Genomic DNA, 57,671 nt, shown 5'->3' on the forward strand with positions numbered 1-57,671 from the left:
ACGGGGTGATGACCAACCTGCGGATCGAGATGGCCACTATCAGCCGCGTCACAGCATTCGAACAGTCGCTGACTGCGGTGCCTCCCGAAGTGGTGAACATCTGCTGGCGGTCTCGCGAACAAAGTCACCAAGGCGACAGCAGGCCACCCGTGCTCCCGAGACGGTGCCGGCGAGCACGGGTACTCAGGACGGGGCCGGGACGGCAGCGGCCGGCGCAGGCTTCTGGAAGGGGAGAGACCATGACACATCCTTCTCGACCCGGGACTCTGGTCGGCATGGCGGGCACCGCCGTCGCCGCGCTGGTGCTCTCGCTTGCGGGATGCTCGGGTGACAACGTCGTTCCGTCGGAGGCGCCGTCCGCCGTCAAGTCCGCGGCCTCCGAAGCAGCGAACCGGCTTCGGGACATCCGCAACGGGATCGTCGCCACGGATGACGCCAAGATCCAGGAGATACACGTCGACAACAGCGGTCACGCCGTCGCACGCGTGATCGTGACCAACAGTGGGAAGGACACCGACTCCTACGCCGTCCAGGTCAACTTCAACGGCAAGCACGGCGACCTGGTCGACGCTGTCGTCGTCACCCTCCCCTCCGTCCGTCCGGGGAGTACCGCCCGTGCAGAGGCCCGGAGCCATCGGGAACTGCCTGATAAGACCACTGCCGAGGTGGTGAAGGCCGTCCGCTATTGACCGGGCCCGCCCGCCGCGTCCGGATGGAGAGCACGATCAGGGGGCCCAGAGCGTCCACCCGGCTGGGGCCCGAAGAAACGGCCGTTACGGGTGGCGCACTTTCGGTGTCGTCCGCGCTTGCCGGTCACCCAGTCGACGCCAGAGACGACGGAGGCTCACCGCGGCGGGCGAGACCGGCACGCCGTAGCGGTCGTCATGGCGGTGGCCCCTCGACAGACGTCGGACTATCACCGAGTGGCATGCCGTCTTGGCCATACGGCTGATTTACAAGCAGCACATAGGCCGCGGCGAGTCTATTGAGGGCCGTCGCCGCATCGGGCGGGTTCATTTTCCGGGTGGCGTCCGCGGTGGCGGTGATGTGCTCCAGCAGAACCAGGCACGTCACGTCCTCAGCGCTTCTCTCTTGCGTGGGCATGGCTTTCATCCTCTCTCCGATTGAGCCGGTCCATGCTCAGAGCGCGTCGCCCGCCGAATGGCGAGCGAGTGACCGGACGCATGCACCGGGCTCGCTGTCTTTCGGATCCCCTCACGAGGGGCGCGAACGCGCTGGGCGCCGCACCAGAGCGGGCCATGAAGGAGAGGAGTCTTTGCCGGAGTACGGCAAAGTCGATGGCAGTGCACGCGGACTCGGCATCCGGCACCACGAGGTCGCCTGACCGCCGTGGCCCCATCCCTCCCTGCCCTCAGGAAGCCATGACCGCCATGACCGCAGTCGCTCCGCCGACGACAGCGAGGCGGGCGATGGCGGCGTAGTAGCCATGGCGCCCAAGACAGACTCAACGCCAACGTCCCGGCGTGCGCCCACCGCACTGGTGCCCGACGACGACCTCCCTGCTGTCCAACTCCTGCGGCGATGGTTGGCTGAACGACGGTGCGGGGACTCGGAGGCCGAGGATGCTCTCAGCGGACCGACCGGAGGCGCGGACATGGAGTGGTGGGGCTGGCTCATCGTGGCCGTGGTGGTGCTTGCGGTACTGATCGCGTCGGCCTTGGTGACGCAGGCACGGCGCCGCAGAGGCGGAGTGATCGCGGGCGGCGGGCAGCGGCCCGGCGAAGGGGAACGGGGTGGTCGGCGATGACTCGATACGTCAGGGCGAGCGAACTCGTCAAGAAGCCGGTGGTGACCTTCGACGGCGAAGACGTCGCCCAGGTGAAGGACATCCTCTTCGAAGCCGCCGACGGCAGTGTTCGCGGTTTCACCTTGGCCGGACGCGGACTGTTCTCCGGGCCACTGAAACAGACACTTGCCGCGGGCCGGGTGCACGGCCTCGGCCCGGATGCGGTGGTGATCCGGGACGGAACGGCACTGTCCGGCGATGACCAGCCCGCGGTCGGTGTCCCCGGCGGGGGCGACGTCATGGGTGCGACGGCGTTGACCGTAAAGGGCACCGAGCTCGGCAAGGTGGTCGACGTGATCATCGAGGGGAGCCGTCAGCCGGTGGTGGCGGGCTATGAGGTCGAGTCTTCCGGCCCGCCGCGAAGGCGGGTGCTGCTACCGGTCCTCAGGCCGGTGGGTGTCTCTGGGGACATGGTCGTCGTGCCGGACGCCGTGGTGGATTTCGCCGCAGGTGACCTCGCGGGCTTTGCCGAGGCGGCGCGAGGTCTGCGCCACCGCCTGGAGGAGGAATGATGCTGTTCAGTCAAGCCAACGGCCGCAGAGTAGTCGGTCTCACCGAGGCGGAGGTTCTCGGCTCCCTGGCCGCGCTGTCCGTAGCTTCCGCGCCTGCCCGGGTGACGGCGCTGAAGCTGAAGGGACGCGGACCCCGGGATGTGCTTGCGTGGCGGCAGGTGGAAAGTTTCGGCCCGGACGCGGTCACCGTGCGCGCCGGTGGCGAGGGCGGTGATGATGTCCAGGATGACGAGTTCGAGAGTCGGCGTGATCCCATGGGCAAGCCGGTGATCACGGAGGACGGCCATTGCCTGGGCAAGATCGTCGACGTCGAGTTCGACGGCACGACCGGACGCGTTCAGCGGCTCATGGCAACCGACGAGGAAATCGCGGGCGAGCGATTGCTGGGGGTCGGCGGGTACGCGGTCGTGGTCAGAGGAGGCTGAGCATGCCGGGAACCGCCCTAGCAAGGGCCGGTGCCGCAAGAGGCCGTCCACTCGACGGAACCGTCGTGTGACCTCGTGAGACGCACGTACGAAGGTCTGCGTTCGCGACTGTGGCCGCTGCCCGCTCTGGGCGTCGCCCTGGCGGTCGCCGCCGGGGTAGGCCTGCCGGAACTCGACCGAAGCCTCGGCTACAGCGTGCCGCCACGCGTCACCGGACTGCTCTTCGGCGGCGGTGCGGAGGCTGCCCGTACGGTCCTCCAGACCATCGCCGGTTCACTGATCACGGTGACGGCGCTGACGTTCTCGCTCACGGTGGTCGCGCTCCAGATGGCGAGCAGCCAGTATTCGCCCCGTCTGCTGCGTACCTTCTCCGCCGATCCCTACGTGCAGGTGACGCTGGCCCTGCTGCTGACGGCGTTCACCTATGCCCTCACCGTTCTGCGCACGGTGCGCACCGGTGACGCCTCCGGAACGGAGTTCGTGCCGCAGATGTCGGTCAGCGTGGCTTTCGTCCTGGCGCTGGCGAGCGTCATGTGTCTCGTCGTGTTCCTCTCCCACTTGGTGCGCGAACTACGGGCGGAGATCATGCTGATCGCTGTCCACAAAGACGCCGAGCGCACCGTCGACAGGGTCCTCGGCGACGAGGGGGCCGAACGGGACCAACCGGCATCATCGCCTCGGCCGCCTGGGGAAGCTCTGCCGCTGCTCGCTGCCCGGTCCGGCTTCCTCGCGGCCGTGGACGAGGACGCCCTGCTGCGGGCAGCCATGGATGCCGACGCCGTCGTCCTCGTCGACCGCCTGCCCGGCAGTTCCCTGGTCGCCGGAACACCCTGTGGCAGCGCGTGGTCACGCGAACGTGCCCCGCTCTGCCCTGACACCCGAGACCGGCTGCTGCGACGCGCAGCGGAAGCGATCGTGACGGGGCACGAACGCACCGACGAACAGGACGTGGCCTTTGCTCTCCGTCAGTTCACGGACGTGGCCCTCAAGGCACTGTCGCCCGGCGTGAACGACCCGACCACGGCCGTTCACGCCCTCTCACACTCCTCGGCTCTGCTGTGTGAGCTGGCACGTCACCGCCTCGGCCCTCGTGCGCTCTACGACGGCGATCGCCGGCTACGGGTCCTGCTGAACCGTCCGGACCTGCCCGACCTGCTGGATCTGGCCGTGGGGCAGCCGCTGCGCTACGGGGCGGGCGAGCCCGAGGTGCTCGCCCGGCTCCTTGCGCTGCTGCATGAGGTCGCGTGGGTCGTCCGACCCGACTGCCCGGCCGCCCTGGCGACCTATCTCCGGCGCCTGCGGGTCACTGTGGCGGAGCAGTCGTTCCCGGCAGAGGAGCAGGCCCGGCTTGACCGACTGGCATGGCGGGCCGAGCAGTCGATGTCGCCCTGAGAGCGCCGATACGGCGGTTTTCCGCGCCCATGCGCGTTCACGGTGGAAGACCGGTCGGCCGGTTCGGGGTGCCGCGCCGCATGGGCCGGCGGGATGAATTCCGGCCGGCCTGACGAGCGCGGCAGGGATCGCGGGTACTCCCGACCCATGAGCTACCGGCACGTAACCTGTTCAACAAGTAACCGGCGGGCAGGACGCCCGCAGACCGGTGGGCGGGCCTCCGCCCGGGCCATGCGGCTCTGTGTGGCGATGCTTGCCTTCGCGACGGCGTGCGGGGGAGGCGCCGCCCAGACGCACAACGCTCCAGGAGCCACGGCCGACGTGAACAGTCTGGCCATCCGTTACGCGCATATTGCGGAACCGGACGACGGAGTGTGGGCCAAGGGCTCCGATGTAGCGGCATATCTGTGGGTTTTGAACCAGGGCGAGCGGTCCGACCGTCTGGTGGCTGCCTCGTCACCGGCAGCGGACTCCACGGCAATCGTTGACCAGCAGGGCAAGAGCCTCCCGGGCGGGGTGGAGCTGCCGCCGCACGAGGCACGTCAGATGTATCGGGACGGCCCTCATCTGCTGCTGCGTGGCATCCACGAAGAGTTGCGCGCTGGTGACTACGTCAAGCTGACGGTGCGGTTCTCCAAGTCGGGTTCCGCGTCGATGCAGGTCCATGTGCAGCGCTCGGGCTACGAGACGGTCGGTCCTTCGGAGACGGGCTGAAGCCTGGTTCTGCCCGACTTCCGCTGGGGTGGGGTGAGCTGGAGGTCATGCCAGCCAGACGGCGACTGGAGCGTCCGGCCCCGATAGTTCACGGTGATCGAGCCGGAGTGACTCAGTAGGCGGAGCCGAGCAACCCTTGGATCTTTCGCCGCGCTGGGGAGTCCTGAAGTGGATGACCGGGGCGACCGCTGCCGGCCAGCTGACTTGACCCGCCTTCCAGACAGGCAGGCGCACCACGGACGTCGTCTCGGTGCCCACGACACCTGTGATGGGCTGCCGCTCACCGGTCTGCGTGACGGGTACGAAGGCCACGGCCCGCCCGCCGCGCGAGACCACATCCAGCGGGACTACTGGCGCTGGTGCGAGTCGGGCCGTTGAGCGCCTGGGTCAGCGGATCCCATGCCGCAGCCGGTCAGGAGTACGGCGGTCCTACATGGCGCGAGCCAGGGCTGAACGGGTACGGGCAGTGGAGAAAGTGTGTCGACGCTCTTCAGGTCGCGTCTCCCGGCTCCGCCGGAGCCGTTCGACGCAGCGGTCCTCAGCGTTGGCGCCGGAGATCACGTCCGTTCACGAATCGGCAGCCGGTTTCCGGGCCTGGGCACCGGTGAGGGCACGCGGCGGGGCGTAGAAGGCGCGTTCGGCGCGTCCTGCCAGTGCCTCGCGGGCGAAAGTGATCAGGTGGTGGCCGACCACGGCCGCACTGATCAGTCCTTCGACGTCACCGGCCCGCAGCGCCACGGACGCCAGTCGCCAGAACTCGCGCCGGTAATCGGCGCGTACGCCGCACCGCCACAGCACCCGGCCGACGATCCGGAGACCCCGCCTCAGCGCCCGCGGGCTGCGGCGGTAGGGCGAGGCTGCTACCGACAGCCGATTCGAATACGTGTGACGGACCTGGCGGGCGAACCGCTGGTACAGACGGTGTGGCTCGTAGGCATGGGAGATCACATGGCGCCAACCCTCGGACACGACGTGCTCGGGCAGCCGGAACTTCACGTTCGATTGCCGGTGGCCCGGGTCGTCCAGCAGTCGGCCTTCTGCGGCCAGGCGGCGCCACAGAGGGGTCTGCGGCAGCGCGTGCAGCAAGTTGATGGTGAGCAGGGGGATGCCGCTGGCGTCGATGAAACGGCAGACACTGTCGTAGGTACTCGCGGTATCGGTGTCGAGGCCGAGGATGACGCCGGAGACCACCTCGATGCCGTGCTCGTTGATGGTGGCCACCGCTTCCAGAATGGGCGACCGCAGGTTGTGTCTTTTGTTGATGGCTTCCAGGGCTGTCTCGTCGGGTGTCTCGATGCCGACGAACATCGTGGTGAACCGGGCCTGCCGCATCAGCCCCAGCAGGTCCCGGCGCTTTGCGATGTTGAGAGTCGCCTCGCAGGCGAAGTCGAGAGCGTACCCATGCGCCTCCTGCCAGATGACGAGAGCCTGCAGCAGTCGGCGTGCCGCGTGCGGATCGGCGATGAAGTTGTCGTCGACGAAGTAGACGGCGTCCGGACGCCCTGCTCCGAGAATCGCATCGAGCTCCCTGATCACCTGTACGGATGACTTCAGGCGCGGGGCTCTGCCGTACAGCTCGGGAATGTCGCAGAACTCGCACTGAAAGGGGCAGCCGGAGGACGCCTGGATGCTCGCGATGAAGTAGTCGTTCAGATCGATCAGGTCATACGCCGGCACCGGGAACTCACCCAGCGGCAGACGGTGCGCGGTCCGGTACATCTCCTGCTGTACCGATGGCGCAATGTCCTCTTCCAACCGCTCGGCCAACCTTACTGTGGCGTCACCCAGTTCCCCGATGTGCAGAACGTCCGGTTCCGGATACCAGTGCGGACTCGCGGACACCGACGGACCGCCGAGCACGGTGATCACGCCTGCCTTCCGGGCCCGGCCCGCCACATCGGTGATGGCGTCGTGCTGCACGTGCATCCCTGTGACCATGACGACCTCGGCCCACTCTAGATCCGCAGTAGTGGCCCGGCGGACATTCTCGTCGACCACACGGACCTGCCATCCCCGGGCGCCGAACCAGGCAGCGATGACCAGAATGCCCTGCGGTGGCATGAACGCCTTCGCTCCGGTAAGGGTGAAGGCATGATCGAACGTGCCGAACGAACAGGCATAGCGGGGGGACACGCAGAGAACTCGCCGACCACCGGTTGCCATGACTTCTCCCTCTCCTCGGGAAAGATGGCGTAACCGGACCGCCTTGTTCCGAAACGCTGCCTGAGGTCGGCCCCGGGCGCAGTGTCCAGTCCGCCGTCACCCCACGGTGCTGGCTTGATGGAGAGTGTGTCGCAGCATCCTGTCGAGGGAACCCAGGTATGAGTCCCGCACTGGAAAGCTGATTTGCCGGCCCGCTGCGGTGCGTCAGCATGAGGTCGGTTACGCACAGTGATTAGGTGGACGGAGAGTGACAACAGCCCGACCGCCGAGGAGCAGCCATGCCGCGCACAGAACGCGCCGCGCCGACAGAAGGCACTCTTGAACGCCTGGACGACGTCATCCGCGATGTCATCGCACCGCTCGCCCGACAGGTCGACCAAGAGGCCAGCTTTCCCAGGGAGGGCCTGCGGGCGCTGGCCGCCGCCGGAATGCTGGGCCTGCTCAGCGCACGCGAGGACGGCGGGGCAGGAGCCGGTCTGCGGCAGGCCGCCGCGGTCGTCGAGCGGCTGGCCGGCGCCTGCGGTTCCACCGCCATGGTGTTGCTCATGCACTACGCCGCTGCGGCCGTCATCGAGGCGCACGGCCCGGACGAGGTGCGGCGGGCCGTGGCGGACGGGCGGCACCTGACCACCCTGGCCTTCTCGGAGAGGGGCTCGCGCAGCCACTTCTGGGCGCCCGTCGGCACCGCGTCTCCGGACGGCGCCTACGGCGTCTGTTTGAACGCCCAGAAGTCGTGGGTCACCTCGGCAGGGGTCGCCGACAGTTATGTATGGTCGAGCCGGCCACTTAGCGCGGCGGGACCCATGACCCTGTGGCTGGTGCCGACCGACGCCCCGGGCCTTGAGGTCGGCGAAGACTATGACGGCTTCGGTCTGCGGGGCAACGCCTCCAGCCCGGTGAGTGCCAAGGACGTACGCGTTCCGGAGACGGCCCGGCTGAGCACCGACGGCGAGGGCCTCGCCACTGCCCTGGATCTGGTGCTGCCCCGCTTCCTCGTGCTGAGCGCCGCCTTCTGTACGGGGGTGAGCGAGGTGCTCCTCACCCTTACCGCCAAGCACCTCCGTACCGCCCGCCTTGACCACCTTCAGCAGAGTCTGGCCGAGCAGCCTGTCGCGCGTCACGAATACGCTTCGCTGCGGCTGCGCGCCGATGCTTCCCGCGCCTTCCTGAACGACACCCTCGCCGCACTCGACACCGGCCGGCCCGACGCGAAGCTGCGTGTCCTCCAGGTCAAAGCGCTCGCGGCCGAGACTGCCGCCGAAGTGGCGGACGGCGCCATGCGACTGTGCGGGGGCAGCGCCTTCCGCCGCGACCTGGGCGTGGAGCGCCGCTTCAGGGACGCGCTGGCAGCACGCGTCATGGCACCGACTACCGAAGCACTTCGCGACTTCTGCGGACGGATCGCACTGGACCTGTCGATGTTCGAGGAGGCCCGGTGAATCCGCTCGTGTTCGGCGCAGTCGCCTACGACCCGAAAGTGGTGACCATCTGGAGCGGGTTCCGCTCCTGGCTGCGGGCCCGGCAGCTGGCGTTCGACTTCGTGCTCTACGCACACTACGAACGGCAGGCCGAGGACTTGGTCGGCGGTCGTATCGACGTGGCCTGGCACTCGCCGCTGGCCTGGGTGCGCACCCGCAGACTGGCCCGGGCGGCAGGCGTCGACGTGCGACCACTGGTCATGCGCGACACCGACCAGGACCTGACCTCGGTCATCGTGGTCAGGGCGGATTCGTCTGCCGCCGTGGTCGGAGACCTCAAGGACAAGACCGTGGCGGTCGGCGCGATCGACTCTCCGCAGGCCACCCTCATCCCCCTGCACCACCTGCGCGAGCTCGGAGTCGATGCCGATGCCGGGCTGCGCGTCGTACGCCATGACACCGGCGTCGGGATGCACGGCGATCACATCGGCGGGGAACGGGAAGGGGCCCGCGCCCTGCTGGCCGGCCGAGTGGAGGCCACCTGCATGACTGACACGAACCATCTCGCCTTCGCCCAGGACGGCACCTTCCCTCCGGGCAGCACGCGGGTACTGACCCGAACCGCCCCCTACGACCACTGCGTGCTCGCCGCGGGGCCCACGCTCACCGCCGGGGCGGGCCAGCAGTTGACTGCATTGCTGCTGTCGATGTCATACGCGGACCCGGAGCTGCGGCACCTGCTCGATCTCGAAGGCCTCACCCGCTGGGTCCCCGCACGGGAGACCGGCTTCGCACAGTTGACGGACGCTGTCGACGCCACCGGCTTCTACGACCCGGACGGCCGGGTCACAGCCGTCGGCTATCGGCCATGACAGCCCGTCCGCGGCCCGCCGCCGTAGTCCGGCTAGACCTTTCGGGACTGGGCTTCGATCAGGGAGCACACCTGTTGCTGCGGCGGGCGCTCGAAGAAGCCGCACCAGACCGGCAGGTCGCCGTGTGGGGCACCCACCCGGCCCTGCTCTACCAGCTGACCGTCTGGTGCCGTCGTGAGGGACACCTCGTGACCCCTGCACCGCCCGATCAGGCACCGCTATGTGCGCATGTCACGCCGGGCGCACATGTCACGACCCGCTGGGAAGGTGCCGACAGGGCCGGCAGCGCCGGACCCGGCGGCGCTGTGCGTCGCCCTCCGCTGCACTGGGGCCTGGCGGCGCGGGGCGCACTCGTCGAGGAGGGCGGTCCGGAGGTGTACTTCGCCGTGGCCGACCGTGACACGGCCTGGACGGACCTCGCACCGAGACTCTACCGCCAGGCGACCGCCGCCCAGTGGGACCCAGACACCGCCGTCCCGTGGGACGCCCCCTTCTCGCTGCCCGACGGGATCGAGAGGGCCGTCGTGCAGGTGATGACCTTCCTGGTGGAGAACGAGCAGGCTGCCCTGGTGGTGCCTGGGCGGCTGCTGGCGCAGGTGCACCCGCACTTCCGCGAGGTGCTCCAGCTGCTCGCCGTCCAGGCAGCCGACGAAGCCAGGCACGTCGAGGTCTTCACACGCCGAGCGCTGCTCAGGGGCGGGGAGATGGGCACCTCGTCGGTGGGCGGCCGCGCGTCCTTGGCGACCCTTCTGAGGGAACCGGACTTCTCCATCGCCTCTTTCCTGCTGTCCGTGCTGGGCGAGGGGAGCTTCCTCAACCTCCTCGCCTTCCTGGAACGGTACGCACCGGATCCCGTGACGCGGCGCATCACCCACCTGGTCCGCCAGGACGAGGCCCGGCACGTCGCGTTCGGGCTGGGCCACCTGGAGCACCGCAGCACGGTCGACCCTCCTCTGCGGGGCCGTCTGCGAGCCGCTGTGGAACGGCGCCACGAGGTACTGGTGCACACCGCCGGCCTGAACACGGACGTGTTCGACGCCCTGGTGCTGCTCGCAGCGGGTTCCTGGTCGCCGACGGCGATCGAACGCGGATGGCGGGCGGTGCAGCGGCTGCGGGCGGATATGGACGAGGGGCGGCGCCACCGCCTGTCGCGGCTGGGCTTCACCGACGACGAGGCGGCGGACCTCTCGCAGCTGCATACACGCAACTTCATGTGACGAAGCAGCACGGCCGGCCGTCTGGTGAGAGCTGGCTGAGCCCGGTGACGCCGACCGTCCGAACGGAGCGGTCGGTCGTCGCCGTCGTCACCGAGCCTCGAAGAACTCCGCGATCGTGCCGGTGAACTCATCAGACTCCACATCGGTGAGTACGACGACCTCGTCACCGGCCTTCAGACGGGTTCCGGCACCGGGCTTCAGCAGCGCACCGTTCCTGATGACGAGGGCGACCCACACCGTGTCCGGCAGCCCCAGATCGTGCACGTCGGCCTGGTCGGCCTCGGCGCCCGCCTGGACCTCGTAACGGTGGACACCGGCAGGCGGCTTCCTGAACCGAACGCCGAGGGGCCACGGCCTCAGAGGCGGGGCCTCCCGTAGAGGGACACCGCAGCGTCGGGCAAGCCATGGGATGAGCGTGCCCTGGACGAGGATGGATGCCGCTACGACGACGAAGATGATGGCGTAGACGGAGCGGCCGGCGGCTTCGTGGCCGGTGACGATGAAGCTCCCCAGCAGGATGGGCACCGCGCCTTTGAGCCCGGCCAACGACAGGAAGAACCGTTCACCGGTGCGTAGCCGGACGGGCTGCAGCAGCAGCATCACGACGGCGGGCCGGACCACCAGAAGGGCGAGGACGGCCATGACGGCGCCGTGCCCCCACGCATCGAGTTTGTCGAAGTCACTCAAGGTGATGGTCAGACCCAGTGCGGTGAACGCCGCGATCTCTCCGAGGCTGGCGAGGGCATCGTGAAAGCGCTCGATCTCGCGTTCGAAGGGCACTCCTCGATCCGCGACCACCGTGCCGGTGACGAATACGGCCAGGAATCCGGATCCCTGAGCCACGGTCGCGAGCCCGTAGATCACCAAAGCACCCGCCAGCGCGGCCAGCGAGTACAACCCCTGCCCCGGCAAATGGATGCGCCGCAGGATGTACAGAAGGGCGAGACCGCCCCCGACACCGACTGCCGCTCCGACTGCGATCTGCTCCAGGAACACCAGGGCGACGTGGCCGACGGCGGCCCCGGTTGACCGCCCGCCGATTTCCAGAACGCCCGCAAGCAGGGCGATCCCCGCCGGGTCGTTCAGACCCGCCTCTCCGTCCAGTAGCACACCGGTGCGGCCGCTGATCTCCTTGCGGCCGAGCGCGGAGAACACGGCCGCCGGGTCGGTGGGGGCCAGGGCGATGCCGAGCAACAGCGCGGGGTGCCAGGAGAAGCCGAGCAGCAGGTGCGCCAGCGACCCGATTGCGCCGGCGATGAGGACCGTCCCCGCGAGTCCCAACCAGGAGGCCGCCGCCAGGGAGCGCCGCAGCTTGCGCCAGCCCAGCGACGCGCCGCCGTCGAGGAGCACGAAGATGAGCGCGATGGTGACGACCCGCTGCACGGTCTCGATGGGAATGCCGCGCAGGCCCGGTACGAAATCCGAGACCACGGCCGAGGCGAGAAGGAAGAAGGCAGGAGCGGGCACCCGTGTCCGCCGGCTCAGCGGGTGCAGCGCCAGCGCGGCGGCCATGACCGCTCCGACCACCAGAACCGCCCAGCCCAGGGAGACCACATCCTGTGTCATAAGGATCGCTCCCTTCCACGCGGAGAGCTGCGACCCGGCACAGCAGGCCTTACACCGCCCACGGACCGTGCGTGGAGCGTCATGCCACCTCCTTGATCGTTTTCCGGGCGGGGTACCCCTGCCCCGGCGACCACAACTGCTGAGAGTCAGTCCCCATGGGCCTGCTGGCGCGACACGGCGTCCGCGATCCGTCTGGTGGATTCCTGAGCGGTGGCCAGATCACGGGGGTAGGTGCGCATGGCCACCAGTCCGAGCAGTCCCGCGCCCACCAGTGCGAGCAGGAAGAACAACAGCGTGTACTCCAGGCCGGTACCTCTGTTGCCGCCGTCCCCGGCGAAGACGGCGGTGGAGAAGTAGCCGAACAGGGTCGGGGCGACGGCTTCGCACAAGGTTCGGAGCATGGTCCGCACTCCCTCGCCCGTCCCCCACAACAGTGGGGGGAGGATGTCGAGGCGAGCGGCGTCCAGCGGCGGGTTCGCCGCCCCCAGCAGCAGTGTGCCGACGACGAGCAGGGGCAGGGCCGCGCCGAGGAAGTCGGCGTACAAGGCCGGCGCGACGACGAAGGGCACCGCCAGCATGCAGACGGTGGGCACCAGGGCCCGGGCGTTCACCCTTCCGTCACGCAGCAACCGGTCGGCGACGCGTCCACCGGACAGGACGCCGGCCAGTGCACCGATGCCGACGACGAGTACGAGGGACGTGGCCACGGAGGTGGTGATGCCATAGTGGCCGGTGGAGAAGAGGATGGCGAACGAGCGTAGTCCGGTGAAGTAGAAGTAGCCGAGTGAGGACGCCAGGATCAGGACCACGTTGGTACGGACCCGCAGGACGTAGCGGATCGACCACCATGTGGGCGCCTTGCGCGGATCCGAGTCGATGACGAGTCGACCGTGCGGTTCCACTTCGGCCCGCCGTACCGCACGTGCGGCCAAGTCCTCGTCTTGGCGACGGGGTCCGGGCGGCCGTGCAGCCTCCCGCGATCCACCCGGCGAGTGCTGCGGACCGTACATCCCACCACGCTCGGGCTCGGGAAGACGGTGCAGGAAGAAGACGAGAGCGCCGGCCGGAATCACCAGCCACCAGAAGGCGAACCGCCAGCTGAGAAAGGAGCCGATAGACCCCGACAGCGCGAAACCCAGTCCGGTCCCGGCCAGTTCCCCCGCCAGGACGAGGCCGTACATCCGTGCTCGGTCCTTGATGGGGAAGTAGTCGCCCATCAGTGAGGCAATGGTAGGTCCGGCAGTCGCGCTGACCGCTCCCAGCGCCGCGCGTGAGGAGATCAGCCACCCGTACGAGGTGCTCATCCCTGCGATGAGCATCGCCGTGGCCCACAGAGCCACGCTGACGGCGAGCAGCCGTGTACGGCGTGTGCGGTCGGTGAGCAGCCCGACGGGGACGGTGAACACGGCGCTGGACAGGGCGACCACCGACACCAGCAGTCCGATCTCGGTGTTGCTGAGGTCGAACGTGTGCTTCAGCTGAGCCGCCATGGCCGAGACGGTGCCCTTGTCCGCGCCGTCCACTGCCAAGGTGGCGGCGAGGGTGAGGACGACTCTGGCCCGGGCCGGACCGCCGAGAGCCTGAAGTCCTCGCTCCATGAGTCGCGCGGGTTTCGGTGCCTTCATCTGTCCCTCGCGCGCGTTGCTTCAGAGTTGCTGTGCCGGCCAGGATCCTGGTTCTCGTCCTCGTCCTGGCCGCCACTCAGCAGAGGCGAGCGCGACAGGACCATCACCGCGGTGGCAGCCGCTGCGGCGGACAGCACTGCCAGGGCGATGAAGGGGCCGCCCCGTACGTTCTCCTCGAAGATCAGCGTCCCCCAGAGGATGGCGATCACCGGGTCGGCCATGGTGAGGCCGGGCTGGGCTGCCAGCAGGGGTCCTGCGTGCATCGCCGACTGCAACAGGAACATGGCACACGCGCCGGCGGCGATCATGGCCCACAGCTGCCAGCTGGTGAACAGGGCGGCCAGGCCGTGCGAGAACACGTCCGTCATGCCCTTCATGAGGGCGGCTGTCAGCCCGAAGGCGCACCCGGTCGTCGCTCCCAGGACCGCGGCCCGGCGCGGCCCCGACGCGCTGCGTGCCCACAACAACCCGATCAGGATCACCAGCACGTTGGTAGCGCCGCCGAGCAGCCAACCCACCCAGGAAACGGAGGAGGTCGTCCCGCCACTCGGCCCCAGGGCCATGATCAGCCCCGCCACCCCCGCCGCCATCACCGTCGACGCCCACCACTCCCGTCGACCCAGCCGGCCACCGAGCAGAACGGCGGACAGTATCAGTGCGGCCGGCAGCTCCAGAGCGAGAAGCGGCTGCACCACGGAGATGCTTCCGGCACCCAGGGCAACCGCCTGGAGCAGAAAGCTGACGATGATGAACAGAATGCCGCCGAACCACACCGGACGGTGCAGTAGGTGCCACACCAGGCGCAGTGACAGGTTCTCCTCGGCGGGCTCCTCCCGTGCGGCCTTGCGCTGAAGCGCGGAGGCAAGGGCGTTGCAGGTGGCTGCGAGGACGGCCAGCAAGGCGCTAAGCATGAGATGGGGCGAACACTCGGGCCGGCAGCGGCAGCGGCACCGGCCGTGCACGGGCGGGGAGGAGAGTAAAAGGGCTGACGGTCACTCTCACTGGGTGGCCGATTTGTCGCCTTCCCACACTGCAGGAGCGATGGCTTTTGTCTTCGGCGCGCTTCAGCACGGCGTTGTGCAGCGCTGTTCCGCGCCAACTGCCCGTCGGCACACGCTGTGGTGGATCGCGGTGGTGTGTTTCGGCCCGGGTACTCAGGCCGGGCACGCGGTCGGACCTCCACAGAATGGCAGGTGAGTTCCTTGGAGCCCCACAGCACCCCTGCGGGCTGGATCGAGGCGATCGGCTGGTTGAGCCTTGGTCTCGCCTTCTTGAGCGCGTTGCTCATCCTGGCCGACATCGGGAGGGGCTACCGCCAGAAGATGTGGATCATGAACCTGGTGTATCCGATCACCGCTCTGTACTGGGGGCCGGTCGCGCTCTGGTTCTACTGGGTGCACGGGAGGAAAGACGCACAGCCCGTGATCGAGGAACGAGGGCAACCGGACGCCGAGCGATTGCCCGAGTGGCAGGTGATGTCCAAGGCGGTCAGTCACTGCGGTGCCGGCTGCACGCTCGGTGACATCGTCGGCGAGTGGATCGTGTTCGCCACGGGCTTGACCATCGCGGGGAAGTCTCTCTACGCGGACTTCGTCCTGGACTTCGTCTTCGCCTGGACGCTTGGCGTGGTCTTCCAGTACTTCACTATCGCGCCGATGCGGGATATGAGCCGAGCGGAAGGAATCCGTGCCGCGATCAAAGCCGACACCCTTTCGATTGTCGCCTTCCAGGTAGGTCTCTTCCTCTCGATGTGGGTGTACCAGGACGTCATCTTCTCCCCGGGCCTGCCGAAGACATCGGCCGCGTACTGGATGATGATGCAGGTGTCGATGGTGATCGGCTTCTTCACCGCGTGGCCTGTGAACGCCTGGCTGGTCAGGGCCGGGCTGAAAGAACGGATGTGACATCGCCCAGCACGCGACCTCAGGGGAGGCGAAGCGATATGTGGAAGCGCCGGAAGAAGCGGGTCCGCGCGGTCCGTCTTGAACTGTGTGACGTCTGCGCGGCGACGTTCCCCCAGGACGAGGCCGTACGCGGATACGTGCCCGACTCCTCGTCCGTCAGTCCTCGCAACGACTGGTTCGACGGCCTGCGGCTCATCACGGCGTGCAGCACCGAACACTTCGCCGCGTTGAGGAAGACCTATCAGCGACGGCCTTTCACCCAGGAGGAACTCTGGGCGGCGAAGGTCGACCGAGTCCTGACCAGTGGCCCGCCGGTCCTCACATTCATGGAGCTGGAGTGCCGCACCGGCTTGGACGAGAGGGAGATCAGGCGTGCCATCGCCTGGCACAACGAACACGGCGGGTGGCGGGCGATGCGATGACGGCGATCCTCGGCGACGATCCCGTTCTGCGCCAGCGGATCACGGACTCGACACTGGGGCCAGTTCCCGGTCATCCACTCCTTCCACAGCAGTGGGTTGCGCTCGCCGTGGGCATCACGGGCAGCCTCCACGGTTCTCTCGGCGTGGCACAGGCCGCGAAGTACGCCCTCAACAAGATCTGGGCGGTCCCCCGGCATGCACGCCCCCGTGGCCGCGCAGTCTGCTGACGCCTTTCACAGACCGGGTGCACCTGAGCCTCGCGGACCGGCGCGCCGGCAGGTCGTACGCCGCGACCGAGGCGTTCAAGGGGTTCAGAAGCTCCAGATGCGCTTCGACCAGCCACGTAAGCCCCTGCACGAGGCGCCGCCGGATGACACCGCCTAAGGGAGGTTTACTCCCTGTTCGTGCCGCTTCGGGCGGAGGCCGCGCGAGCACGTTCACACGCCTTTCGCGAGACGTGAGGCGGACATCTCGACGGGTGCCGTAGGTCATTCGCCACGGCATGGCTGCCCAAGGGGCGCGAAGGTGACAGCGGAGCCCAGGGCGTCGATGCTTCCGGACGGTGCGCACGACGTCGAGTGACGTGGATACCAGGCGATGCGGCGACCTTCGTCGCCGCGTTGCTGGTCTCAGCACCATGGTGTGCGTTTCCCGGCCGGCCGCGCTGGTCACTGAGTTCCGGCTCCGCCGACGACGGCGGGTGGGCGCTTGCTCGGCCGGTGTCACCATGACGTTCGTAGGGTGCGAAAGCCGGGGCTTGCGCGATCGGCCTGCCGGACGACGCTGCGACCGGCACTGATCATGCACGGGGACGTGGTCCGACAACGCTTGGCGGAGTCGTTCGACGCAGCTTCTGATGATCCGGGAAACCTGCATCTGGGAGAGGCCGATGGCACTCGCTATCTGCAGTTGGGTCAAGTCTCGGAAGAACCGCAGATGCAGTATGTGTCGCTCTCGCTCGGGCAGGTCGCGCACGGCGGAGGCGAGCGCGACCGTGTCCACCACGCGGTCGAGAGCCGGGTCGTCGCGACCCAGGAGGGCGGCGAGTGAGGTGCCTTCGCCGTCGTCCGGCTCCGCGTCCAGGGAAGTGGTGTTGCACTCTCGTACCGCACGCAGTGTCGCCTCGACGCGTTTCACGTCGAGTCCCGTGTGCTTGGCGATCTGCTCGCTGGTCGGTGTACGCCCACGCAGTCGCTGCTCGAGTTCCTCGAACGCCTGGAAGACCTGTCCACGTGCCTCCTGCACCGGCCGAGGCAGGCGTACGACGGTGGTTCGGTCGCGCAGATGCCGCTGGAGCTCCCCGACGATCGTAGGTACGGCGTAGGAAAGGAAGGCGTGCCCCCGCGTGGGGTCGTATCCGTCTACGGCCTTCACCAAGCCGAGTGACGCGACCTGGATGAGGTCGTCCATGTCCTCTCCCCGATGGCGGAAACGCCGCGCCACCCGCTGGGCCAACGGCAGCAGCAGGCGAATAGCCTCCTCGCGCAGATGGGATCGCCCGGGGCCGGGCGGACAGGCGACGAGATCGCGCAGCAGCGGGTCCAGACAGCCTGAGCAGAAGTCCCCCGCGTTGTGATCACAAGGGACAAGGGCTGCTGGGGAGCGCATGGAGAGCCTCTGGGAGTCGAACGGTCGGCTGCCGACGACGACGATCGGTGGTGCGCGTTGCCGCCGGGGAGGGGAGTCACCCGGTGATGTAGCTGTGAAACGAGCCGTCCCTCATCACCACACGGACCATCCGCCACCGCAGCCGCCGTTCCGCGCGGCCTGACGCTCCACCGGTCCTGTCCGGTATGGCGGGGGCCCGCAGATCTCTTCGTGAGCGGTCCTCGATGTCAAGGAAGACCTGGTCCGCCTCGGGTACACGCCGGCTCAAGGAGCTCTTGATGCGACTGGCCACTTCCTCCACCCGTTCGCTGTCCAGGCCCGGCGTGAGATCGATCCGGGCGGCGACGAGCGTGGAATCGGTACCCATCTGCATCGTGAACAGCTCGCTCACGGCATCGATCTCCGGCTGAGCGCGGAGGAACGAGCGGATTCGATCCCTCAGTTCCGGGGACGCCGCCTCGCCGATCAAATGCTCCCGTGCGTCACGGCCCAAGCGGTAAGCGACGTAGATGAGCAGAGCCCCGATCGAGAGCGACGCAGCCGCCTCCCAGGCCACGTATCCGGTCACCATGTGCAAACCCATGCCGAGGAGGGCGAGTGACACGCCGAGTACGGCGGCACCGTCCTCGGCGACGACCGTGCGCAGAGCTGGATCGCGCAGCCCCTTCCCGCTGTGCCGACGTACTTGGAGCAGAGCGCGTAGGAGAGAGGCGCCCTCCGCGCACAGCGCGACACCGAGCACGGTCAGCCCGGTTACGTACCCGTTGAAAGTCTCGTCGGCTCCGTCTTCCAGGGCGCGTACGCCCTGGAAGACGGAGAAGCAGTGGCCTGTGACGAAGATGCCGACGGCGGCGAGGAGGGACCAGAGGAAACGTTCCTTGCCGTAGCCGAAGGGGTGGCAGCGGTCTGCGGGGCGGCGGCTGCGGCGCAGCGCGGCCAGCAGGAAAACCTCGTTGAAACTGTCGGCCAGGGAGTGGGCCGCTTCGGACAGCAGCGCGGGGGAGTGTGCGAACAGGCCGCCGATCACCTTGGCAGTCGCGATAAGCACGTTCGCCACCAGCGCGACGACGAGTGTGACCCGTGTCCGGTGATCACCGGTTCGCCGGGAGCCCGCGTCGTCCCGCGGGGTTGGTCTGGGGTCAGGAGAGCGGCCCCCGGGTTCGGACGATGAGGAGTTCACGTCTGCTCCTTCAGAAGATCGGCCACGGCCTGCTCCAGCTCGGCCGGGGTCACCGCGCCGACAGCCCGCACGATCCCGCGCGCGTCCACGAGTACGTTCGTAGGGACGCCCGTGATACCGAGAGCGGCGGCGTAGTCGCCGCTCTCGTCGAGCAGGACCGGTCCCGCCACGTTCCACACGTCGGCGAAAGCGAGCGCTTCGTCGCGAGCGTGGTGCGTTTCCCACACGTTGATATGGATGAATTCCAGCCCGGACCGGGCGGTACGGCGGCGCAGGTCCTTGATGACCGGAGCCTCCGCATTGCAGGGGCCTCACCAGCTCGCGAAAAAGTCGATCACGTACCTCTTCTCCGCCCACTCCCTCGTCGTACGGATCTCACCCGTGCGGGCATCCGGCAGAGCGAACTGGGGGATCGGCCTGCCTACAGCCGGATGGGTCGGCGGCTTCGCCGCACCGGGCAGCCACGGCGCGTCCACCATGGTCAGCGTGCCGCTTCCGGCGTTGGAAACCAGCAGGCGCCCCGAGGCGGCGTCGATCCCGCAGTCACCGGGACCGTTGCCGACGGTGATGCGGTGGGTTTCCGACCCTGTGGCGGTGTCGACGACACTGACGGTCCCCGCTCCTCTGTTGCAGACGTACAACCGGCTGCCGTCCGGTGTCACGCACATGCCCACCGGTGCTCGTTCGACCCGGATCTCACCCAGCGGGCGCGCTGTCGCGAGCGACAGCCGCAGCACTGTGCCGTGCAGGGAGCCGGCCACGTACAGCTGGTCGGCCCGGGGATCGGCGATCGTCTTGCACGGTCCTTCGCCGACAGTGATCCGACCGAGGGGACGCAGGGTCTCCGTGTCGAAAACCGTCAGCGAGCCGGCCATGAAGTTCGCGCAGTATCCGTGTCCCCGCTCACTGTCCACGGCGATGCTCCCCGCTCCGAGCTCGGCGGGAATGGTGCCGATGACCTCCAGACGGTCGGCGTCGATGGCGGTGATCGTGCCGGCCGCGGTGTTGCCGCAGAAGATCCGCCGTCGTTCCGGATCGTGTCCCAGGCCGGCCGGGTAGGCGCCCTGCCCGATGTGGAGCTGTACGACACGCGCGGCGCTGTCGGCGTTGAGGACCGTCACGGTGTCCGAGCGGGCGTCGGCTGTGAACAGGCGTCCGCTCGGCAGATCCAGGACGATGGGAATCGGCTCTTTGCCCGCCTCGGCACGCCATACCGGAGCGAACTGGTCGAGATCCACACTGACGACCGCGTTGTCACGGGAGCACGCCACGTAAGCCCGGCGAGCCGTACTGTCCACCGCCACGGCTTCTGGGCCGGCGCCGAGCCGGGGCGCTGCCACCACTCGGTGTGCGCACTCCACTCGGCACGCCGGGCCGCTGCGCCGAGGAGGCGGGTCGCCAGTCACAGTTCCTGTGTTTACGGGGAACCGGGGGGCAAAACGTTCGGAGCGTATGTCACGACGGTCGTGGTGGTGCGCCGTCGGATGCTCATCGTGAGAGGGCCCGCTGATCCGCGACCGCGATGGCCAGTTGCCCGGCGGCCGAGGGATGCAGCGGGGCGCGGTCCGTTGGTCCCTGCACATACGGCTGGGCGCTGCACAGCTCGTGACCTGTGAAGTCCGGTCGTACCGCCGTGAAGCCCCGGCTCGTGGCTCCCTCCCGCAGCACATCGTTCAGGACGGACAGGCGGGCGCGCAGTACTCGGACCTTTGCCACCGTCAGGCCCTCACCTCGCAGGCAGCTCACATCGCTGCCGAAGGGGTCGTAGTACTCGTTCACCACAACCTTGGGGTGCTGCGGCATACCTGCCAGATGGTGAAGGAGACTGCGGTAGTCAAGGGCGAAACGGCTGAGCCGGTTCTGGAAGAACGCGGTGGAGGCCTTGTCGTCACACGAGGGCGCTTTCGCGCAGAGCTGCACCAGATCCGCCCAACCCACGTCGTTGGCGCCCACGCTCACGATCACGACGCCTGCCCGTGTCGCCCGCTGAGCCTCGGCGAACTGTGGCGGTGCCACTTGGTCGCCGAGGATCTGTACTCCGAGAATGCCGTCGTGAACGGTGGCCCCGGCACAGCCGAGATTCAGCACTTTCCTGTCGTTGGTTCTCGCGAGAACGCCGGCATACGAGTCCGCGCTGCGCCGACAGGCCCTGTCCAGGGCGTCCGGGTCGACGAGAGGACGGTTGCCGGTACCCGCAGCGGTCGAGTCACCGAGCACCACAGCGGTGACATCGGTCAGATCGGGGCCCTCGGTCCTCGGCACGTTCGCTGCCGTGCTCCGGCCGACCAGGTCCGCCAGGGAGTGCACGTGCCGAAGGGCGTCGGGTGTCTGCGACGCCAGGAGGTAGAAGCCGGTGGCATTGGCGACCGCCACCACGGCAACACCGCAGAACAGGATTCCCAGAGTGCGCCGACGCGGGAATCGGCGAAGCCCCGCCCAGGCCAGCAGGGCGACGGCCATTATGCCGGCGGCCACCGCCGTTTCCTGCACCCCGTAGAGGACCCAGCCCGATGCGAGACTGTGCCCTGCTGTGATTTCCAGCTGTTCATGGTTGCCGGACCGGACCAATTGGGCGACCTGGCTGCTCTCGGTGATGTGCGTCAGCTTCAACAGCGGACGGATGGGGCCGGAGAAGGTGGCTTCTGTGGGCAGGGTCTGGCCGAACAACTGGAGATCGCCGGGGCCGGACATACGCCAGTCGGGTGGTGCCGCCCCCACCTTCACGGTCTGGCCGGCTACTGTCACCGTTCGAAGCGGGGTGAGGCGGACCGCCAGCCATATGGCAGCGGCGGCCAGTACCGCGAGCCAGAGAGCGCAGAGAGCCCAGGAGCCTGCCCGGACCCAGCGGCGCATGCAGGGCCGCTCCGAAATCGATCTCACCCGTCCGGGCACCTGTTCACCTTCCACCATTTCGGTGCTGCTCGGGATCGGACGACCGGACGAAGACGGTCCAGCGGTCGCACCGTCCGGCAGGGGAGTCCCCCACGGCGAGGATAAGTAGCCCGGGAGCAACGGACGTTTCAGGCGGCGGCGTGAGGTGACTACCCACGGCCCAGAGAGGCCGGTATGCCTTCGGCCTCTCGCGTTTCGAAGGAGTCCTCATGTCCTCGCAAGCTCAGCCGCCGCCTGTACCCGGCCCCGTGGAAGACCCCGACAGCTACGAGGCATGGCAGGCGCGAAGCAGGCTGGTCCTCACCCCAGTGGCGGCACCGTCGATCCTGGGGCTGTTCGGCCTCGCCGCGGCGACCTTCACCGTTTCCTCGAACCTCGCGGAGTGGTGGGGCAACCCTCTCACCTCGCCTGTTGTCCTCGCACCGTTCGCGATCTTTCTTGGCGGCGTCGCCCAGCTGCTGGCCGGGATGTGGGCCTATCGCGCCCGTGACTCCCTGGCCACGGCCATGCACGGAATCTGGGGAGCTTTCTGGCTGGCCTGGGGTCTGATGACGCTGCTGACCGCCTCCGGCGCGCTGTCACCGTTCCTCATCACCAGCCAGGCGATGGGGTTCTGGTGGATCGCACTCGGGCTGATCACCCTGTTCGGAGCCGCGGGTGCACTGGCCCAGAACATGGGCCTCTTCCTCACGTTCATCCTGCTCACCGCCGGATCCGGCCTGCTGGCCGCGGCCCAGATCGGTGCCTTTCACAGCGTCCGCCTAGCCGCTGGATGGGTGCTGGTGGCGTCGAGCGCGGCTGCCTTCTACACCGCCGGCGCACTGCTCCTGGAGCAGTCCTTCGGTGGGCGGGTCATCCTTCCTCTCGGAAGGTGGAGCCTGAGTGGCAACGTTCCCGGACACCGGGTGGTGCACGACATCGCCTACAGCGCGGGGATGCCGGGCGCGCGCACTGGTCAGTGATCATTCATCGGTGCCGGGAAGTCCGGTCGGCGTCCGGTGACCACGTCCCGCTACCGCGTGCGGCGCCAGTGCCGGGCCGCCGTGGCCGCGGCCGTCGACTTGGCGGTCGTGACGTCGTCCCGCCCCCACGGGGACGGGCGGGACGGCGTCCCGCCGGATGAGGACGGCCGCCTTAGCGGGTGCCTGCCGGCTCGGAGGGCGGCGCACTGCTGATGACACGGTGGCGGCCAGCCGGGCTGTGTCCCAGCAGCTTTTCTCTGCGAGGCCGCCCTGCTGTTCGGGGTCGGTCGGTCTGTGTGCTCTACGGCATGTTGCAGCGCGCGAAGGCCTCGTGGCAGAGCGGTATGGGCAACTGACCCATCGCGCACCAGAGTGCCGGATCAGTCGCACAGCAGGTTGCGGCGAAGGAAATCGCAGGACTTCTCCAGCAGCCGCGACACCTGCATCTGGGAAATGCCCACCACGGCCGCGACTTGTCGCTGACTCATGGAATCGAGGAAGTACAGGGCGAGTATCCTCCGCTCCCTGACCGGCAATTCCGGCAGGAGCGACTTGAGCGCGATTCGGTCGACCACTCGGTCCAGCATGGGGTCCTCGTCACCCACGGCGTCCGCCAGGGAAGGCGCATCCTCTTCTCTGCGCCGCGTGTCCATGGACAGCGGGTTGCGGGACTGATCGGCACGGAGGGCCAGCCGTACCTCGGCCTCCTCGATGCCCGTCAGGCGGTGCAGGTCCGGCACGCTGCCGCCATTGCTGTGCCCCGCCCGTGTCATTTCCTCCTGGGCCCGGCGCACCCGCCGGTGCTTCTCCTGGATGCTGCGGGGCACGTGCGCGTCCCAGGTGCAGTCACGAAGATATCGCTTCAGTTCGCCATCGATGGTCGGTACGGCGTAGGAGAGAAACGGGCGGCCGTATCGGGGATCAAAACGATTGACCGCTTTGACCAGCCCCACACAGGCCACTTGGTAGAGATCCTCGCGACTGTCGATCGGAGCACCGTACCGTCGGGCGAGGCGTCGAGCTACCGGGAGGAAGGCACGTACCGCCCTCTCGCGCAACGCCTCTCGTTCCTGCCCGGGTGGGCAGGCCGCCATCCGGTGCAGCAACTCCTCGTTCTCGTCCGACGGTGCCCGGTCGGCCCGCCTGCCGGTAGTGTCACGCGGCGGGGCCGGCGGATCGTCCACCCGAGGAACTTTTGTCAGAGGCATGATGGCACGCCCACCTTCCTGCGGAGGGTGCCGATGGGTGCCCGAATGGGCCCCGCCAGGGCAGCCAGGTCTTTCCGGCTGCGACGTCATGCGAGTGCCCCTTCGTATTTGTCTTATGCAAATTTTGCTCTGTGATCGCCCTTCGAGGTGTCCCGTCGCAGGGTTTAGTCCTGGAGCCAAGAGGTGACTACCGTGCCGACTCTTCGGACCTCCGGCTCAGGAGAACCACCATGACCCAAGTCGCCGACTACGTCCTCCATCGCCTCACCGAATGGGGCGTGAAACGGGTGTACGGCTATCCCGGGGACGGCATCAACGGTCTGCTCGGCGCCTTCGACCGGGCTCAGGGCAACCCCGAATTCATCCAGACACGGCACGAGGAGATGGCCGCGTTCATGGCCTGCGCGCATGCGAAGTTCACCGGTGAGGTGGGCTGCTGCACGGCGACCTCGGGACCCGGCGCCGTACACCTGCTGAACGGGCTGTATGACGCCAAACTGGACCACCAGCCGGTTGTCGCCGTCATCGGCCAGCAGAAACGGCTTTCACTCGGTGCTCACTACCAGCAGGAGGTGGAGCTGGACCTGCTCTTCGCCGACGTTTCCGAGTTCTGTCAGATGGTCGTGCACCCAGGACAGGCCCGGCACGTCATCGACCGCGCCTTCAAGACGGCCCTGACCACGCGTGGTGTCGCGACGGTCATCATCCCGAGCGATGTGCAGGAGGAAGACGCCCAGCCCTCCCCGCCCAAGATGCACGGCTCGGTGTTCTCCAGCGTCGGCTGGAGCCGGCCCCGCGTCCTGCCTGACCCCGGGGAGCTGCGCAAGGCCGCCGACATCCTCAACGAGGGTTCGAAGGTCGCCATGCTGGTCGGGCAGGGAGCGGCCAAGGCACAGGAGGAGGTCGTAGAGGTCGCGGAGCTACTGGGCGCGGGCGTCGCGAAGGCGCTGCTCGGCAGGGAGGTCCTCCCCGACGACCTGCCGTTCGTGACAGGACCCATCGGTCTGCTCGGCAGCAAGGCCAGCGACAACATGATGCGGAACTGCGACACCCTCCTCATGGTCGGCAGCAGCTTCCCCTACTCCGAGTGGCTGCCGGACGAGGGTCAGGCGAAGGGCGTCGAGATCGACATCGACGGACGGATGATCGGTATCCGCTATCCGATGGACGCGCACCTGGTCGGCGATTCCAAGGAGACCCTCCGTGCGCTGATCCCGCTCCTGCGGCGCAAGGAGGACCGGGGCTGGCGCGAGCAGATCGAGAAGGACGTCCGCGAATGGAACGACCTCTGCGATCGCTGGGCGGACCAGCACTTCGAGGGCAAGATCAACCCTCAAGCCGTCGCGGCCGAGCTGTCGCCGCGGCTCCCCGACGGCTCCATCCTGACCGCGGATTCCGGCTCGGGTACGAACTGGTGGGCACGGCACCTGAAGCTGCGCCAGGGCATGCGGGCCTCGCTCTCCGGCACCCTGGCGACCATGGGCCCCGGCACCCCGTACGCGATCGCGGCCCGCTTCGCCTACCCGGACCGGCCGGTGATCGCCTTCGTCGGCGACGGCGCGTTCCAGATGAACGGCATGAACGAGATGATCACCATCAAGCGGTACCTGGACCGCCTCTCGAATCCGGCGGCGCCATTCATTTTCTGTATCTTCAACAACCAGGACCTCAACCAGGTCACCTGGGAGCAACGGGCCATGGCCGGTGATCCGAAGTACCCGGGCTCGCAGGAGATCCCGGACGTGCCGTACGCGGCCTACGCCCAGCTGCTCGGCCTGAAAGGCATCGTCTGCGACGATCCGCAGAAGGTCGGCGCCGCCTGGGACGAGGCGCTTGCCTGCGACAAGCCGGTGGTGCTGGAGTTCAAGGTCGACAACGAGATCGCCCCGATCCCGCCGCACATCATGACGGCCCAGGGCAAGAAGGCGGCCAAGGCGGTACTGCACGACCCGGAGAGGGTCGGCATCGCCGCCAAGGGCGTACGGCAGAAGATCACCGAATTCGCCGAACACCTCCCGGGCCGGGGAAGCAAATGACGACGGAGCAGACCGGTCGTGCACACGGCGCGCAGGTTGTCGTCGTCACCGGTGCGAGCGCCGGCGTTGGCCGGGCCACAGCGAAGGCGTTCGCCGCCCGCGGCGCCGCGGTGGCCCTTCTGGCCCGTGGCCAGCGGGGGCTCGAACAGGCGGCGCAGGACGTCCGCACTGCCGGGGGGCTGGCCTTGCCCCTGATGGTGGACGTTTCGGACGCCGAGGCGGTGGACGCGGCGGCACAACAGGTCGAAGATCGGCTCGGACCCATCGATGTATGGGTGAACGCCGCCTTCACCACGGTCTTCTCGCCCGCGAGCGAGATCCGGCCGGAGGAGCTGAAGAGGGCCACCGAGGTGACGTACTTCGGTTTCGTCCACGGTACGCAGGCGGCCCTCCGCCGTATGCTGCCCCGCGACCGCGGCACGATCGTGCAGGTCGGTTCCGCCCTCGCCTACCGCAGCGTGCCCTTGCAGTCGGTGTACTGCGGAGCCAAGGCCGCGATCCGGGGATTCACCGACGCACTGCGCTGTGAGCTGATGCACGACGGCAGTGGGGTGAACGTGACAACGGCCCATCTGCCGGGGGTCAACACCCCGCAGTTCAGCTGGGTGCTGACTCGCCTGCCGAGGCATCCGCGACCTGTGGCTCCGGTCTACCAGCCCGAAGTCGCCGCCGCCGGCATCGTGTACGCCGCCGACCACCCGGAGCGACGGGAGTACTGGATCGGCGGCTCCACGGTGGCCACCCTGCTGGGGCAGAGACTCGCGGCGGGCCTGCTCGACCGCTACCTCGCCCGCACGGGCTACGACTCCCAGCAGACCGACAAGCCCGTCGACTCCTCCCGGCCGGCCAACCTGTGGAAACCGGTTGACGACGCGCAGGGCACCGACCACGGACCGTACGGCATCTTCGACGACGAAGCGCACTCCCGCAGCCTGCAGCTGTGGGCCTCGCGGCACCGTCGGCCCCTCGTGCTCGGGGCGGCGGCCGTTGGTGCCCTGGTCACCGTCGGTGCGGCGGCCACGGCCGCAGGGCGCGGGCGGCTTCCTCAGAGCGGCAACGCGGAGGCGTCGTTGAGGCGGACGGCGCACTCCAGCAGGAGGGCGTGGACGAACGCCTGGGGCAGGTTGCCGCGTAGCTGGCGCTGACGGACGTCGTATTCTTCCGCGAACAGCCCGGACGGCCCGCAGGCCGCCCGGGTTCGTTCGAACCAGCGCAGCGCGCGGGTGCGGTCGCCGACGCGGTCGGCGGCGAGCGCCATGGTGAAGCCGCAGAGCAGAAAGGCTCCCTCGGCTTCCCCGAGAGGGATGTCGCCGTGCACGAAGCGGTACAGGTAGCCGTCTTCGGCCAGCCGGTCCTCGATGAAGCGGCGGGTGAGCGTGTTGCTGGGGTCGTCGGCGGGCGGGCAGCCGCGGGACAGGGGGGTGAGGAGGGCGGCTTCCGGTCCGTCGTCGTCGGCGGCCCGGCGCCAGCGGCCATCCGTCCTGAGGCAGCGGCGTCGGGTCTCCGCGAAAACCCCATCGGCGAGTTCGGAAGAACGTTGTGCCGTCCGGCCCGACAGTGCCACCGAAACCTGTCGCAGTCCGCAGACCACGCTCAGCCGGGACTGGGTCCACCAGCGGTTGTCCAGTTCCCACAGGCCGGCGTCCGGCCGCGTCCAGTTGCTTTCCACCGCGTCGACCGCGATCCCGACCGCCTGTTCGGCTTCCGGGGTGAGCCGGTCGTGGTGCGCGGCGGCGGCGAACAACTGCAGAACCTCACCGAACGCGTCGAGCTGGAACTGCTCGGCCGCCTTGTTGCCGACGTGGTCGCTGCCACCTGGATATCCCCTGAGCGGCAGCCGTTGCTGGTCCGGCACCGGGCCGCCGTCGACGGTGTAGGCCGGGTGGAGAGCCTCACCGTCGGCGAGGATGCGCTCCGCGGTGAAGCGCACCGCCGTGTCGAGCAACTCGTGCGGGCCGTGTGACGCGACGGCGAGGCCCGCGTAGCACTGGTCGCGCACCCATGCGAAACGGTAGTCATAGCTGCGGCCGGTGTTGGCGCGTTCCGGGAGCGAGGTGGTGGCCGCGGCCACCATGCCACCCGAGCTGCTGGTCAGCCCGCGCAGCACCGCATAGGCGTGGCGGGCGTCGCGCGGTGCGGCCGTGCCGGAGCAGTCCGGCACGGCACGCTGCCACGCCTGTTCCGTCTGCTTCCACAACTGCTTCGGGGCCAGCTGTCGACTGTCGCCGCCGGCCGACAGCTCCAGCACGATGTCGTGTTCCTCGCCCTTGCGCAGCCGGAACCCACCGCGAAGACCGGACTCCCCACTCCACGAGGCCCGCTCGGCACCGGCCAGTCGCACGTGCAGGCCCCCGGCCCGGGCCGTCCACAGGCCGTCCTGGAGCCGTACCTCGGACACGCGCCCGGCGCCGAAACCGGGCCGCAGGTCGAGGGACATGCGCAGGCGCGCCTCGCCGCGTTCCACCCGCATGCGGCGCAGCAGCAGCAGGCGATCGGTGGAGGCCGGCATCGCGAGCGCGTCGCGGCACTCGATGACGGCGTCGGCGGTCACCCAGCGGCTGACGTGGATCAACGTGCCGTCCTCGTAATATCCGCCCCACACACGCCACCGGTCCTCCGGCTCGACAGCGAAGTACCCGCCGCCGCCGATGAGCGCGGAGAACACGGCGTCACTGTGCCAGCGTGGGGCACACAGCCACACGATCCGCCCCTCCGGGTCCACCACGGCGCCACGTTCGCCGTCGGCGAGGACCGCGTAGCCGCGCACGACCCATGGGGGACAGGCGCCGTCGTCCGCTTCTGTCGGCTTGTCCGCTTTCTCGTTCATGGCCGGGGAGAATGCCCGACGGCCGCGTCGCGAAAACGGTCCGCACGCCGTGGGGCCGGGGCATGACGGCAACCGGAATGCTGGACCGGCACCGCTGCGGTCCTGCGGGGCACACCCTTCATCCGAATACCGTGGCGAGCCGCCGGTACAGACCGGGGGCCACACCGCGAACCATGGCGGGCAGCCGCAACCAGGCTGGTACGAACACCTCGTCCTTGCCATGCCGTACGACGTCCCATACGGCGTCGGCCACCCGCTCGGGAGCCACCGGCCTGGGCGACGAGCGCAGGTAAGGCACCCCGCGCCGTTCGAAGAAGGGAGTGTCCACCACACCCGGAATCACGTGGCTGACTGCTACGCCGGCAGGGCGCAGTTCGTATCGGAGTGCGTCGGCGAAGGCCCCGAGGCCTGCCTTGACGGCCGAGTAGACCGCCTCACCCCGCACTCCCGTGCTGCCCGCGACCGAGCCGATCAGGACGATGCGTCCGGTTCCCGCGGCTGCCATGTGCGGGGCGAGGTGCCGTACGACGTGCAGGGTGGCCAGGAGGTCGACGGCGACCACCTCCTCGATCGCGGACAGCGGCATGTGCGTGAACTCCCCGGCCCATCCGACCCCGGCACAGGCCACCAGCAGGTCGAGCCGGCCGAGCCGCTCCAGGGTGAAGCCAGCCAGTTCCGGGCCGGCGCGGGTACCGGTGAGGTCTGCAGGAAAGGCCGCCGCGCACGCGCGGGTCGCCACCTGGGAGAGCCGCGACGGATTGCGACCGTTGAGGACCATGCGCCAGCCCCCTTCGGAGGCCAGCCGAAGGGCCACCGCGGCACCGATGCCGGAGGATGCGCCGGTGATGAGCGCCGTCCCCCGGAAGAGGGTGGCGCCGCTCGCGGTGCGCGCCTGCCTCTCTGGCACGGCTCCCGTGGGGCTGCTCTTTGCGCCGGCACGGAAAGGGACATGGGTCATGGCTGGACCTCGCTGCGCTGGCGGACGTACTGGGCGAGCCTGGAGTCCGGTGAAGTATCCCGAGCACCCTTTTCGTGAAACGGCTTGTTCACCGCACAGCCGCGCGGGTCGCGCACAGACCTCCCACCGTGAAGGCGCCGGCAACCGCGAAATCGACAGAAGCCGCCGTGCGCCATCGAGGGCTGTACACCGCGAGGCCGGCCATCGTGGCGGCGTGGAGGGCGTCGGGCAGTGCCGCCCATGCCGGCGGCATCACTCCGGCGGCCGTCGCAAGTCCCTGGACGAGATGACGGGCACCCAGCACGCGCACGACAGCGTCCGCGGCGGTGTTGCGGGCAGTGCGCGGACAGTGGCGCAGTACGGCTCCCGGAACCGTGGTCAGGACGGTTCCCCACATGACGCGAGCCACGGTCATGGTCACCACCGAGGACCGCCTCATCGCGGGCTGCCTGACGAGGACGCGGGAGGACTGGCCGGCTCTCTCGGTACGGACGAGTTCCCCGGAACGGTGCTGCTGTGGACGACCTTGGACGTCACGGCGTCGATCTGGTAGACGTGCGTCTGCCCTCCTTGCACCGTGTCGATGGTGACCGACCACACCGGGCGCCCCTGGTTGTCCTTCTCCAGGCTGACATCGGTGACCTTGCCGAAATCCGGTTGTTTCACCTTGTCCACCGCGTCGTGTGGCAGGACCTTCGCCGATGCGATGAGCGCGGCCATACGTGCTTTCTGCGCCTGTCCCTGATCACCGGGTACGGAGGTGCCCAGGAACCGCCCGTGGATGGCGTCCACACGTACCGCGTGTACCGTGCCGTTCTGTTCAGCGACCCGGGTCAGCCAGACGGGGTTCGGACTTGAGACGTCCGTGACCCGAACGGAAAGCAACGTCGTGCCGGGCACTTCTGACAGCGCCGTAAGCACGGCCCGGTCGTAGGGAGCCTCGACCTGGGGGAGGGCTTCCGGCCGGTGTTCCGGCGGCTGGCTCTGACAGGCCGTACCGGCCACCAGCAACGCGCCTGTCGCCAGGAAACCGGCCAGAGCCGGCGCTGTTCTGCCGACGGCGCTGCCTCTCGTGCGCATGTGTTCCTCCTGATCTCGGTCCCCTGGTTCGGTGGAACTCCGTACGCCCGTGAGCGGAGAGCGACAGGGGGGCTTACGTCAGCCTGCGTCACCACCGCCGGAGCTGCGGGAGGACGTCGCGGCGGTGAGAATCGGCGCGATACCCAGCACGAGAGCCAGGCCGACCAGCAGGCCGTACAGAGGTGGCCCTGGTCTGGTGATGCCGGAGGTGATCAGCAGCGCCGTGGCGGCGGCCGGGGCATGGTGGGAGTCCAGCACGTGGAGAAGGAAGAGGGTGACACCCACCGCGAGGGCTTGTGCGCCGATCTGTGGCGCGGTGTCGTGATGCTGCTCGGCGACGGAGGGGTGGCTCCACAATCCGAAGACCGCCAGACAGGCCAGACCCACGCCGACCGCTGCGGCGTGGCCGGTCACCGCGCTGCGGAGCCGGGCAGTCACTGATTCCGGATGCGCCAGCAGCAGGTACGCGGTCGGGCCCAGCGTCGTGGTCAGCGCGATCCAGCCGATGAGGTTGCCGACGGCGCCGACGCCGGCGAGCAGCAGTGTCGACAGCGCGAACAGCCGCAGACCCCCCAGCAGGCGGGCCGGTGCTCCGCTGAGAGGACCGGCCGGCAGATCACCGGTGTCCATGCTGGGCCTCCTCAGGACTCGGAGCCTTCCGGGTATCCGCTCGGAGTCACCGTCAACCGGGCGGGAGCCCCACCAGTCACTGCGGCGCCCGTACGGTTCCATGATCACCGTTGCCCCCGGGTGAGAGGGCTGATCAAGACGCCGGTTGCAGCCGAGAGCCCCCGCTGGTCAGATGTCTGCGCTCCAGTCGTTCGTGGGCTGAAGAACTGCCTCTGTCAGGGCACGCGTGCGTAGTTCCGTGACCGCTTGGTACTCCGGGTCGGCGACCATGCGGCTGAAGGCCGTACGGCTCGGGTAGCGGACCAGGACGACTGCGTCCCATGTCTGCCCCTCTTCGGCCACCAGCGCGGTTCCGCCCCTTCCGGCATAAAGAACATGCGCTCCGTACCGGGGCAGGAACGTTTCCCGCAGGTGCCGTGCGTACTCCTGGTACAGAGCTCTGCCGCCAGGCGCGAAGCGCAGCAGGTTCAGCATGACAACGGGCCCGTCGGGGTCCTCGGCCAGCATCGCCTTCATATCTCCGCCGGTGGGGTCGATAGCCACGGGGCACTCCTTCGGACGAACGGACGCGACTGCCCCGGCCCGATGGGCGGGGCGGCTCAGCATACCGATCGGTATGTGCCTGTCGGCAAGGGTGTCGAACCCGCGGGTCGGACGAGATCGTCAGTCTGCGGGCTTTCAAAAATCACGCGTCTGGGCACTCCCGCACGCCGTACAGGTCGAGCGGAGGAGAGCGGCGAGTGGACCATCGGCGGGTCTTCGGTGAAGTCTTCACCCTGGAGACGGCTATCGCATCCTTTGTGTTCGCCGCGGTACTCGCGCTGATGGCCGTCGCCGTCATCAGACGCCGGGCCGGAACCGGCAGGCACCCGTCCCAACGGGCGGAGAACAACCGATTGGAGTCCTACTACCTCGGGGTGCTCGGCGTCGTCGCCGTTTTCCTCGTCGTCTACACGGCCCTGGCCAACCACCGCGAGCACCACACGCCGGCGGACCGCCCCACCACCCGCGTCGAGGTGACCGGGTTTCAGTGGTGCTGGGAGTTCAGGTACCCGCGCGCCGCGGCGCAGCGGACCGTCTCGGTACAGGGCAATTGCCGCGACAAGCAATTCCCCACACTCGTCGTGCCCACAGGCACGACGGTCAAGATCAAGATTACGTCGAAGGACGTCATCCACTCGATGTGGATCCCGGCACTGCGCTACAAGATGGACGCCTTCCCGAACCACCGGAACACGTTCGCCCTCACGTTCAACCAGACGGGGCGATGGCGCGGCAGGTGTGCGGAGTTCTGCGGCCAGCGCCACAAGTCGATGGACTTCTGGGTGAAGGCCGTGCCGCCCGACGAGTACCGGAAGTGGCTCAGCACGCAGGCGGCTGCCAGCGCGACCGGAGCCGCCGTATGAGTACGGATCAGCAGACACCTCACCGGGCTCCCGGCCATGCACGCGCCGGCGGTCGGCTGATGTCCTTCACCTCGACCGATCACAAGCGCATCGGGCTGCTCATCGTCGGGACCTCCCTGGTTCTGATGTCCCTCGTAGGAGTGCTGGCCCTGCTGATGCGTAGCCAGCTCGCCCTGCCCGACGAGACGTTCCTCGACGCACACGTCTACAACCAGCTGTTCACCATCCACGGCTCGGGCATGATCTACATGGTCATGACGCCGTTCGCCCTCGGCCTCGGCGTGTACCTCGTGCCGTTGCAGATCGGCGCGCCGGGCATCGCCATGCCACGCACCACTCTGATGGGCTACTGGCTCTACGTGTGCGGTGCCGTGACGATGCTGTCCGGTTTCGCGGCGAACGACGGAGCGCACCCCGACGGCTGGTTCTCCTATCCGCCGCTGGCTGACCGCGTGAACTCCCCGTCCGTCGGTTCGGACCTGTGGATCGTCGGCGTGTTCCTGGCGGTCACCGGCTCCATCCTCATCGGCTGGACCGTGCTGTGGACCGTGCTCCGCAAACGGGCACCGGGCATGACGATGATGCGGATGCCCGTGTTCTCCTGGTCGATGGTGGCGACCTGCCTGATGGTGGTGGGTTCGTTCCCCGCACTGCTGGCGGCCCTGGTCATGCTCGCTGTGGGCCGGGTGGACCCCGCGGTGTTCGCGTCCAATGTGTGGAACATCGGCTACCAGCACATCTTCTGGTTCTACGGGCATCCGGTCGTCTACGTGATGTTCTTCCCCTACCTGGCCGCGGTGGGCGAGGTGCTCGCCGTCTTCTCCGGACGCCGCTTCTTCGCCTACAAGGGGACGGTCCTGGCGCTGCTGACCTTCGCCGCACTGTCGATGAGTGTCTGGGGTCACCACATGTTCGCCACCGGACAGGCCGCGAACGACTACTACTCCCTGACGTCGATCCTGCTGCTCATGCCGGCCGGGATCGAGTACTTCGCGTTGATCGGCACGATCCTGGGCGGCCGACTGGTCTTCCGTACGCCCATGCTGTTCGCCCTGGCGTTCATCCCGCAGTTCCTGATCGGCGGCCTCACCGGCGTCATGGTCGGCACCCCGGTGATCGACTACCACGTGCACGACAGCTACTTCGTCGTGGCCCACCTGCACTATGTGCTGTTCGCCGGCAGCGCCTTCGGACTCTTCGCGGCCGTCTACTACTGGTTCCCGAAGGCCACCGGCGCCCTGCTCCGCGAGAACCTGGGCAAACTGCACTTCTGGCTGCTCGTCGCCGGGACGAACCTGACCTTCCTGCCCATGTTCGCTCTGGGGTACCTCGGCATGCCCCGGAGGGTCTACACCTACGACGCGATCGACGGCTTCGGCTGGCTGAACCTGCTGTCCAGTTGCGGCGCCGGAGTGCTCGCCCTGGCCATGGTCGTCTTCATCGTCAACGTGCTGGAGTCGCTGCGCAGCAGACGGCCCGCGGGTGACGACCCGTGGGGTGGCCAGACACTGGAGTGGGCCACCTCGTCACCTCCGCCCGAGATGAACTTTCCGCCCGAGCGGCCACTGCCCCCGATCACCAGCTACGCCCCGCTGCTCGACCTGGAGAAGCAGAAGAGGACCGGTGCCGGGCGGACGCCCGCAGCCGGTGAGGGGAGCCAGGCATGACCAAGAAGGATCCGGGGGCGGCCCTCGTTGCGGGCTGGGGCCTGTTCAACGGTCTTCTCGCGGCCGTCCTCGTCATCTACCACGGCCACCTCATCGCCGTGATGTTGTACGTCGGCGCGGTCGTCCTGATCGGGCTCGCCGCTGTGGCGGTCCTCGTCTCCGCCCGACGGAACCCACAGGGGCAGGTCGACCAGAGACTTGCCGTCCGCGGCGCGGCGACCCTGCCCCTCATGGCCGTCGGCCTCACTCTCGCCCTGCTCACCCTCGTGTACGGCCCCTGGATGCTGTCGCTGTCGGTACCGCTGCTGCTCGTGGCGGTCGCGGTCGCTATCCATCGGGGGGCCTGGCGCAAGGGCGGTTCCTCATGACTGGTATGGGCGCGTTGAGCCCGGATGCCCTGGCCATGGGCCTGTCCGGGCTGCTGGTCGCCGTCGGAGTGCCGGCCCTGATTCACTACACGCAGGCCTGGACCGGGTGGGGACGTCTCTCGCTGCCGGCCGCGGTGGCCCTGCCCCTGTTCGTCGTTCTGCACGCGGCCGTCGTCCTGACGGAGCCGCTCGTGCCCCCGGGCTTTCCCCGCATCGCGGCGGAGGCGCTCCTGTTGTACGCCGCGATGCTGTACTGGCTGCCCGTTCTCGGCACCCGTCACCGGCTGAGCGATCCGGCGCGCTGTGTGTACCTCTACCTGTCCATGCCCTTGCTGGACCTGCCCGCGGTGGCCATGGTGGCCATGGGGCACGCGGCAGGGGGGCTGGCCATGGTGGCGGCCATGCTGCCGATCGGCCTGGTTGCCCTCGGCGTCACATGGCGCTGGATCACCCAGGAGGAACGCCTCGCGCAAGCCGGTGCCGAGTGACTCGGAGTGCCCCACCCCTGGTTACTTCTTCGGCCCCTCCTCGGCCTTCTGGGCCTCGGCGGGGTCGGCCGTCACCGCCGCGACCTGGCGCCGGGCCTCTTCCGTGAGCGGCATTTCGACCCGCTCGGCGTAGTACCAGCGACTGAGGCCTCGCCTGAGGTACCGCCTGACAGGCATGTACCAGCGGCCGGGTTTGTGCAGGGGGAGCGGAATGTCCCGGACGACCATGGCCACGCGTTCTTCCTGCGACAGCGGCTCATGGGCTCGCGCGTACGAGCCGTCCGCGATCATCCGGACCTCCTCCGTAGGTTCTCCCTCCACAAGACGCGCCCGGTCCCTGGCCTGTAGCCCCAGGCACAGCCGCTTGGTCAGCAGGAAGGCAACGACCGGCAGGACGAACACTCCGACCCGCAGCGACCATGTGTAGACCTCGAAGGGGACGCGGAAGACCCGTTGCAGGACGTCCTGGCCGCCGTCCAGGAGCAGTACGCCGAAGAACGTGATGCCGGCGACCCCCAGCCCGGTACGTGTGGGCTGGTTCCGGGGCCGGTCGCACAGGTGGTGCTCCTTGCCGTCGCCGGTGACCCAGCGTTCGAAGAAGGGATACGCGTACAGCGCCCCGAACAGGAGCACAGGAAGCACGACAGCGGGGAGGAAGACGTCCCAGACGACGGTGTGGCCCAGGAAGTTGGTCTCCCAGCCCGGCGTCAGACGTAGGGAACCCTCCAGCCAGCCCAGGTACCAGTCCGGCTGGGCGTCGATGGAGGCCTGGTCGGCCCGGTAGGGGCCGAAGTCCCAGATCGGGTTGATCTGCATCAGTGCCGACATCAGGGCGATAATGCCGAACAGAATGAAGAAGAGGCCGACCGACTTGGTCGTGTACTGCGGGTAGAGGGGCTTGCCGATCACGTTCTGGTTGGTCCGCTTCGGCTTGGCCCACTGGGTGTGCTTGAGGTAGATCACCAGTCCGAGGTGGGCGGCGATCAGCGCGATCATCAAGCCGGGGATGAGCAGGATGTGCGCCGCGTACATACGCGGGATGATGTCGGGTCCCGGGTACTGCCCGCCGAAGACGAAGAACATCAGGTACGTGCCGACGATCGGGATGGAGAGCAAGATGCCTTCCGCGGTGCGCAGCCCCGTACCGGACAGCAGGTCGTCCGGCAGGGAGTAACCGCAGAAGCCCTCCAGGATGGCCAGCCAGAACAGTGTCACGCCGATCATCCAGTTGACCTCGCGCGGTCGGCGGAAGGCCCCGGTGAAGAAGATGCGCAGCATGTGCACCCCGATCGCGGCGACGAAGACGAGTGCCGCCCAGTGGTGCATCTGCCGCATCAGCAGTCCGCCGCGCACGTCGAAGCTGATGTGCAGGGCCGAGGTGTAGGCCTCGGATGCCATTTGGCCCAGCAGGGGTTGGTACGAGCCGTCGTAAGGGCGTTCCTCCATGCTGGGGTGGAAGAAGAATGTCAGGAACGTACCGGTGAGGACCAGCACCACGAAGCTGTAGAGCGCGATCTCGCCGAGGAGGAAGGACCAGTGGTCGGGGAATGCCTTGCGCAGGAACTTCTTCCCCGCCTCCGACAGGGGCACGCGCCGGTCGACGGCGGTCACGAGCCGCTCGCCCCGGGTGGGCCGCGGCTCCGGGTGCAGTAGCTTCCGCAGGAAGGACAAGAAGGGTTCACCTCCGAGTGGCCGGCGAGCGGGCCGGACCCGCCGGGGGCAAGGGTCGGGAGGAGCAGGCCCCCGGCCGCCGACGGGGGTCCCCGCGCCCGCCCAGCTCGAAACCGTCCCGCGAGGCCCCCTGGGGGAGCGGTCGGCCGCCGGTCACGAACCTGCTTGGGTACGCCGGTCACTCACGGATCAGAGGTCGGTGCCGCTGTCCGCCGCACTGCCGGGGGAGGAGCCTGACCGAGTTGCCCGCTTGGTGTGGACGTAGAGTTGCTGCCGGTCGCCGACATCGACTCGACGTGGTAGGGGCAGTTCGTAGCGCACGGGGCGGCGGTGGTCGGCCAGCTGACGTTTCGGGTTGTAGACCCGGTTGAACCGCCACAACATGCGGGCGAAGTTCGTCTGGCCGTGCAGGAGGTTGCGCCCGAGTACCTCCGCGGCGCCCAGGGCGGTGCGCCAGCCGAGGTGTTTGCGATTGATCACCGCCTGGGTCCGGACCAGCTCCCGGTAGAACTCGTCCAAGGGCAGCTTGGTCGGTACGACGGCGTGCTGGATGTCGAACAGACGGTAGTCACGTGTGGTCAGCCGGCGCGACTCGGTGTGCCAGATCTCGGTCCCCGGATACGGGGTCATGACAGTGAGGTGCACGATCTCCGGTACGGAAAGGGCGAACTCGCGGACCACGCGGAATTGCTCGGCGTCCCAGGCGGGATCCACGATCAGGTTGATGGCCACGGCGATTCCCAGCTTGCGGGCCGTCTCCAGCGCACGGAAGTTCTCGTCGGGACTGACCCGCTTGCGGTACAGGTCCAGTCCCTCGGCGTCGATCGCCTCCATCCCGAGGAACATGTACTTCAGACCCAGGCGCGTCCAGCGCTCGAAGACGTCGGTGTTGCGCAACAGGACGTCGCTGCGGGTCTCCAGGTAGTACCGCTTGCGGACCCGGCGCCGCTCCACCTCGGCAGCGATGGCGTGGCCGTGTTCCGGGCGGATGAAGGCGACGTCGTCGACGATGAACACGTTCGGCTCCCCGATGCTCGCCAGCTCGGTGGCGGCGGCCTCGGGGGAAGCCTTGCGGTAGCTGCGGCCGTAGAAGGTCCACGCGGAGCAGAAGGAGCAGTCCCAGGGACAGCCTCGGGTGAACTCGATGGACGCGCACGGATCCAGTTCCCCGATGAAGTAGCGGTTGCGGCGCCTCATGAGGTCCCGTGCCGGGCGGGGGCTGTCGATGGAGTGCAGCATGCTGGGCGCCGGGCCCCGCCCGGCCGGGGTGACGACGCCGGGCGCGCCGTCCACACCACCGTGCCGGACGGCCTCAAGGAGCGGCACGATGGCCGGCTCGCCCTCGCCGCGTACCACCGCGTCCACGCCCCCCTCCGCCTGTTCCAGGACTTCCTCGGCCACAAAGGACACGCTGTGTCCGCCGAAGAAGACGAAGCATCCCGGGTTCACCCGCTTGATGGCGCGCGCCAGGTCGATGGCCTCGGGGATGTTCGCCAGGTAGTTGAGGGAGAAGCCCACGGCCTCCGGCTCGAAGGAGGTGACGAGCCTGCGCAGGTCACGCTGGTCGTGTACCTGGAGGTCCACGGCCCGCACGTCATGACCCGCGTCGCGGGCGGCGGCTGCGACCCGTTCGAGACCGAGGGGCTCCAGTCTGAGAAAGATCTCCGAATACATCAGGGCACTGGGGTGGACGAGCAGCAGACGCATGAGGCACCTCGGGCGGCGGGGGAGCCACTGGGTCACCTGGCCCCGGAACGGTGAAACCGGCGAGCTCCCGTCCGGCCTAACGATCGACAGGAAACAGGCGACCGACCGGGTGACGTTTGCATAGGACAAAGCAGCGGGGAAACCCAGCCGATGCCCAGGTAACCGATCCAGCGCAGAGGCTCACATGACTCCCCTCCCCACACTTCGTCCTACGGTCGATACCGAGGCGGGTGGCGTGCCCACTTCCGCGCGCATCGACGAGCTCGTGGGGCGCGTCAGCCGTCAGGCGCCGGGCAGAGAGCGGATGGCTGCCCGAGAGGAGGCCATCCGTGCCCTGATCCCCCTGGCGCGCCGCATCGCGGCCAAGTACCGGAACGCGTGGGCGGACGACTCGGACGACCTCTGCCAGGTGGCGTGCGTGGGCCTCGTCAAAGCCGTCGACGGCTACGACCCGACACAGGGTCACGCCTTCCTTTCCTACGCGGTTCCGACCATCACCGGCGAGGTGAAGCGGCACCTCAGGGACCGGGCGGGCCTGGTGCGGCTGCCCCGCACCGTGCAGGAGGCGAGGCAGCGAGTGTGGCGCGTCCGGCAAGAGCTCGAGCAGGCTTATGGCGGACGCCCTCCCACGATCGCCGAGATCGCCGGGGTGTGCGGGCTCTCCGAGGATGCCGTGGTGGAGGCCATCCGCTCTCAGGGTGCCGTACAGCCGCGGTCCCTGGACGCACTCCCGGATGGGGCGGACGGAGCGCTGCCCGCGTACGCCGAGACGCTGGGCGATCGTGACCCGGGCGTGGAAGCGGCCGCCGAACGTGCGGACATCATGCGGGCGCTGCTCGACTTTCCCGAGCGGGAGCGACGCATCCTGGTGCTTCGCTTTTTCCACGACCAGACACAGCAGCAGATCGCGGCGACCGTGGGCGTCTCACAGATGCACGTGTCCCGGCTGCTCGCCCGATGCCTGGCCCGCCTGCGTGAGGAACTCGGGCACCTTGCTCCGACGGAACGCCAACCGGGTCACGAGCCCGTAGAAGCACCTGCCCCCCTCGCAGGGGTGGACAGCCCTGCCACGCACCCGGGCGTGGAGGCCGCCGTCACCGCCGACTCCGCGTCGGCTGAGAGGTCCGGTGGACAGGGGTGCAGCACGGAAGGGGAGGCCGCCCCGGGCGCGGTCGGTGGGCGGCGCGTTCGGGGAGTATGCCCCGGCCCTGTCCGGCGAGGCCCGGCCGGTCCGTGGCCGGGTACGCCGGTCGGCTGCCGTCCCTTTGGCGGATCCGAGGGCCTGGCCCTCGCGCGGGACCTCGGCAGGCGCCGCCGCGGCCCCTACTTCTTCGAGCGCCCGGCCCCCGGCTGCCGTCACGACGACGGCCGGTCCAAGTCGGCACGATCACGCGGTCCCGCGCCGGATGAGGCCGAGGGGCGCACGTGCGCGTCGACGGTTTACGCGGCACGGCCAGGGGTCACACAGTGCCGATGCCAGAGGTGTGCGTCCAAGGGAGCAGGTCATGACGCTGGTCGCCGACTATGTACTGCAACGCCTGCGGGAGTGGGGGATCCAGCGGATCTACGGCTATCCCGGCGACGGGATCAACGGGCTGCTGGGTGCCTTCGACCGAGCGGAGGGACAGCCGGAGCTCATCCAGGCGCGGCACGAGGAGATGGCCGCCTTCATGGCCTGTGCCCATGCGAAGTTCACCGGCGAGGTGGGCTGCTGCATGGCGACCTCGGGCCCCGGCGCGATTCACTTGCTCAACGGGCTGTACGACGCGAAACTGGACCACCAGCCGGTGGTCGCCGTGGTCGGCCAGCAGAAGCGGCTCTCCCTCGGTGCCCACTACCAGCAGGAGATTCCGCTCACCCAGCTGTTCGCCGACGTCTCCGAGTTCTGTCAGATGATCTCGCACCCCGCTCAGGCGCGGCACGTGATCGACCGCGCTTTCAAGACGGCCCTCACCATGAGGTCGGTCGCGACCATCGTCATTCCGAGCGACATCCAGGAGGAGGAGGCCCAGCCGTCGCCGCCGAAGATGCACGGGTCGGTGTTCTCCAGCGTCGGGTGGAGCCGCCCCCGGCTGCTTCCCGATCACGGGGAGCTGCGCAAAGCGGCGGACGTCCTCAACGCCGGCACCAAGGTGGCCATGATCATCGGGCAGGGAGCCGCACACGCCGAGAGCGAGATCGTGGAGACGGCGGAGCTGCTCGGTGCCGGCGTGGCCAAGGCGTTGTTGGGCCGCGAGGTCCTTCCGGACGACCTGCCGTTCGTGACCGGCCCGATCGGTCTGCTCGGCACGAAGGCCAGCGACAACATGATCCAGGGCTGTGACACCCTGCTCATGGTGGGCACGAGCTTTCCCTACGCCGAATGGCTGCCGGACGAGGGACAGGCCCGCGGCGTCGAGATCGACATCGACGGCCGGATGATCGGCATCCGCTATCCCATGGACGCCCACCTCGTAGGTGACTCCAAGGAGACTCTCAAGGCGCTGCTGCCCTTGCTCGAACGCAAGGAGGACCGCGGTTGGCGGGAGCAGATCGAGAAGGACGTCCGCGAATGGGACGCGATCTGTGAGAAGAGGGCGGGCCAGCACTTCGGCGGGACGATCAACCCGCAGGCGGTCGCCGCCGAGCTGTCGCCCCGGCTGCCGGACGACTGCATCCTGACTGCCGACTCCGGTTCGGGGACGAACTGGTGGGCCCGTCATCTGAAGCTGCGCAAGGGCATGCGGGCGTCGCTGTCCGGGACGCTGGCCACCATGGGTCCGGGAACGCCGTACGCGATCGCCGCCCGCTTCGCCTACCCCGACCGGCCGGTGATCGCGTTCGTCGGTGACGGGGCGTTCCAGATGAACGGCATGGCCGAGATGATCACAGTGAAGCGGTACCTGGACCGGCTGTCCGGACCGGCGCCGTTCGTCTTCTGCGTCTTCAACAACCAGGACCTCAACCAGGTCACCTGGGAACAGCGCGCCATGGCCGGCGACCCGAAGTTCCCGGGCTCGCAGTACATCCCCGACGTGCCCTACGCTAAGTACGCCGACATGCTGGGCCTGAAGGGCGTCTACTGCGACAAGCCGAAGAAGGTCGGCAAGGCGTGGGACGAGGCGCTGGCCTCGGGCGTACCGGTGGTCCTGGAGTTCAAGGTCGACCAGGAGATCGCGCCGATCCCGCCGCACATCATGCTTGCACAGGGCAAGAAAGCTGCCAAGGCAGCCGTCCGCGACCCGGAGCGGGTGGGCATCGCCGCGAAGGGCGTGCGCCAGAAGCTCACCGAGGTCGTGGAGCACCTGCCAGGACGGCATTCATGAGCGGTGAGGGAGCCGGCCCCGACCTTGCCGCTTGCCGGATCGACGCGGTCGACGTGCACGCCTTCGAACTGCCGACCGACGGCCCGGACGGCCAGGAGGAGGACGGCACGCTGGAGTGGGACTCCACCACCATGGTCCTGGTGCGAGTGCACGCCGGCGGCCGTACCGGGCTCGGCTACACCTACGGCGACGTGTCGGTCGCCACGTTCGTCGACTCCCAGCTCGCTGGCGTCGTACGCGGACAGAGCCCCTCCTCGCCCCCGGCGCTCCGGAACCTGATGGCGCGGAAGATCCGCAACGCGGGCCGCCCCGGGGTCGGCGCCATGGCGGTGTCCGCCGTGGACGTGGCGCTGTGGGACCTCAAGGCCCGGCTGCTGGAGCTGCCACTGATCCATGTCCTCCCGTCCTGGCACGATCGGGTGCCGGTCTACGGCAGCGGAGGCTTCACCAACTACCCCCTGGACCGCCTCACCGACCAGCTCGGAGGCTGGGTCGAGCAAGGGATTCCGCGCGTCAAGCTGAAAACGTCCCGGAAGCCCGAAGACGACCCGCGGCGCCTCGACGCCCTTCGCAAGGCCCTCGGCGACGGCCCTGAGATCTTCACCGACGCCAACGGGGCGCTGGGCCGCAAACAGGCGCTGTACTGGGCCCAGCGGTTCCACGAGGAGTGGGACGTGCGCTGGTTCGAGGAGCCCGTCAGCTCCGCCGACCTGGAGGGCCTGCGCATGCTGCGCGAGCGGGGGCCCGAGCGACTGGAGATCGCGGCGGGCGAGTACGCCTACACCGCACAGGACTTCGTCAACCTCGTCGAAGGCCCCGCCGTGGACTGCCTCCAGGCCGACGTGACCCGCTGCGGGGGCATCACCAGTGTTCTGGAGATCTCCGGCCTGGCGGCGGCCCACCACCTGGACCTGTCCGCGCACTGCGCGCCGGCCGTCTCGGCCCACGCCTTCTGCGCAGTGCGCAGGCTGCGGCACCTCGAGTACTTCCACGACCACGTGCGGTTCGAGCGCCTGCTGTTCGACGGCACGCTCTCGCCCGAGGGCGGTGCCCTGCGCCCCGACCCAGGCCGGCCCGGCCTCGGCCTGGAAATCAAGTGGCAGGACGCCGAGCCCCACCGCGTCTACGGAACACCGACCACCTGACGACGCTCGACCAAAGGAGAGCTGAGACCGATGGCGAAGCCCACCAGCCGCGGCACGCGTGAGATTCCGGCGAAGACCCACCCGGAGATTCCAGGGGCGCCACGGGCCCGCCAGCTTCTCGACGTCGGCGCGCTGGAGCGGGCGCTGCGCAAGGCCGTCGACGGCGAAGTCCGTTTCGACACCGCCTCCCTCGGCCTGTACGCCCAGGACGCGTCCAACTTCCGCCAGGTGCCGATCGGTGTGGTGATCCCGCGCACCCTCGACGACGTCGTCGCGGTGCACAAGGTCTGCCACGAGTTCGGCGCGCCCATCCTCAACCGCGGCGGCGGCACGAGTCTGTCGGGGGAGACCGTCAACGAGGCCGTGGTCATCGACCACTCCAAATATCTCACCCGTATCGGAGACATCGATCCGAAACGCCGCCTGGTGACCTGTGAACCGGGCGTGATCAACGAGGAGCTGAACCGGCACACCGGACGATACGACCTCGTTTTCGGCCCCGATCCGTCCTCCCACTCCCGCTGTGTGATCGGCGGCAACATCGGCAACAACTCGTGCGGCATCCACTCGGTGCAGTCGCAGCTGTACGGGCCGGGCCCGCGCACCAGTGACAACGTGCACGCCCTGGAGGTCGTCACCTATGACGGATCACGCTTCTGGGTGGGAGTGGACGAGGAGAAGCACCTCGACAAGATCATCGCCGAGGGTGGCCGCAAGGGGGAGATCTACGCGGCGCTGCGCGACCTGCGGGACAAGTACGCCGACGCCATCAGGGCCGGCTTCCGACCGGCCGAGGAGGTGCCCCGGCGGGTCTCCGGCTACAACCTCGACGAGCTGCTGCCCGAACGCGGCTTCAACGTCGCCCGCGCGCTCGTCGGCACCGAGAGTACCTGCGCGACAGCCCTGCAGGCGGTCCTCATGCTGACTCCCGCGATGCTGCAGCGCACCACCGTGGTCGTGGAGTACGACGAACTCGACGATGCCGCCGAGCACTGCATGGAGATCATCGAGCGGTTCAGGCCGATCGGACTGGAGGGAATCGACGACCAGCTGATCCGTGACCAGCAGCTGCAGAACATGAACGTGGAGGACCTCAAGGAACTGCCGCGCCGCGGTGGAGCTGCCTGGCTGCTGGTGCAGTTCGGCGCGGACACCACTGCGGAGTCCACCGAACAGGCCGAGCGGTTCACGCGGTGGCTCACCGACGACAAGGGCTACGACCGGGACCGCATCCGTGTCGCCAAAAGCACGCAGGAGGGCGGCACCAGCGAACATCTGTGGGCGATCCGGGAGAGCGGTCTGGGCTCGACCGCATTCCCGCCGGGCGGCAAGGACCACTGGCCCGGCTGGGAGGACTCCGCTGTTCCCCCGGACCGGCTCGGCGAGTACGTGCGGGCGCTGCGCAAGGTGATGGACCGGCACGGCATCTCCGGTGCCATGTACGGTCACTTCGGCCAGGGCTGCATCCACTGCCGGCTCAGCTTCGACCTGCGCACCGCCGAGGGCATCGCCACTTATCGGGCGTTCATGGAGGAGGCCGCCGACCTGTGCGTGTCCCTGGGCGGCTCGGTCTCCGGCGAGCATGGCGACGGACAGCAGCGCGCCGAACTGTTGGAGAAGCAGTACGGTCCGGAACTCCTGCAAGCCATGCGGGAGTTCAAGGCCATCTGGGATCCGCAGTGGAAGATGAGTCCGGGCAAGGTCGTCGATCCCTACCGGATGGACGAGAACCTCAAACTCGGTACCGACTACAACCCGCCACGGCATCCGGTGAAGTTCGCCTATGAGGAGGACGGCGGCGACTTCGCCCATGCGACCCTGCGCTGCGTCGGCGTAGGCAAGTGCCGCGTCCCGCAGGCCGAGACGACCATGTGCCCCAGCTACCAGGTCACCCGGGAGGAGAAGCACACCACCCGCGGCCGGGCCCACCTGCTGTTCGAGATGCTCAAGGGAGACGTGATCACCGACGGCTGGCAGTCCGAGGAGGTGCACGACGCCCTCGACCTGTGCCTGGCATGCAAGGGCTGCACCAACGACTGCCCCGTCAACGTCGACATGCCCACCTACAAGGCGGAGTTCCTCTACCACCACTTCAAGTCACCGAAGCGCCGGCGTCCCCGCTACGCCTACGCCTTCGGCTTCATCGACCAGGCCGCCAGGATCGCCTCCCGCGTCCCCGAGCTCGCCAACCTGGTCACCCAGACCCCTGGCCTCGCCCGGCTCGCCAAGCTCGCCGCGGGCATCGACCGTCATCGCCCGCTGCCTCGTTTCGCGCCCATGACCCTGCAGGAGTGGTTCGCCCGCCGCGGCGGCACCGCCAACCCCTCCGGCCGCCCGGTCGTACTGTTCCCGGACACCTTCAACAACCACCTCCACACGAACGTCGGTGTCGCGTGCGTGGAGGCGATCGAGGCGGCGGGCTGGCAGGTGATCATGCCGGAACAGCACGTCTGTTGCGGCCGGCCGCTGTACGACTACGGCTTCCTGGACGCCGCCGAGCGCTACCTCCACCGTGTCCTGGACGTGCTCCGCCCCCACCTTCGGGCCGGCATCCCGATCGTGGGCATGGAACCCAGCTGCCTGGCCGTCTTCAAGGACGAGTTGCCGAAGCTGCTCCCGCACGACGACGACGCCCGGCGCCTCACCAAGAACGCCTACCACTTCCCCGAGTTCTTCCAGGCCTTCGGCGTCGAGCCACCGAAGCTGGACGGGACCGCCCTGCTGTGGGGCCACTGCCACCATCGGGCCACCGGCGGCATGGGCTCCGAACAGGGACTCCTGGAACAGATGGGCCTGGACGTCCGGAACCTCCAGGGCGGCTGCTGCGGCCTCGCCGGATCCTGGGGTTTCGAAGACGGCAAGTACGGGATCTCCATGGAATGCGGGGAACAGGCCCTGCTGCCGGCCGTTCGCGACGCGCAGGAGGACTGCCTGGTCGTGGCCGACGGGTTCTCCTGCAAGACGCAGATCAAGGACGCGGCCACCGGACGGGGCGCACTGCATGTAGCAGAGGTCATGAAGCTGGCTCGTGAGAAGGGCAGGCACGCGGTCGGCTCGCTCCCGGAGAGGGGCGCCGCCTCCCTGCCCGTGCCTCCGCTGCGTAAGCGGGTACTCAGGACGGCAGCCGCCACCCTGCTCGGGGCGGCCGTGACCGCGGCCGGCGTGCGGATCGTACGCCGATGACAGACTGATCAGAAGGAACCGACCATGGGTGACGCACAGAACGATCTCAACCAAGCCGCGCAGCTGCCCGAGGGTGACGTCGTGGCGATCCTGCTGGAGCAGCACGCACGCATCAGGGCGCTGTTCGGCAAGGTGAAGGAAACCCACGGAGAGGCGAGGCAGAAGACGTTCGACGAACTGCGGGCATTGCTCGCGGTGCATGAGACGGCCGAGGAGATGATCCTGCGACCGGTCGCGGCCGACACCGCCGGCAAGGCCGAGGCCGACGCCCGCAACGAGGAGGAGGCCGAGGCCAACAAGGTGCTGGCCGAGCTGGAGAAGATGGACGTGGACAGCGCCGAGTTCAGCCGTCAGGTGGAGGATTTCGAAGCGGCCGTCCTGGAGCACGCGGAACACGAGGAGCAGGAGGAGTTCCCCGCGGTCCGCGCCGGGTGCTCGGAGGAGCAGCTGCGGAAGATGGGAAACCGGTTGCGGTCGGTGGAGCGCATGGCACCGACTCATCCCCACCCCACGGCGGCGGGCTCCACGGCGGCCCAGTGGCTGACCGGCCCGTTCGCCTCCATGGTCGACCGGACGAGGGACGCGCTCAGCAAGAGCTGACGTCGGCGCAACGGTGAGGACCTGGCCGCCGAGGGCCGGCGACAGGAGGTCGAGGGCAAGCGGTCGGAGAGGCCGGACGGTGACGCCTGCCCAGCCGCACCCGCACCTGCCGAGCGGTAACGGCGGCGGCCGTGGTGAGCCGTGCACGGGACGCCTTGATCCGGCGACGACCACACGACGCGGGCTTCGCACCGCCTCTCCCGGGACCGAGGTGAGCTGCTGCCGGAGCCGTCGGCAGGCGTGGGCCAGAGTTCGGGACACCTGTGTCTGCGTCAGACCGACGGCCTCGGCGATCTGCTGCTGGGTCCGCTCCTGGTAAAAGCGCAGGTGCAGAATGCGGCGCTCGACTTCCGTCAGCTGCCGGACGGCGGACGCCAGGGCCACCACGTCGACCACGTGGTCGAGGCCCGAAGTCACGGTGCATGCCACGGTGGCCGTGGACTCGGGGATGCCGGCCGTTGCATCGAGCGACAGCAGTCGGCACTCCTGCACGGCACGCAGTGTGTCCCTGATCAGGGTCGCGTCCATGCCGGTGTGCGCCACAATCTGCTCCACGGAGGGCGTCAGGCCGCCGCATCGCTGTTCCAGCTCTTCCATGGCGCGGAACACCGGCCCACGCGCCTGCTGCAGGGCTCTCGGCATCCGGATCATCGGTGCCTGATCCCGAAGGTGCAGTCTCATCTCGCCGACGATGGTGGGCAGCGCATAGGCAAGGAAGGCATGCCCCCGCGACGGGTCGAATCCGTCCACGGCCTTCGTCAGGCCGACGGCGGCAACCTGTAGCAGGTCCTCGAACTCCTCCCCATGTCTTCGGAAGCGGCGTGCCAAGCGCCGCGCCAGCGGGAGCAGGGTGCGAATCGTGTGGTCGCGAAGGGCTTGGCGGCGAGGGCCCGCCGGGCAGTCGGCGAGGTCGCGCATCATCGTGTCGATCCACTCGGAGGAACGGCCGGCCGTCGGCACGTGGTCCGGGGAGGCCGGACGGGCGTCAGGAAGCCTCTGCATGGGCTCTACCGAGTCCTTGGCGAGGGCGACGGACCCGTACCAGCGGGTGCGCCGACGAGCGGTACGTATGGATCATTCGGGCGAGCGACTGGAACGGCCATCAGCTGACCCGCTTCTTCGAGTCCTCTTCTAGTTGACCGATCGCACGTGCGGCGAAACCACTTGTCAGCCGATCGGCTGAGGGCCACCGGTTACGTAAGACTCAGTCGCTTCCGCGGTGGGGGGCACCAGCGCGTTCCGATGCGCCCGGCCGTGAAGCAGTGGGCCGGCGGGGGTCTGCGCCTGCCGCCCCAGGGCTATTCCGCTCGGGCAGCCGTCTTCAACTTCCACCCGGAACCAGAGCAGTGCTCAGGCAGTGGAGGGAAGACGTGACCCTTCACGTCCGTACTGTGGCCCTGGCCGCAGTCGCACTCGTAGATGCCGCTTCGCGGCACCCTCTCACCGGGTCGGTACGTTTCGCTCATGCTTCCAGGTAACCGGGGAGGTTCCCGCAGCGCGACCGGAGGCGTCACACCACAGACTTACAGCGGTCACTTCCGTCAGTATGACCAGCAGCCGGTCTGCGCCCCGTCGATCGGCTACTGCACCGTTTGAAGGCGAAGGTCGAGTCCGTCGCTTCCATCCGGCTCGCCTGACGCAAGCGCGGTATCGTCTCCCGGCCCGGGTTCCCCACGAAGCCGGGGCCTCGGCTGGGCCAGCCTCCTCCTCGAGCTCCGTCGCCAGTCCGGGCGACTTCACCGCGGGCTCGGTCCGCAGCGGTCGCTCCCCGCCGCTTTGCGGACCATACGCCGAACCCTGCGCCTGGCCGACTTCTGACGGCGGACAGGCGCAGTGCCGGATCCTTCACAGTGAGGAATGCCGTCGTCAGCCGTCAGGTAGCGACGGAGTGCATTGCGTACGCTGTCGCCACCCGTATGGGCGCTCGGCAGCGGTCGGCACGTGACGGCGACGGCGGGACCACACGCCGACCGGTCGGTTACCGGTGTCAGGTGCGGCTGCGAGAGGCCATCGCCGTGGTCATCAGCCCCAGGATCACCGCGATGCCGCCTGTGACGGAGTTGCTGATGATCGTCCCGGTCGTGGCGGACGCGTGTTGGACGACCCATGGGCTGACGATCGTCCACGCGCCGATACCGGCCGCGACCCAACCCATACCGAAGGTCCGCTCGTAGATCGAGCCGAAGCCGAGGGCGAGGACGGCCAGGGCGATCCCGGTGACCAAATTGCTGACAGCCAGCGGATTGCCGCCGAAGCCGACCACCCAAGGAGAGATCGCAAGGTACAGACCAGTCAGCAGGGTCACCCCCTCGGCAGCCTGCAGTTGCGGTCGAGCGGAGACCTCCGCGTAGTGGGCCCGCATCGCCATGATGTCCGGGTGTTCGTCGATGCGAGTGTGCGTGGCCACGGGGGCCACCTCCCTTCCCATCGAGTGTGGGTGTTTTGTCGCCTCCTGAGTAACCGTCCTTACGCCTCCGATTCACTGGCACAGTGCAAATTTTTCGATTCTTTTCGACGCTCTTGGAGCGCTCCCGTAACCGACTGTGGTCGGGGGTGGCGGCATCCGCGCGGTAGAAAGGATGTATGGCGGAGACAGACACCCCGGTTGGGGACGTGGATGACGTGGACGTGGTCACGCGAGCGGTGCTGACCGCTTCCCGTTTGCTGGTGGCGGTCTCCGCCCGCTCGCTCGCCGAGGTCGAAGAGCGGGTCACGCTGCCGCAGTTCAGGATGCTGGTGGTGCTGGCGAGCCGGGGCGCCACCAAGCTGGTCGATCTGGCCGAACTGCTGCAGGTAGCGCCGTCGACGGCCATGCGCATGGTGGACCGGTTGATCGCGGCCGGGCTCGCGGACCGGCAGCCCAACCCCACCAATCGCCGGGAGACCATGCTGCAGCTCACGGAGGAAGGTCGCCGAACGGTCGAGACGGCAACAGCTCGGCGTCGGGCCGAGATCGCCGCCATCGTCCAACGCCTGCGCCCGACGCAGCGCCTGGCGCTCGTAGAGGCGCTCGACGCTTTCAACGAGGCCGGCGGAGAGCCGCCCGCCTCGGCCGAAGGCGTGGATCCGCACCCGCTCGGCTGGGCACTGGACCTTCCTCCCGGGCGGTAGGCCTGTCTGCTGCGCCATCGCCGTGCTGTGATGCAGACGACATCGGAGCGTCATCGAAGATTGCATAATCTAAGATTCCCGGTTGGCCGCCTCCTGTGCTGTGCCGGCGCGTGGCCAGGCATGCATAACGCTCATTTCCAGGCACCCCGCATCTCGGAGCCCTATGCTTGCACTGTGCAAAAGGGTAGGTGGTGTCTCTTCCGCCGCCTGATGGGCCACGCTGCCGCCGTCGACGCTGCGGCGTCTGTCGATGCGGGAAGCGAGCGATGGGATGAGCAGTGGAACCGGAGGGGGTGATCGACCGGTCGACGCACCGCTCAGAGCTTCCGCCGCTTATGACGGCAGCACCGCCGGCATCGCACACGCGCGGGAGCTGGCGCGGTCATTCCTTGGACAGGTCCGGTCTGTCCACGGCCGTCGGGTGTCCGAGCACGCTTCGCACGCGGTGCAGCTCGTGGTGAGCGAGCTGGTGACGAATGCGTTCAAATACGCACCAGGGCCGTGCCTGCTCGACATCGAACTGGCAGAGGGGCGCATACGGATCACCGTCCGGGACACTGCGCCTGAGCTGCCGGTGATCCGGGCCCCGGAGCCGGGCCGGGTCGGTCAGCACGGTCTGGAGATTGTCAGAGCCTTGAGTCAGAGCTTCGAGGTGCATCAGGAGCCGGCCGGCAAACGCACCGTGGCAACGGTGATTCTCGCGGACGGTCCCGCAGACACTGCGGCCGATCAGCGGTCCTGACGAGCCGGGGGACGTTTCGGCATTGACTCTCGTACGCGCAACGTCAAGGGCGCCTGGAACGGCGTGGCGGTCCCCTCGTGCGCTTATTTGCATAGTCTAAAACCGAGGCAGCCCCGTCTCGACGTGGAGCATCCGGACGGCAAGTATGAACTGTGACACCGATGGAGGACGCATGACCGGGGACAAGCCGACGCCGGGTTCCGCCCTGCTGACCTGGATGCCGGTGGCGGTGATGACCGTCGTGGCCGTGGCGGACGTGGTGGCCGGGCCGGGCGTGGGGTTCCTCCCGTTGGTCTCTCTGGGGCCGGCGTTCGCCGGCCTTGTCGGCGGGTGGCGGCGCACGGCACTGATCGGGTTGGCCGCGCTGCTGTTGTGCGTGGCACTGGGGCTGTATGACGGGCTGTTCGAGGAGCGGCGGGGGTACACCGCGATGGCATCGGTCGGCGGGGTCACCGGAGTGGGTATCGCGGCCGCGGTGATGCGCTCGCGCCGGGAGGCGGAGCTGGCCAGTGTGCGGTCCATCGCCGAAGTGGCACAACGGGTACTGTTGCGGCCCGTGCCACGGACCGCCGGCCCGTTGCAGGTGGCGGTGTCATACACCTCGGCGGTCGCGGAGGCGCGCATCGGCGGCGATCTGTACGAGGTGGTGGCCTCACCGCACGGTATCCGGGTGATCGTGGGCGATGTGCAGGGCAAGGGACTGGCCGCGGTCGAAACCGCCGCCGTGGTACTCGGCGCCTTCCGGGAGGCGGCACACGACGAAACCGACCTCGCCGGGCTCGGCGAGCGCCTTGAGAGATGCGTCAGCCGTGAGGTCGAGGGAGAGAAGTTCGTCACCGCTGTTCTCGCCGAGATCGGCGAGGGCAATGAGGCCGTCTTCCTGAACTACGGCCACCCTGCTCCCATGGTGGTGCGGTGCGACGGAACCTCCGAGTTCCCGGAGCCGCCGGCCTACGCGCTGCCCCTGGGCCTCGACGCCCATGACAGCGACGGGCCGCAGCCTTACAGGGTGCCCTTCGGACCGGGCGAACAACTGCTGCTGTACACGGACGGTGTCACCGAGGCCCGCGACACCGAAGGAGCCTTCTACCCGCTGGGAGAGCGAGGGGCGAACCTGCTCGAGGCGCCCGCGGCACACCAGGCCCTGGAGCGGCTGCGCGAGGACCTGGTGCGTCATGTAGCCGGGCCTCTCCACGACGACGCCGCCATGCTCCTGCTGCGATACCACCGTCACGCTGGGGGAGAGGGGGGCGTTACGGCGTGACGCTCCCGGAATTCCTGCCTGGCTCAAGAGAACGGAGGCAGCATGAAGGCGGCAGCGTGACCCGGCGGTCCGGGCCGTCGCGCTGTCCGACACCATGGAGGCCGGATGCGCTACGCGAGCGGCGGCACATGTGGTCCATGAGGAGAGGGAAGGCCGTCCGGAAGTGACATCCCGACGCCAGGGGCCCCGGCCCTCCTCGTTCGGTGCGCCACGCCTCGCGGTCCACGTTCGCGACATGGTCTGGGGGCCGGCCGGATTCACCGGTGCACCGCCCCGCTGGCTGGTGGCTGAAGGGCTCCTCGTCGGCGTACTCGGCGTCGTGGCGATGGTCGGTGTCGCGTTCTTCGGAGCGTGGGTGGGCAAACCCTCACTGGCCGGCGGTGAGGCGAGCATGGTCTGCGCGGCGGCTCTTGCCGTCTACCTCATGTGTGTGAGAGCCGGGCGCGCGCTGGTCGGTATCACCGCGCTGCTGGCGATGGCATTCGCGGCACGGACTCCGCAGGCCGCCGCCGGGATGGTGCTGGAAAGCCGGGGGCTGGTCGAGTCCGCGGTGGTGACGTCGGTGGAGAAGGGGAATGCCGCGGACAGCGAGCGGGGCCGGTATCTCTGCTCGGTCTCAGACGCCCGTGGCGTTACGCTCGGAACTCAGATCTGGCGCGGCTGTGGGCCGACGAGCCGACCCGGGGATGTACTCCCCGTGGTCTACGACCCCAGGGGCTCGGTGCCTCCCCGGGGTGTGGGGCAGGGGCCACTGGACGACTTGGTCCCATGGGCGGCGGCCGTCGTCGGGGCGAGTGTGGTGGCGGTCGTTCGCTCGATCCGCCCGCCCGCCGGACCCACCGAGGTTCCGCTTCCCACTGGCACAGGTCTACGCCGGCCCGGCTGAGTCGTCCGCTCCGGTGAGGGGCTGCTGGGCTGACAGCGGGCAGGGTAATGGCCGACCGACGGCAGTGGTGGCTGCCCGAGCGCGGAGCGAGGGCGACAGGTTCCTGACAGCCGCCTGCCCTCGGCCCGGCGAGTTGTGCCGGGCGAATGGCTGCCGCCGGGCCGACCGCGCCGCCTCGGCCTTCATTCTTCCTGGTGGAGGATGCGAGAGGGCCGGTTAGCCGCACGGGACATGGGCAGCAAGCGGCGATCGTCGCCTGGTGATGGCCGACCAGACGGTACGACGCCCCCGGTCCCGCAGTGCCCGTTCCACGACCTCGTGGCAAGGCCGTGAGCCGCCCGTCACGCCGATCACTCCAGATCGTCCGCGTCCTGGTCGGTCCCTGTCGGTACCGGAGACGACTCAGTTTGTCCCTGCTCCAGCCGCTGTGCTTCCCTTGTCATGCTGTCGGCGGTGGCCTGGGCGGCGGAGCGGAGGCGGTTCCGGGCGGCCATGCCGAGCGCTGCCGCGGAGGAGGCGTACAGACAAGCCAGCGTCAGCGCGGCCCGTCCCCTCGGCAGCACGGACTCGACACCGCGCAACGCTGCCTCGTGCGCCGCCCACAGCGCGAGTACGCTGCACGTGCCCGCGCCGGCGAGCAGCGCTCCGCCGGCGCCCAAGCGCCGGAGGGCGCTCAGGGCCTCCTGCTGGATCGCCCTGACCTCCCGCCGGGCCAGTTCGGCGGTGTCCTCTGCCAGCCGGGCCGCCGCGTCGCCCACAGGGCTGCCGGCCGGCTCCTCACCGTCACGTCGCGGGTACATCGCACTCTCCCGTCCGTCATCGCGCGCACTCTCTGGCGGCCCGGGGGCCGCCACGTGCTCCCGCAGTACCCCGGTGGGCACGGCCGTACCACCCGCGACCGGTACCGACCTGGTCCGGGGGAACGAGGGCGAAGCCGGGGCAAGAGGTTTACTGCGCTGGCACAGGGTGGACTGCCCGCAGCGCGCTGCGATGGCTGAGCCAGCCGACCGGACGGCTGCGTGCGGAATCGAAGACGGGAACCCCCGAGCCTGCACCGTTGAGCAGGACGTGCACAGCCTGCGCCAAGTTCTGGTCCGTGGTGATCGGGGTGGACGGCTCGGTCAGTTCACCGATGCCCGTGGGCACGGCCTCGGGATCTTCCATCAGCGCCTCGGCGACGGCTTGGGCGGATATGACGCCGATGTGGACACCGGCCTCGTCCACCACTGGAAGTGCGTCGTACCCGGAGTGACTCAGGGCATCCGCCGCGTCCGGGAGCGGCGTGGACGAAAGCAGCGGCGTGGGCAGCGGTTCCATGACCGCGCCGACTCGCTGAAAGCCGAGTGGTGCGTCGTGGGCGGGGGCGGTGAGATCGATGCCCCGGCGACGCAGCTTGAGGGTGTAGATGGTGTCCCGTGACAGCAAGCGGCTGGTGGCCGTAGCGAGCACGATGGCGAGCATCAGCGGCAGGATGATCGAGTACTCCCCGGTCAGCTCGAAGAGGATCACCACGGCGGTGATCGGCGCCCGAGAGGCGCCCGCGAAAACGGCCCCCATCCCCACCAAGGCGTAGGCGCCCACAGCCCCCGCCGTTCCGGGCAGCAGGTCGTGGGCTCCGAGGCCGTACGCGGCTCCGAGCATCGCCCCGATGAACAGACTCGGCGCGAACACGCCACCTGAGCCGCCGATGCCGATGGTCAGACTTGTGGCCAGCACCTTGCCCACCAGGAGCAGGAGTAGAAGACCGATCGCGTAGCGACCCTCGGTGGCCTTCTCCAGGACCGGGTAGCCGACGCCGTACATCTCCGGCAAGGCCAGGAGCAGTACGCCCAGAGCCAGCCCGCCGACCGCCGGTCGCAGCCATTCCGGACCCCGCCAGAGCCAGTCGCAGGCGTCCTCGATCAGGTACAGGACGCGTGAGAATCCCGTTCCCACCGCTGCGGCCAGGACGCCGAGCAGGGCGAAGAGGCCGTACTGGGTGAGGTGGTCGACGTGGAAGCGTGGCAGAGTCAGGAACGCCACATCGCCGAAAGCCGCCCGGCCGATCACGCTGGCTGTGACGCTGGAGAGCACGGCCACACCGAATGCCTCCGCGCTGAAGGTGCCGAGGACCAACTCCATGGCGAAGAAGACGCCGGCTAGCGGAGCGTTGAACGTGGCCGCGATACCACCTGCCGCGCCGCAGGCGACCAGGAGCCGCATGCGGCCTTCCGTTACCTTCGCGAGGCGGCCGAGCGTCGATCCCAGGGCCGACCCGATCTGCACGATCGGTCCCTCGCGGCCCACCGAGCCACCTGAGCCGATGGTCAAGGCGGATGCGAGGGTCTTGACGACGGCCACCTTCGGACTGATCTTCCCGCCCCGCTGGGCGACGGCAAGCATCACCTCGGGGACCCCGTGTCCGCGCGCCTCCTTCGCGAACCGGTTGACCAGAGGGCCGTAGAGGAGGCCGCCGAGAGCCGGGGCCAGAAGTACGAAGAACGGGCCGAGCCAGGGCACGTGCGGGTTGCTGCTGCCGGGAGCGGACGCATAGTCAGTGTGACCGGAGAAAGCGCGGGTGAAGGCGAGGATGCACCAACGAAAGACCACTGAACCGGCTCCCGCGCCGCCACCAACCGCTATGGCCAGCAGCATGAGTCCCCAGGGGCTGGTGCGGATTCCAGGCCTCGCCGTTCCTGGGCCCAAACCGGTGATGATTTTGTTCGGGTCCACATGGGCCGGATCCAGTGGTGCCCTGCTGGCCATCGGTTCCCCTTCCTTACCTTGCAGTATGCAAAATGATGGGCCACGCTGCCATAGTCGGGTGGTGCTGCGGCGGCGGAGAGCGCCACGAGAGAGTGTGGTCGCGGTCGCCGACGTGTTCGACTAGGCGGTCCGCTAAGTCGGACATTGAGCAACGATCTTTCGATGCTCTAAAGATTGTACAGTGCAAAGCGTGTAAGATCCCCACATGAACGTGGCTGTGAAGATGGGGATCGCGGGTGCGTGCGCCGTGGTGCTGGCCGCCGGTGGGATCGGTGCCTACAGCGTTGTCCACGGGTTGGTCTCCGGCACGACGGCGAGTGAGAGTCCGGTGGGAGACAGTTTCGATCCTTCGGCGCTGTCCAGCTCCCCGCCATCCAACGACAAGGCGGTCGAGCTGGCCCGGTCCTTCCTGGATGACTGGTCCGGCCAGCGTCTACAGCGGGCGGCTGCTGCTACGGACGCGCCGGACACGGCCGCCCCAGCCTTGCGGAGCTACGCGCAAGGGCTGCATCTGAAGAACCTCGTCTTCAGTGACGTAGTGGCCGTGGGGCCCTCTGCCGCGGCGCCCGGTGGCACCAAGGTCACCTTCCACGTGACGGCTCAGGTGGCGGGTGGAACCTGGAGGTATTCGAGTGCGGTGGCCGTGCTGCAGAGCCGTAACGGTGCGCCGGCGGTGCACTGGAACAACTCGGTCCTCTATCCAGGACTCACAGGCGGCCAGTCACTGACCGCTGGCAAGCTCCCGCGCGACCTGGGCGCGGTCAGGGTCGTCGCCAGCGACGGCAAGACGGAACTCGCGGGCTTCCCCTCTCTTCGGCAGATGGCGGCGACGATCCGCGAGAACGCCGAACCAACCGGAGGAACCGGTGACATGGGCGTGGCCGCAGTCGGTCCCGGCGATGCGCGCAGGACGCTGCACGTCTTCGTCAAAGGGCGGGCGCCGATCATCAAGACGACCATCGATGCGTCTCTCCAAGCGGTGGCCGAGGAGGCCGTGGAAGACGGCCATCTCCAGGAAAAGCCGGCGGGAGTTGTGGCGCTCGACTGGCGGAACGGGCACATTCTCGCGGTCGCGCACACGGGACCTGACGGGGACATCGCCATCAACGGCATCAAGTCACCGGGCTCCACGATGAAGATCATCACGTCGGCCGCCCTGTTCGACCAGGCGGGCCTGACGGCGAACAGTCCGGCTCCCTGCGCCAACTCGGTGACAGCCAACAGTCAGGTCTTCCACAACGACCCGGGTGTGAGGGCCAATCCCGGGGCCACCCTGGCCCAGGCGTTCGCTGTCTCGTGCAACACCTCGTTCATCAAGGAGGGCTTTCACCACCTCGTGCACGACGGAGACGCCTCCGCCCTGCACGACGAGGCCGTGAACGTCTTCGGGATGGGCAGTTGGTCGATCGGCGGAGGCGTCGCCACCACGGACCCCAGCATTCCGCCGGACGTCCAAGGGGGAGACCAGGCGGCCCAGTTCATCGGGCAGGGCAAGGTCACAGCCACACCGCTGTTCATGGCGTCGGTAGCGGCAACGGTGCGCAATGCCGGCTTCCACCAGCCGATCATCCTCCCGGGCCAGGAGCAGGAGCGAGCGCCACGGCCCATATCGGCAACGACGGCGGGGTACCTGCAGACGATGATGCGTGATGTGGCCACCAGCGGTACCGCGGCACCGCGCCTCGGCGGACTCGCGGATGTCGGAGCGAAGACGGGTACCGCGGAGGAAGGGGATCACACGAACGGCTGGCTGACTGCGTACAACTCCCGGGTCGCTGTGGCGGCACTCGTCGAAGGCGGGCGTTCCGGCGTGGACTCGGCGGGCTATGTCGTCCGGCGACTGCTGATCGCACGCTGAGGAGCGGCCTTCTGGGCTCAGCCCTTTGGCCGTCAGCGCTCGTCCGGATGAGACGGCGGCGGTGCGGCAGGGGGGCTGACGGGCGAGCAGTAGCCGATGTGCCCCTC

The 57,671-nt window shown here is 68.5% G+C and carries 48 protein-coding genes and 2 pseudogenes; 27 read left to right on the top strand and 23 right to left on the bottom strand.

The features are described from left to right. Positions 1–275: 275 nt before the first annotated feature. A complete protein-coding gene (locus LG395_RS37550; protein ID WP_225813541.1) occupies positions 276–689 on the top strand; it encodes a hypothetical protein in 414 nt (137 codons plus the stop codon). A gap of 193 nt (positions 690–882) precedes the next feature. Here LG395_RS37550 and LG395_RS37555 read toward each other — a convergent pair whose 3' ends face one another. Next, positions 883–1,104: a hypothetical protein gene (locus LG395_RS37555; RefSeq protein WP_225813543.1), complete on the bottom strand. Its 222-nt coding sequence runs from the start codon at positions 1,102–1,104 to the stop codon at positions 883–885. Positions 1,105–1,764: 660 nt separating this feature from the next. Between LG395_RS37555 and LG395_RS37560 the strand changes: the two genes are divergently transcribed. The 4 genes from LG395_RS37560 (at position 1,765) to LG395_RS37575 (ending at position 4,850) form a co-directional block, all read left to right on the top strand. Beyond that, positions 1,765–2,319: a PRC-barrel domain-containing protein gene (locus LG395_RS37560; RefSeq protein WP_225813545.1), complete on the top strand. Its 555-nt coding sequence runs from the start codon at positions 1,765–1,767 to the stop codon at positions 2,317–2,319. Beyond that, a complete protein-coding gene (locus LG395_RS37565) occupies positions 2,316–2,744 on the top strand; it encodes a PRC-barrel domain containing protein (RefSeq protein ID WP_225813547.1) in 429 nt (142 codons plus the stop codon). The genes LG395_RS37560 and LG395_RS37565 overlap by 4 nt, the downstream gene beginning before the upstream one ends. Before the next feature lie 75 nt (positions 2,745–2,819). Then, entirely contained in the window at positions 2,820–4,136 is a 1,317-nt protein-coding gene (locus tag LG395_RS37570; RefSeq protein WP_225813549.1) for a DUF2254 domain-containing protein, read from the top strand. Between the two features lie 321 nt (positions 4,137–4,457). Beyond that, the gene (locus tag LG395_RS37575) at positions 4,458–4,850 is read left to right on the top strand and encodes a copper chaperone PCu(A)C (protein ID WP_225813551.1); all 393 of its coding nucleotides are present in this window, start codon (positions 4,458–4,460) and stop codon (positions 4,848–4,850) included. Between the two features lie 567 nt (positions 4,851–5,417). Here the strand turns inward: LG395_RS37575 and LG395_RS37580 are convergent. Next, entirely contained in the window at positions 5,418–7,013 is a 1,596-nt protein-coding gene (locus LG395_RS37580) for a B12-binding domain-containing radical SAM protein (RefSeq protein ID WP_225813553.1), read from the bottom strand. A 278-nt stretch (positions 7,014–7,291) separates the two neighbouring features. Between LG395_RS37580 and LG395_RS37585 the strand changes: the two genes are divergently transcribed. From LG395_RS37585 to LG395_RS37595, 3 genes are all read left to right on the top strand, one after another. After that, on the top strand, positions 7,292–8,452 hold the full coding sequence (locus tag LG395_RS37585) for an acyl-CoA dehydrogenase family protein (RefSeq protein WP_225813555.1): 1,161 nt from the start codon (positions 7,292–7,294) through the stop codon (positions 8,450–8,452). Beyond that, on the top strand, positions 8,449–9,303 hold the full coding sequence (locus tag LG395_RS37590) for a phosphate/phosphite/phosphonate ABC transporter substrate-binding protein (RefSeq protein WP_225813557.1): 855 nt from the start codon (positions 8,449–8,451) through the stop codon (positions 9,301–9,303). Before LG395_RS37585 ends, LG395_RS37590 begins: the two co-directional genes overlap by 4 nt. A gap of 305 nt (positions 9,304–9,608) precedes the next feature. Further along, complete coding sequence (locus LG395_RS37595) at positions 9,609–10,520, top strand: ferritin-like domain-containing protein (RefSeq protein ID WP_225813559.1); 912 nt, start codon at positions 9,609–9,611, stop codon at positions 10,518–10,520. Positions 10,521–10,607: 87 nt separating this feature from the next. Here LG395_RS37595 and LG395_RS37600 read toward each other — a convergent pair whose 3' ends face one another. From LG395_RS37600 to LG395_RS37610, 3 genes are all read right to left on the bottom strand, one after another. Next, positions 10,608–12,086, bottom strand: a complete 1,479-nt coding sequence (locus LG395_RS37600; protein ID WP_225813561.1) for a cation:proton antiporter domain-containing protein — start codon at positions 12,084–12,086, stop codon at positions 10,608–10,610. A 146-nt stretch (positions 12,087–12,232) separates the two neighbouring features. Beyond that, the gene (locus LG395_RS37605) at positions 12,233–13,684 is read right to left on the bottom strand and encodes an MFS transporter (RefSeq protein WP_225813564.1); all 1,452 of its coding nucleotides are present in this window, start codon (positions 13,682–13,684) and stop codon (positions 12,233–12,235) included. A gap of 23 nt (positions 13,685–13,707) precedes the next feature. Beyond that, complete coding sequence (locus LG395_RS37610) at positions 13,708–14,610, bottom strand: DMT family transporter (protein ID WP_263983522.1); 903 nt, start codon at positions 14,608–14,610, stop codon at positions 13,708–13,710. Positions 14,611–14,904: 294 nt separating this feature from the next. Here LG395_RS37610 and LG395_RS37615 point away from each other — a divergent pair, with 294 nt between their 5' ends. Both LG395_RS37615 and LG395_RS37620 read left to right on the top strand, forming a co-directional pair. Then, positions 14,905–15,615: a DUF4396 domain-containing protein gene (locus tag LG395_RS37615; RefSeq protein ID WP_225813568.1), complete on the top strand. Its 711-nt coding sequence runs from the start codon at positions 14,905–14,907 to the stop codon at positions 15,613–15,615. Between the two features lie 38 nt (positions 15,616–15,653). Beyond that, positions 15,654–16,037 (top strand): hypothetical protein, encoded by a 384-nt coding sequence (locus LG395_RS37620; RefSeq protein WP_225813570.1) that lies wholly within the window; start codon positions 15,654–15,656, stop codon positions 16,035–16,037. Between the two features lie 168 nt (positions 16,038–16,205). Here LG395_RS37620 and LG395_RS37625 read toward each other — a convergent pair whose 3' ends face one another. The 5 genes from LG395_RS37625 to LG395_RS37645 form a co-directional block, all read right to left on the bottom strand. Beyond that, positions 16,206–17,645, bottom strand: coding sequence for a SigB/SigF/SigG family RNA polymerase sigma factor (locus tag LG395_RS37625; RefSeq protein ID WP_225813572.1), 1,440 nt, complete (start codon positions 17,643–17,645; stop codon positions 16,206–16,208). 76 nt (positions 17,646–17,721) lie between these two features. Then, on the bottom strand, positions 17,722–18,825 hold the full coding sequence (locus LG395_RS37630) for a cation diffusion facilitator family transporter (RefSeq protein WP_225813574.1): 1,104 nt from the start codon (positions 18,823–18,825) through the stop codon (positions 17,722–17,724). After that, positions 18,822–19,109 (bottom strand): TlpA family protein disulfide reductase, encoded by a 288-nt coding sequence (locus tag LG395_RS37635; RefSeq protein ID WP_225813662.1) that lies wholly within the window; start codon positions 19,107–19,109, stop codon positions 18,822–18,824. Before LG395_RS37635 ends, LG395_RS37630 begins: the two co-directional genes overlap by 4 nt. A 27-nt stretch (positions 19,110–19,136) precedes the next feature. Continuing rightward, complete coding sequence (locus LG395_RS41560) at positions 19,137–20,408, bottom strand: YVTN family beta-propeller repeat protein (protein WP_372463518.1); 1,272 nt, start codon at positions 20,406–20,408, stop codon at positions 19,137–19,139. Continuing rightward, positions 20,314–21,678, bottom strand: a complete 1,365-nt coding sequence (locus LG395_RS37645) for an SGNH/GDSL hydrolase family protein (protein WP_225813585.1) — start codon at positions 21,676–21,678, stop codon at positions 20,314–20,316. The genes LG395_RS41560 and LG395_RS37645 overlap by 95 nt, the downstream gene beginning before the upstream one ends. 248 nt (positions 21,679–21,926) lie before the next feature. Here LG395_RS37645 and LG395_RS37650 point away from each other — a divergent pair, with 248 nt between their 5' ends. Next, on the top strand, positions 21,927–22,679 hold the full coding sequence (locus LG395_RS37650; RefSeq protein WP_225813586.1) for an acetate uptake transporter: 753 nt from the start codon (positions 21,927–21,929) through the stop codon (positions 22,677–22,679). A gap of 380 nt (positions 22,680–23,059) precedes the next feature. On the opposite strand, the gene LG395_RS37655 is transcribed toward LG395_RS37650, so the two are convergent. Next, positions 23,060–23,863, bottom strand: a complete 804-nt coding sequence (locus tag LG395_RS37655) for a sigma-70 family RNA polymerase sigma factor (RefSeq protein WP_225813587.1) — start codon at positions 23,861–23,863, stop codon at positions 23,060–23,062. A gap of 254 nt (positions 23,864–24,117) precedes the next feature. Here LG395_RS37655 and LG395_RS37660 point away from each other — a divergent pair, with 254 nt between their 5' ends. Then, complete coding sequence (locus LG395_RS37660) at positions 24,118–25,923, top strand: thiamine pyrophosphate-requiring protein (RefSeq protein ID WP_225813588.1); 1,806 nt, start codon at positions 24,118–24,120, stop codon at positions 25,921–25,923. Further along, positions 25,920–27,068, top strand: a complete 1,149-nt coding sequence (locus LG395_RS37665; protein ID WP_225813589.1) for an SDR family oxidoreductase — start codon at positions 25,920–25,922, stop codon at positions 27,066–27,068. Before LG395_RS37660 ends, LG395_RS37665 begins: the two co-directional genes overlap by 4 nt. On the opposite strand, the gene LG395_RS37670 is transcribed toward LG395_RS37665, so the two are convergent. The 6 genes from LG395_RS37670 to LG395_RS37695 form a co-directional block, all read right to left on the bottom strand. Next, entirely contained in the window at positions 26,969–28,750 is a 1,782-nt protein-coding gene (locus LG395_RS37670; RefSeq protein WP_225813590.1) for a glycoside hydrolase family 15 protein, read from the bottom strand. The two genes, LG395_RS37665 and LG395_RS37670, sit on opposite strands and share 100 nt — an antisense overlap. A 118-nt stretch (positions 28,751–28,868) precedes the next feature. Continuing rightward, positions 28,869–29,708, bottom strand: a complete 840-nt coding sequence (locus tag LG395_RS37675) for an SDR family NAD(P)-dependent oxidoreductase (protein WP_225813592.1) — start codon at positions 29,706–29,708, stop codon at positions 28,869–28,871. Positions 29,709–29,796: 88 nt separating this feature from the next. Then, the gene (locus LG395_RS37680; protein WP_225813594.1) at positions 29,797–30,129 is read right to left on the bottom strand and encodes a hypothetical protein; all 333 of its coding nucleotides are present in this window, start codon (positions 30,127–30,129) and stop codon (positions 29,797–29,799) included. Positions 30,130–30,143: 14 nt separating this feature from the next. Further along, the gene (locus LG395_RS37685) at positions 30,144–30,788 is read right to left on the bottom strand and encodes a PepSY domain-containing protein (RefSeq protein ID WP_225813596.1); all 645 of its coding nucleotides are present in this window, start codon (positions 30,786–30,788) and stop codon (positions 30,144–30,146) included. Positions 30,789–30,866: 78 nt separating this feature from the next. Beyond that, positions 30,867–31,418, bottom strand: coding sequence for an HPP family protein (locus tag LG395_RS37690; RefSeq protein WP_225813598.1), 552 nt, complete (start codon positions 31,416–31,418; stop codon positions 30,867–30,869). 168 nt (positions 31,419–31,586) lie between these two features. After that, positions 31,587–31,961, bottom strand: a complete 375-nt coding sequence (locus tag LG395_RS37695; RefSeq protein WP_225813600.1) for a DUF1330 domain-containing protein — start codon at positions 31,959–31,961, stop codon at positions 31,587–31,589. A 197-nt stretch (positions 31,962–32,158) separates the two neighbouring features. Between LG395_RS37695 and coxB the strand changes: the two genes are divergently transcribed. The 4 genes from coxB to LG395_RS37715 are packed head-to-tail and all read left to right on the top strand — an operon-like array spanning position 32,159 to position 35,347. Then, positions 32,159–32,824, top strand: a complete 666-nt coding sequence (gene coxB, locus LG395_RS37700; protein WP_225813602.1) for a cytochrome c oxidase subunit II — start codon at positions 32,159–32,161, stop codon at positions 32,822–32,824. A 59-nt stretch (positions 32,825–32,883) separates the two neighbouring features. Next, positions 32,884–34,491, top strand: coding sequence for a cytochrome c oxidase subunit I (locus LG395_RS37705; RefSeq protein ID WP_225813604.1), 1,608 nt, complete (start codon positions 32,884–32,886; stop codon positions 34,489–34,491). Further along, positions 34,488–34,859, top strand: a complete 372-nt coding sequence (locus LG395_RS37710) for a hypothetical protein (RefSeq protein WP_225813606.1) — start codon at positions 34,488–34,490, stop codon at positions 34,857–34,859. The genes LG395_RS37705 and LG395_RS37710 overlap by 4 nt, the downstream gene beginning before the upstream one ends. Then, positions 34,856–35,347, top strand: a complete 492-nt coding sequence (locus tag LG395_RS37715; protein WP_225813608.1) for a hypothetical protein — start codon at positions 34,856–34,858, stop codon at positions 35,345–35,347. The genes LG395_RS37710 and LG395_RS37715 overlap by 4 nt, the downstream gene beginning before the upstream one ends. 21 nt (positions 35,348–35,368) lie before the next feature. Here LG395_RS37715 and qcrB read toward each other — a convergent pair whose 3' ends face one another. Both qcrB and hpnR read right to left on the bottom strand, forming a co-directional pair. After that, entirely contained in the window at positions 35,369–37,009 is a 1,641-nt protein-coding gene (qcrB, locus tag LG395_RS37720) for a cytochrome bc1 complex cytochrome b subunit (protein WP_225813663.1), read from the bottom strand. A gap of 198 nt (positions 37,010–37,207) precedes the next feature. Then, entirely contained in the window at positions 37,208–38,725 is a 1,518-nt protein-coding gene (gene hpnR, locus LG395_RS37725) for a hopanoid C-3 methylase HpnR (protein ID WP_225813609.1), read from the bottom strand. Positions 38,726–39,029: 304 nt separating this feature from the next. Between hpnR and LG395_RS41825 the strand changes: the two are divergent. The 5 genes and pseudogenes from LG395_RS41825 to LG395_RS37750 form a co-directional block, all read left to right on the top strand. Further along, positions 39,030–39,698: pseudogene (locus LG395_RS41825) on the top strand (sigma-70 family RNA polymerase sigma factor); the annotation flags it as partial. 532 nt (positions 39,699–40,230) lie between these two features. Further along, on the top strand, positions 40,231–42,030 hold the full coding sequence (locus LG395_RS37735) for a thiamine pyrophosphate-requiring protein (RefSeq protein WP_225813612.1): 1,800 nt from the start codon (positions 40,231–40,233) through the stop codon (positions 42,028–42,030). Continuing rightward, positions 42,027–43,175, top strand: coding sequence for an enolase C-terminal domain-like protein (locus LG395_RS37740; protein ID WP_225813614.1), 1,149 nt, complete (start codon positions 42,027–42,029; stop codon positions 43,173–43,175). The genes LG395_RS37735 and LG395_RS37740 overlap by 4 nt, the downstream gene beginning before the upstream one ends. Positions 43,176–43,205: 30 nt before the next feature. Next, entirely contained in the window at positions 43,206–46,358 is a 3,153-nt protein-coding gene (locus tag LG395_RS37745; RefSeq protein ID WP_225813615.1) for an FAD-binding and (Fe-S)-binding domain-containing protein, read from the top strand. A gap of 24 nt (positions 46,359–46,382) precedes the next feature. Next, the gene (locus LG395_RS37750; RefSeq protein WP_225813617.1) at positions 46,383–46,958 is read left to right on the top strand and encodes a hemerythrin domain-containing protein; all 576 of its coding nucleotides are present in this window, start codon (positions 46,383–46,385) and stop codon (positions 46,956–46,958) included. Positions 46,959–47,231: 273 nt separating this feature from the next. Here LG395_RS37750 and LG395_RS41830 read toward each other — a convergent pair. Both LG395_RS41830 and LG395_RS37760 read right to left on the bottom strand, forming a co-directional pair. Next, positions 47,232–47,960 (bottom strand): annotated as a pseudogene (locus tag LG395_RS41830) (sigma-70 family RNA polymerase sigma factor); the annotation flags it as partial. Between the two features lie 985 nt (positions 47,961–48,945). Then, the gene (locus LG395_RS37760; RefSeq protein WP_225813619.1) at positions 48,946–49,365 is read right to left on the bottom strand and encodes an SPW repeat protein; all 420 of its coding nucleotides are present in this window, start codon (positions 49,363–49,365) and stop codon (positions 48,946–48,948) included. A gap of 176 nt (positions 49,366–49,541) precedes the next feature. On the opposite strand from LG395_RS37760, the gene LG395_RS37765 reads away from it, so the two are divergent. The 4 genes from LG395_RS37765 (at position 49,542) to LG395_RS37780 (ending at position 52,961) form a co-directional block, all read left to right on the top strand. Then, the gene (locus tag LG395_RS37765) at positions 49,542–50,069 is read left to right on the top strand and encodes a MarR family winged helix-turn-helix transcriptional regulator (protein WP_225813621.1); all 528 of its coding nucleotides are present in this window, start codon (positions 49,542–49,544) and stop codon (positions 50,067–50,069) included. Positions 50,070–50,340: 271 nt separating this feature from the next. Beyond that, positions 50,341–50,811, top strand: coding sequence for an ATP-binding protein (locus LG395_RS37770; RefSeq protein ID WP_225813623.1), 471 nt, complete (start codon positions 50,341–50,343; stop codon positions 50,809–50,811). 172 nt (positions 50,812–50,983) lie between these two features. Continuing rightward, the gene (locus tag LG395_RS37775) at positions 50,984–52,075 is read left to right on the top strand and encodes a PP2C family protein-serine/threonine phosphatase (protein ID WP_225813625.1); all 1,092 of its coding nucleotides are present in this window, start codon (positions 50,984–50,986) and stop codon (positions 52,073–52,075) included. 235 nt (positions 52,076–52,310) lie between these two features. Continuing rightward, entirely contained in the window at positions 52,311–52,961 is a 651-nt protein-coding gene (locus tag LG395_RS37780; RefSeq protein WP_225813628.1) for a hypothetical protein, read from the top strand. A 350-nt stretch (positions 52,962–53,311) separates the two neighbouring features. On the opposite strand, the gene LG395_RS37785 is transcribed toward LG395_RS37780, so the two are convergent. Beyond that, a complete protein-coding gene (locus tag LG395_RS37785) occupies positions 53,312–53,761 on the bottom strand; it encodes a phage holin family protein (RefSeq protein ID WP_225813630.1) in 450 nt (149 codons plus the stop codon). Between the two features lie 148 nt (positions 53,762–53,909). Further along, positions 53,910–55,595, bottom strand: coding sequence for a chloride channel protein (locus LG395_RS37790; protein WP_225813665.1), 1,686 nt, complete (start codon positions 55,593–55,595; stop codon positions 53,910–53,912). 316 nt (positions 55,596–55,911) lie between these two features. Between LG395_RS37790 and LG395_RS37795 the strand changes: the two genes are divergently transcribed. Continuing rightward, positions 55,912–57,564, top strand: coding sequence for a penicillin-binding transpeptidase domain-containing protein (locus tag LG395_RS37795; RefSeq protein ID WP_225813632.1), 1,653 nt, complete (start codon positions 55,912–55,914; stop codon positions 57,562–57,564). Positions 57,565–57,671 lie beyond the last annotated feature (107 nt).

The sequence above is a fragment of the Streptomyces spinosus genome (genome assembly GCF_020400655.1).
GTDB lineage: Bacteria > Actinomycetota > Actinomycetes > Streptomycetales > Streptomycetaceae > Streptomyces > Streptomyces argyrophylli.

Bases quoted from the DNA above. Each gene is read 5' to 3' on its own strand.
- LG395_RS37550 (WP_225813541.1), top strand. From the start codon at position 276: ATGGCGGGCACCGCCGTCGCCGCGCTGGTGCTCTCGCTTGCGGGATGC.
- LG395_RS37555 (WP_225813543.1), bottom strand. From the start codon at position 1,104: ATGCCCACGCAAGAGAGAAGCGCTGAGGACGTGACGTGCCTGGTTCTG.
- LG395_RS37560 (WP_225813545.1), top strand. From the start codon at position 1,765: ATGACTCGATACGTCAGGGCGAGCGAACTCGTCAAGAAGCCGGTGGTG.
- LG395_RS37565 (WP_225813547.1), top strand. From the start codon at position 2,316: ATGATGCTGTTCAGTCAAGCCAACGGCCGCAGAGTAGTCGGTCTCACC.
- LG395_RS37580 (WP_225813553.1), bottom strand. From the start codon at position 7,013: ATGGCAACCGGTGGTCGGCGAGTTCTCTGCGTGTCCCCCCGCTATGCC.
- LG395_RS37585 (WP_225813555.1), top strand. From the start codon at position 7,292: ATGCCGCGCACAGAACGCGCCGCGCCGACAGAAGGCACTCTTGAACGC.
- LG395_RS37600 (WP_225813561.1), bottom strand. From the start codon at position 12,086: ATGACACAGGATGTGGTCTCCCTGGGCTGGGCGGTTCTGGTGGTCGGA.
- LG395_RS37605 (WP_225813564.1), bottom strand. From the start codon at position 13,684: ATGGAGCGAGGACTTCAGGCTCTCGGCGGTCCGGCCCGGGCCAGAGTC.
- LG395_RS37620 (WP_225813570.1), top strand. From the start codon at position 15,654: ATGTGGAAGCGCCGGAAGAAGCGGGTCCGCGCGGTCCGTCTTGAACTG.
- LG395_RS37625 (WP_225813572.1), bottom strand. From the start codon at position 17,645: ATGCGCTCCCCAGCAGCCCTTGTCCCTTGTGATCACAACGCGGGGGAC.
- LG395_RS41560 (WP_372463518.1), bottom strand. From the start codon at position 20,408: ATGTGCAGGGACCAACGGACCGCGCCCCGCTGCATCCCTCGGCCGCCG.
- LG395_RS37645 (WP_225813585.1), bottom strand. From the start codon at position 21,678: ATGCGCCGCTGGGTCCGGGCAGGCTCCTGGGCTCTCTGCGCTCTCTGG.
- LG395_RS37650 (WP_225813586.1), top strand. From the start codon at position 21,927: ATGTCCTCGCAAGCTCAGCCGCCGCCTGTACCCGGCCCCGTGGAAGAC.
- LG395_RS37660 (WP_225813588.1), top strand. From the start codon at position 24,118: ATGACCCAAGTCGCCGACTACGTCCTCCATCGCCTCACCGAATGGGGC.
- LG395_RS37665 (WP_225813589.1), top strand. From the start codon at position 25,920: ATGACGACGGAGCAGACCGGTCGTGCACACGGCGCGCAGGTTGTCGTC.
- LG395_RS37670 (WP_225813590.1), bottom strand. From the start codon at position 28,750: ATGAACGAGAAAGCGGACAAGCCGACAGAAGCGGACGACGGCGCCTGT.
- LG395_RS37675 (WP_225813592.1), bottom strand. From the start codon at position 29,708: ATGACCCATGTCCCTTTCCGTGCCGGCGCAAAGAGCAGCCCCACGGGA.
- LG395_RS37685 (WP_225813596.1), bottom strand. From the start codon at position 30,788: ATGCGCACGAGAGGCAGCGCCGTCGGCAGAACAGCGCCGGCTCTGGCC.
- LG395_RS37690 (WP_225813598.1), bottom strand. From the start codon at position 31,418: ATGGACACCGGTGATCTGCCGGCCGGTCCTCTCAGCGGAGCACCGGCC.
- LG395_RS37705 (WP_225813604.1), top strand. From the start codon at position 32,884: ATGTCCTTCACCTCGACCGATCACAAGCGCATCGGGCTGCTCATCGTC.
- LG395_RS37710 (WP_225813606.1), top strand. From the start codon at position 34,488: ATGACCAAGAAGGATCCGGGGGCGGCCCTCGTTGCGGGCTGGGGCCTG.
- LG395_RS37715 (WP_225813608.1), top strand. From the start codon at position 34,856: ATGACTGGTATGGGCGCGTTGAGCCCGGATGCCCTGGCCATGGGCCTG.
- hpnR (WP_225813609.1), bottom strand. From the start codon at position 38,725: ATGCGTCTGCTGCTCGTCCACCCCAGTGCCCTGATGTATTCGGAGATC.
- LG395_RS37735 (WP_225813612.1), top strand. From the start codon at position 40,231: ATGACGCTGGTCGCCGACTATGTACTGCAACGCCTGCGGGAGTGGGGG.
- LG395_RS37740 (WP_225813614.1), top strand. From the start codon at position 42,027: ATGAGCGGTGAGGGAGCCGGCCCCGACCTTGCCGCTTGCCGGATCGAC.
- LG395_RS37745 (WP_225813615.1), top strand. From the start codon at position 43,206: ATGGCGAAGCCCACCAGCCGCGGCACGCGTGAGATTCCGGCGAAGACC.
- LG395_RS37750 (WP_225813617.1), top strand. From the start codon at position 46,383: ATGGGTGACGCACAGAACGATCTCAACCAAGCCGCGCAGCTGCCCGAG.
- LG395_RS37765 (WP_225813621.1), top strand. From the start codon at position 49,542: ATGGCGGAGACAGACACCCCGGTTGGGGACGTGGATGACGTGGACGTG.
- LG395_RS37770 (WP_225813623.1), top strand. From the start codon at position 50,341: ATGAGCAGTGGAACCGGAGGGGGTGATCGACCGGTCGACGCACCGCTC.
- LG395_RS37775 (WP_225813625.1), top strand. From the start codon at position 50,984: ATGACCGGGGACAAGCCGACGCCGGGTTCCGCCCTGCTGACCTGGATG.
- LG395_RS37780 (WP_225813628.1), top strand. From the start codon at position 52,311: ATGGTCTGGGGGCCGGCCGGATTCACCGGTGCACCGCCCCGCTGGCTG.
- LG395_RS37785 (WP_225813630.1), bottom strand. From the start codon at position 53,761: ATGTACCCGCGACGTGACGGTGAGGAGCCGGCCGGCAGCCCTGTGGGC.
- LG395_RS37790 (WP_225813665.1), bottom strand. From the start codon at position 55,595: ATGCTGCTGGCCATAGCGGTTGGTGGCGGCGCGGGAGCCGGTTCAGTG.
- LG395_RS37795 (WP_225813632.1), top strand. From the start codon at position 55,912: ATGAACGTGGCTGTGAAGATGGGGATCGCGGGTGCGTGCGCCGTGGTG.